The sequence below is a fragment of the Cupriavidus sp. CuC1 genome (assembly GCF_044627735.1).
Taxonomy (GTDB): Bacteria; Pseudomonadota; Gammaproteobacteria; order Burkholderiales; family Burkholderiaceae; genus Cupriavidus; species Cupriavidus ulmosensis.
In genome coordinates, this window is sequence record NZ_JBIUHC010000079.1 from 1 (window position 1) to 47,862 (window position 47,862).

A 47,862-nucleotide genomic window follows, 5' to 3' on the forward strand; every position below is an offset into this window, starting at 1 on the left:
TGAAGTTAACACCGTCAGATTGTGTTTACAAGTAGCACTGCCTTATCGAGGACGCCGATTTGTGGGCAAACCTCAGCCCTGAGGGGAGAGGGAGAGACAGCCGTCGTCATGGTGCGGGGCTTTGGCCCGTTCGGCGGCTTCGGCTAATGCTTCAGGTTTGTCAGCAGTCTGAAAGCCCCGCCGAAGCAGGGCTTTGTCTTAGGCCAGGCGCTCGAGTTGCCGATCGACGTCGTCCAGCCAGGCCTGCTGCTGTCCTGAAATCGCTGCAAATTCTGCGCTGGCCAGCGGGTGCTCAGCGAGCCGTCGCCAGTAAGTGCGGGCCGACGGCAGCATCTCCTGCCAGATATCGGCCGACGGCTGCGCGGGCGGCGTGAGCGCGTCCAGGTTGTCCCGCATTGCGCCGCTGCGGTCGGGTGCCAGGCCCATGGGCAGCATGTCGTAAGCCGGCGTCAATGAAAGCGGCAGCGCGCCGTCATGCAGGAAGGCGAGATTGCCAAAATGCATATCCGTGTTGCCAATCAGACGGCCGAAGGCATATAGCCGGCCGGCATCGTGGTGCGCCTGGTCCGTAATCACATCCTGCTTGAGCAGCGCGTCGGTGATGGCCGGCCAAGCACCTCGGCCGCGTCCGACGAATTCCGCATCCAGCACAGCCAGGGACACCACGCCCCGCCGGCCGCCCTGCGCGGTGCGATCGAAGCGGGCGACCTGCAGGAAACGCTGGCCGCTGGCATCCAGCAACTCGCTCTTGGCCGCGGGCAAATCGTGATCCACCAACTGCTGCAGGGCGAGATGTTCCGCCAATAGCAGGTCTCGCCAACGCTGACTGATCGCGCTGTCCTGCGCGGCACTGAACTTGACCAGAACGTCCTGCCCATCGACCTGGATGGCGAACTTCGGCTGCTCTCCGCCGGCACTGGAGCCGACCCGCTCGCCCGCCATCGACTGGGCCGCCAGGCCCGGAAAGCGCTGAGCGCGTTCGCCGGCGGCGATGTTGTCCGGCTGGTGTGCCAGCCAGGCGTCGCGGCTCAGGTCACCCAGCAGTAGATTGCCGGTCACGTCATGCTGTCCCGCTGCCAGCGCGGCCAGCACGTGGTCGTCGCTCCAGGTCAGCAGATCATCGGGCAAACCGAGCCCAGCGGCGCGCTGGCGCACCCAGTGCCGCCCAAGAAAGCCTTGCGGGCGCATGTCCAGCAACCACCATGGCAAGCCCTCGAACCAGCGGTCGTCTTGGCCAGGCTGGCGTACGACAAAGCCCGGATGGACCGGCAACAGCTCACCCCATTGCTCAATGCGTCCTGCAACCGTCACACGGTACAGCGCCAGTTGCGCCTGCCCCGCCACGCTTCGGCGTGCCAGATAGCGCACAGCTCGGGCGTTGCCAATGCGCAGAACGCGATCGCCGGCTTCTGCGATACGGCGCGACAGCGTGGGCTGACTGATCCCTAGCCGCCCACACAGGTACCCCGCGTTAGCGGGGCCTTGGCTAAGGGCGTCCAGCAGAGCAGGGGTATGCGCAACCATGAATAGATACTGAATTGATGATGAAATATAGAAATCATTATATATCAATCAATTATGGTCGCATTCCATGGTTTGGCAGGTGATTCGTGAATAGATACTGGATAGGTGTCTAAAAAGTATCTTGTGTTTTCGACGTGCGCCGGCGGGCCAGTTGCGCAGGTTGGCGCACACGGGTGCTTACTGCGCTGGCTGGTCGCCGTCGATGCCTTGGACTGACACCTGGCCCAGCTCGGGGGGCAAAACGGATGCAGAAGACGCGGTCGCGGACGAGCGCGGTTGGCATGCATCCTAGGGCGAAGAGGCAGCTAGCGAAAAACTGTACTCCCGGGCAGCGCTGCCGTTTGTACGTACCCGGGCACACCCGCGAGACCTAATCTGGTGGCACCGCGACGATCCGGACCGACCCCATGGGCCAGGCCGGACGCCGCTCCAGTCGCTACAGGACACCACGCCATGAGCTCCCCGACGCCTGAAAAAGGCCATATCTCCTCCTATACCCACCCAGCGGCCGGCTGGGGTGCGCTGAAGTACGTTGCCATCAACCTGATCAAGGAGAAGGTTGCCGGTGGCAAGTACAAGATGCTGTTCAAGCAGAATCAGGCGGATGGCTTCGACTGTCCCGGATGTGCGTGGCCGGACCGGCAGCACGCCTCCACCTTTGAGTTCTGCGAGAACGGCGTCAAGGCCGTGGCGGCTGAGGCCACCAGCATGCGCGTCACGCCGGAATTCTTCGCGCAGCACACGGTCACATCGCTGATGGCGCAAACGGATTTCGAGCTGGAACAGCACGGACGGCTGACGCACCCCATGGTCTACGACCCACAGACCGACAAGTACCGCGCGATCGCATGGGACGAAGCCTTTGCACTGATCGGGCGCCACCTGCGGTCGCTGCCCGATCCGAATCAGGCCGCCTTCTATACCTCGGGCCGTGCCAGCAACGAGGCCGCGTTCCTCTACCAGCTGTTCGTGCGTGCCTATGGCACCAACAACTTCCCCGACTGCTCGAACATGTGCCACGAAGCCACCAGCCGTGGCTTGCCGCTGACGGTCGGCGCGGGCAAGGCCACCGTGGTGCTGGATGACTTCGAGCATGCCGACACTATCCTGCTGTTTGGCCACAACGCGGCGACCAACCATCCGCGCATGCTGGGCGAGCTACGCGAGTGCGCGCGGCGCGGTGCCACCATCGTTTCGATCAATCCGCTGCGCGAACGTGGGATGGAGCGTTTTACCAGCCCGCAGCATCCGGTGGAGATGCTGACCGGCTCCAGCACCAAGATCGCCTCGATGTTCGTGCAGCCTAAGCTGGGCGGCGACTTTGCCCTGATCAATGGCATGGCCAAGCGCCTCTCCGAACTGGACGACGAGGCGGTGAGGCACGGCCGCACGCGCCTGATCGACGTGGACTTTGTGCGCGAGCACACCATTGGCTTCGGCGACTTTGTCGAAGACCTGCGCGCGCAAAGCTGGGCGGACATCATCGCGGAGTCGGGCGTATCGCAGGAGGATATCGACGCGCTGGCCCAGGTCTACGCCAGGGGCAAGCGCGTGATCGCGTGCTGGGGCATGGGGCTGACGCAGCACAAGCATTCCGTGCCGACGGTGCAGATCTTGTCCAACCTGATGATGATGCGCGGAAACATCGGGCGCCCCGGTGCCGGGCTGCTGCCGGTGCGCGGGCATTCGAACGTGCAGGGCGACCGCACGGTGGGCATCGAGGAAAAGCCCGAGGAAGCGTTCCTGGACCGCCTGCAGGCTACATTTGGCTTCGAGCCGCCGCGCGAGCATGGGTACGACGTGGTCAACACCATCTCGGCGATGCTTGACGGCAGAGTCAAGGTCTTCATCGGCCTGGGCGGCAATTTCTCCACGGCCACGCCCGACACGCCGCGCACCTTCGAGGCACTACGGCAGTGCGACCTGACCGTGAACATCGCCACCAAGCTCAACCGCAGCCACCTGGTGCACGGCAAGGAGTCGCTGATCCTGCCCACGCTCGGCCGCACCGAGATCGACCAGCAGGACGGCGTGCCGCAGGGCGTGACCGTCGAGGACTCGGTCTGCATGGTCCATATCTCCTTTGGCATGAACGCGCCGGCGTCGCCGCACCTGCTGTCGGAGATTGCCATTGTCGCGCGCATGGCGGCCGCCACGCTTGGCTCGGACAAGATCGACTGGCTCTGGTATGCGCAGGACTATGCCCGCATCCGCGATGCCATCGAGCAGGTCCTTGATGGCTTCGAGAACTACAACGAGCGCGTCGCGGTGCCGGGGGGCTTCCACCTGACGCCTGCGTCCCGCAACCGCGTGTGGCACACGCCGTCAGGCAAGGCGCAGTTCCTGGTCAATCGCATCGACAAGGACACCCCTATCCATCGTGCCCGCGAGCAATATGGCGACCGGCTGATGGTGCTGATGACGACGCGCTCGCACGATCAGTACAACACCACGATTTATGGTCTGGACGACCGGTACCGCGGCGTCTTCGGCTTGCGCCGGGTAGTCTTCATCAATCCCGCCGACCTGGCTCTGCTTGGCCTGAAGGCGGGGCAGCATGTCGACATCACCAGTGTCTGGGACGATGGCGTGCAGCGCCACGTCGAGGACTTTGTGCTTGTCGAATACGACATTCCGCAAGGCTGCCTGGGTGCGTACTATCCCGAGACCAATCCGCTGGTGCCCCTGGAGAGCACCGGCGATGGCTGTGGCACGCCCACGTCCAAATCGGTGCCGGTGTTGCTGAGCCCCTCCAGTCGCCAGCCCGCGGCGGCGGCGTAACCGCGGCAGCAGAGCAATGAGCTTGGACAGAAAACCCGGCTCCCGGCCGGGCCAAGGGCTGGTGCGCGCCCGCCTTGAATCCTTCCTGGGCATGGCGGAACTGGCGGGCCTGGTCGTGATCGGCCTGGCAACGACGTTCACCATGGCACAGGAAGGCTGGAAGGTTGCGGGCATCGGCGCGGTCTCGATTACCGACCTGCTGCTGATGTTCCTGTACCTGGAGGTGCTGGCGATGGTAGTGCGCTACCTGAAGCTCGGCCAGCTGCCGGTGCGCTTCCCCTTGTATATCGCGATGGTTTCGCTGGCGCGCGACCTGATCCTGCGCTTTAACGAGTCCACCGAGTTCCACATGCTGGCCTTGTGTGCCGGCGTTGTCATGCTGGCCTGCGGCGTGCTGATCCTGCGTTACGGGCAGTACCGCTTTCCCAGCACCGACGACGGGGAAAGCGGCGCCGGGGAGTAAAGGGCGGTGCGCGCAGGCATCTGTGGATGTCGCGGATTGGCGCAACTGTATCCCTCGTGCGCCGCGGCCCCTGCTTACCATCATTCCCAACAGTATCCGACAACGCCCCCTGGCGCTCGACGCGTGCCGGGGTGGCATCAATCTTCGCGAGGTTCCCATGGATTGCACCGAACCGGTTGAACTGGTTGAACACTCAGGCTATGAAGCGCGCAGCATCGTACGGCACAAGGACCGCGCGGCGCAGCCGGCCACCGACAACGTGGCGGAAGAACTACCGGTGGCCCTGGTGTACAACGGCATCTCGCACGCCGTGATGATGGCCACGCCGCTGGACCTGGAGGCGTTCGCGGTCGGCTTTTCGCTGACCGAGGGCATCGTCAGCCGCAACGCGCAGATCCACGACCTGGAAGCGCGCGTGCACCGGCACAGCGCCGAAGTGCGGCTGCAGATCAGCGAGCACGCCTTCGCCGCGATGAAGGCGCGCCGGCGCTCGCTGGCGGGCCGCACCGGCTGCGGTGTCTGCGGCATCGAGAGCATCGAGCTGCTCGACCTGCTGCCCGCGCGCATCCCGGAGCCGGCAAAGCGGCTGGCGCCGTCGCGCGAGGTGATCGAGCGCGCCGTCGAGGCGCTGCCGTCGCACCAGCGGCTGATGCGGGCCACCGGTGGCGTCCACGCCGCGGCCTGGTGCAACGAGCGCGGCGAGATCCTGCATGTATTCGAGGATGTCGGCCGGCACAACGGCCTGGACAAGTTGATCGGCCACCTGGCGATGCAGCGCGTGGCGATGGATGACGGCTTCGTGTTCCTGTCCAGCCGCGCCAGCTATGAACTGGTGCGCAAGGCGGCGCGCATGAATATCCAGATGCTGGCCACGATCTCGGCGCCGACCTCGCTGGCAATCCGGATCGCCGAGCAGGCCGGCCTGCGTCTGCTCAGTTTCTGCCGCAAGGACGGATACGTCGACTATACCGGCGCAACACCGGGCGGCGGCAACGATGCGCACACCACGTGCGCTCCGGCGGGAGGCGCGGCATGCTGAGCTTTGACGAGGCGCAGGCCGTCTTCGCAATGTGCGCGGAGCCGGTGCCGGAAACCGAAACCGTGTGGCTGGGGCTGCTGACCGGCCGCGTGCTGGCGCGCGACCTGGCCGCGGTCATCGACACGCCGGCGGCGGACCGCAGCGCCATGGATGGCTACGCGGTCCGCAGCGAAGACTGTCGCGGCGACGCCTGCTTGCCGCTGCAGCAGGTTGTCTACGCCGGCATGCGAGCGCAGCCGCTGCTGCCTGGCCATGCCATCCGCATCTACACCGGTGGCGTGATCCCGCCTGGCGCCGATGCCGTCGTCGCGCTCGAGGATGCCTTGGAGAGCTATCGTGGCGTCACCTGCGCCAGGGCGCCCGTGGCGGGCCAGCACATCCGGCGCAAGGGCGAGGATGCGCGCCGCGCAGACCTGCTGTTGCCGGCCGGCACGCTGCTGCAGGCCGGCCATATTGCCGCACTGGCCTCACAGGGCCTGGCGCAGGTGCCGGTCCGCCGCCTGGTCGAGGTCGCGATCCTGACTTCGGGCGACGAGGTGGCGGCGCACGACGAACCACGCGACGTGTACCAGGTGCATGATGTCAACGGCCCGATGCTCGAATCCCTCGTGCAGGAAATGGGCGCCGTGGTCTGTTGCCACCGCCATGTGCAGGACGACGAGCGCGCCCTCCATGACATGCTGCGCGAACTGGCGTCCGACGCCGACCTGGTGCTGGTCGCCGGCGGGGCCTCGGTCGGCCAGCGCGACCTGGCAGTCGCGGCGCTGGCCTCGGCGGGCGGCGAGCTGCTCTGCCGGGGCGTCAACATGAAGCCCGGCAAGCCGGTGACGGTGGGGCGCCTGCGCGGCAAGCCCGTGGTGTGCCTGCCCGGCAACCCGGCGGCGGCCTATGCGACCTTTGCACTGCTGGTGACACCGCTGCTGCGCCGGCTGCAGGGTCGGGCTGAGCTGTTCCCGCCGGTGAGCCTGGTCCGAGCGGCGCTGGCTGGCGCGCGCACGCAATCGTGCGACGCGTTCTGGCGCGTGGGCGAGGTCAGCAACCCGGGCGGCCGGGAAGGCATCGTCCAGGTCAATGCCCAGCAGGGTGCTGCTTCCGTGTCGGCGCTAGGCCAGGCCAGCGGCTTTGTGCGTGTGGGGCCGCAAAGTGCAGGGCAACTCCATAATGTGCCGCTGCCGTACTATGATCTCCATCGTTGGCTCAGTTGACGGCAAGCCGGCGAAGGGCAGCCGGCGCAACGGCAGCCCCGGGGCAGGGAACGATCCGGCCGGGCCGGAGTGGAATGGCTGGCGAGGGGAGCGCGGCGTGAAACTATATGAAAAGCTGGCTGCGGATATCGAGGCATTGGTGCTGCAGGGTGTCTTGCTGCCCGGCGAGCGGATTCCCTCGGTGCGGCAGGCAAGCCAGCACCACCGCATGAGCATCACCACGGTGATCCGCGCCTATGTCACGCTGGAAAGCCGCGGCATTATCGAAAGCCGGCCACAGTCCGGGTACTTTGTGCGCGCCCGGCCTGGCGAGCCGGCGATCGAGCTGCGGCCGTCGCGGCCCAGTGCCAAGCCTTCCGCGGTGGACGTCAGCGCGCTGGTGCTCTCCACACTGCGCTCGATCCGCTCGGACAAGGCCGTGCCGCTCGGCTCGCCTTATCCCGACGCCGCGCTGTTTCCCTGGCAGCGCATCAGCCAGTACGCCAACAACATCGCGCGGCGCTACGCCAAGTGGACCATGCTGGACGACCTGCCGCCGGGCAGCCCGGAGCTGATCCGGCAGATCTCGCGCCGCTATCTCGAGAACGGCTACGCCATCGACCCGAACGAGGTGATCGTAACCATCGGCGCCACCGAGGCCATCAACCTCTGCCTGCAGGCGGTGGCCAAGCCGGGCGATACGATCGCGGTGGAGTCGCCGACGTTCTATGCGATGCTCCATGCCATCGAACGGCTGGGGATGCGCGCCATCGAGGTGGCGACCGATCCGGTGGAGGGGATCGATATCGGCGCGCTTGAGCGGCTGATCGACGAAAAGGGAGTGGCCGCCTGCATGGTGATGCCCAACTTCCAGAATCCGCTCGGCTTCCAGATGCCCGATGAAAAGAAGCGTAGCCTGGTGGCGATGCTGACTGCCAAGGATATCCCCGTCATCGAGAACGACGTCTACGGCGAGCTCTACTATGGCAAGTCCCATCCCAGTTCGCTGAAGGCCTATGACACGGCCGGCATCGTCCTGCATTGCGCCTCCTTCTCCAAGACGCTGACCAACGCCTTTCGCATCGGCTGGGCGTTGCCGGGCCGCTACCGGGACGTGGTGGAGCGGCTCAAGTTCCTCAACACGCTGACCACGCCGGCCATCCCGCAGCTGGCGATCGCGGAGTTCCTGAAGAACGATGGCTACGACTCCCACCTGAGGCGGGTGCGCAAGGCCTATGCGCAGCAGGCCAGCATCATGGCCGCCGCCGTGCGCAGGTTTTTCCCCGAGGGCACCACCACGTCGCGGCCAGCGGGGGGCTATGTGCTGTGGGTACAGCTGCCGGAGGGCATCGACGCCATGGAGATGTACCACGCGGCGCTGGAGCGCCGCATCACCGTTGCACCGGGGCATATGTTCGCGCCCGGGGCCACTTACCGCAACTGCATCCGGCTGAACTACAGCGCGCAATGGTCGCCCGGCATCGAGTCCGCCGTGCAGACGCTGGGCAAGATCGCTCAACACCTGCTTGCGCGCAACCGCCAGTCGGGCGAGGACAACCACGACCATGCAAGACGCTGATATCGATCCCGCCATCCTGGCAGTCCTCGTGGTCCTGTGCCAAGCCAGGCGCGAGGGCGGCGCCAGCCCTTGGTCGCTCGCCAAGATCGCCAAGCGGGCAGCGCTGCCGATGAGCGTGCTGCGGCGCGGGCTGACGCAACTGCAGTCCGCCGGACTGGCCGACGTCGCGATCGACGAGGAAGGCCGCGGACACGCGAGCCTGACGCAAGCCGGCGCGGCGCTTGCCGCGCAGGTTTTCCCGGATCCGGCCTGAGACCAGCGCCCCGCGGCTCAGCCGCCCACCAGCGACATGCGCACCGTCGGGTACTGCCGCTTGCCGCTGGCCAGCCTGCCCGCGCGCAGCTCGGAATAGCGGTCTGCGCGCGCCTGCCACGCTTGCCGTACCGCATCCGCCACGGCTTGTACCGGGCGAGCGGCAGACAGGTGCCGGCGCAGATCGACCGAGCTCGTAGCGAACAGGCACAGGTGGAGCCGGCCGTCGACCGAAACGCGCGCGCGGGTGCAATCGCCGCAGAAGGGGTGCGACACGCTGGAGATGAAGCCCAGCTTCAGGCTGCCGTCCGCCAGCGCATGATTGCTGGACGTCTCGCCGTCCCGCCTTGCCACTGGTACCAGCGCATGCGCGCGCTCGACGATGCCGCGGATCTCGTCGGAGGCGACGACGCGGGACCGGGACCACGCGCTGGGGCCTTCCACGTCCATGTATTCGATGAAGCGCAGCGTGACGCCGCTGCCGCGGAAGTACTCGACGAGCGGCAGCACCTGTGCGTCATTGGTGCCGCGCTCGACCACGCAATTGACCTTGACCGGCGCCAGGCCCGCGGCGCATGCCGCCTCGATCCCCTCCAGCACGCGGCCGACCGGGAAATCGACGTCGTTCATGGCGCGGAAGATCTGGTCGTCCAGGCTGTCCAGGCTGACCGTGACCCGGCCGAGGCCCGCGTCCCGCAGCGAGCGGGCCTTGCGGGCAAGCAGGCTGCCATTGGTGGTCATTGCCACTTCCACCTGCCCGCCGTCGACGGTCCGCATGGCGGCTATGCCCTCGACCAGCGACTCGATGCCCTTGCGCAGCAGCGGCTCGCCGCCGGTCAGGCGCACCTTCTCCACGCCAAGGCTGACAAAGGCCCGCACGATCCGGAGCAGTTCCACATCAGACAGGCGTTGCTCGGGGGACAGGAACGGATAGTCGCGCCCGAAGCGCGCCTTGGGCATGCAGTAGGTGCAGCGGAAGTTGCATTGATCGATCACGGACAACCGCAGGTCCCGCAGTGGGCGGCCCAACTGGTCCCGGCAGGCGCCCGATGCCTGGGCCGGTACAAGTGCCTCAAGGCTGACGGCGGCGGAACCTGGTTGCACAAGCGCTGGTTGCATGGCGAATCTCCCTGGAGCAATGGCGTGGGGCATGGCGCGGCAGCGGGGCGGCCGGTGTGGCGCCTGGCTGCCTTGCCATGCCGCCAATACTAGGGATGGATGGCTGCCCGGCAGGCGTACAAATCGCCGGGACAGGTAGCAGAACAGTTGGGTGGGGCGCCGCAGCGGGTGCCCCCTGAAGCGCCAGTTGACGCAGGGAATGCGGCATGGCTTCAGTGGGAGAGCCCGGCCGCGCGCATCACCAGCCGCATCAGGCAGGCAAAGGCGAAGACCGTGCCGACGCCCGCCAGCCAGAGCGCCAGCAGCCACCCAAGCCGGGCCCTGAGCCGTGGTTGGGTGATCCTGGCCATCAGTGGTACCCCTCTCCACGCCGGACCTTGCCGCGGAACACGTAGTAGGACCAGGACGTGTAGGCCAGGATGATCGGCACGATGAACAGGGTGCCGACCAGCGCGAAGCCCTGGCTTTGCGGCGCGGACGACGCATCCCAGATCGAAACCGACGGCGGGATGATGTTGGGCCACACGCTGATGGCAAGCCCGGTATAGCCCATGAAGATCATCAGCAGCGCGTACAGGAACGGCGACACGTTCGGGCGTCCGCGCAGGGCCCGGTAGATGCCGGCGGCCGAAGCCAGCACCAGCAGCGGCACGGGCAGGAAGAAGAAGAGATCGGGCAGCGAGAACCAGCGTTGCGCGATGCCCGGATGGGTCAGCGGCGTCCACACGCTCACCGCCGCGATCATCGCCAGCATCACGCCCGTCAGCACGTTGGCCACGCGCAGCATGGTCCATTGCAGCCGCCCCTCGGTCTTCATGATGAGCCAGGTGACGCCAAGGAAGGCGTAGGTGATCACCACGCCCACGCCCGTGAAGATCGGGAACGGCGCCAGCCAGTCGAGAGCGCCGCCGGCGTAGGTGGTGCCTTTCATGGCAATGCCGTCGATATAGGCGCCCAGCATCACGCCCTGGAAGAAGGCGGCGACCACCGAGCCCCACGAGAAGGCCTTGTCCCAGTAGGGGCGGCTGCGGTCGCTCGCCTTGAAGCGGAACTCGAAGGCCACGCCGCGGAAGATCAGGCCGAGCAGCATCAGCATCAGCGGCAGGTAGAACGCGCTGAGCAGGACCGAGTAGGCCAGCGGGAAGGCGCAGAGCAGCGCTGCCCCGCCGAGCACCAGCCAGGTCTCGTTGCCGTCCCAGACCGGCGCAACGGTATTCATCATGACGTCGCGGTCATAGCGGTCGCCGACGAAGGGGAAAAGGATGCCGATGCCGAGGTCGAAGCCGTCCATGATGACGTACATCATCACGCCGAAGAAGATCAGGCCGGCCCAGATAACGGGAAGATTGATGCCCATGGTGATCACCTGTTCAGGATTTGCGCTGGCCGTGCGGGGCCATGGCGTTGGATGCGGGGGCCGTGGTGATGGCGGCAGGAACGGCGCCGACACTGCCCGGCCCGTAGGGCGGGGGCTCTTCGTGCGCGTCGGCGGTGGGGCCGGCGCTCGCCAGCTTGAGCATGTAGCGGATGCCCACGCCGAAGACGATGAAATAGACCACCACGAACAGGGCCAGCGACAGCGCGACCGGTGCCGCCTCGTGTGCGGAAACGGCATCACGGGTGCGCAGCAGGCCGTAGACGACCCAGGGCTGGCGGCCGAGCTCGGTGGTCATCCAGCCGGCAAGCAGCGCGATCAGGCCGGTGGGGCCCATCAGGACGGCAAGCCGCAGGAAGGCCCGGGACCGGTACACGGCGCCATTGCGGCGCAGCACCCATCCCAGCACGCCGAACAGGATCATCAGCACGCCCAGGCCAACCATCGTACGGAAGGTGAAGAACAGCACGGTGGCATTGGGGCGGTCCTCTTTGCGGAAGTCCTTCAGGCCGCGGATCTGGCCGTCGAGGCTGTGCGTGAGGATCAGGCTGCCCAGGCGCGGGATCTCGATGGCGTAGCGTGTTTCCTCGCGTTCCATATCCGGGATGCCGAAAACGATCAACGGGAACCCGCCCTTGTCGTCCTTGGCGGCGGTGTTCCAGTGCCCCTCGAGCGCCGCGATCTTGGCGGGCTGGTGCTCGATCGTGTTCAGGCCGTGGGCGTCACCCACCACCGCTTGCAGCGGCGCTGTGACCAGCACCATCCACAGGGCCATCGACAGCATCTTCCTGGCAGCGGGTACTGCCCGGCCGTGCAGCAGCTGCCAGGCCGAGGACGCCGCCACGAACAGTGCCGTGGACAGCAGCGCGGCGATGACCATGTGCGTGAGGCGGTAGGGGAACGAGGGGTTGAAGATCACGGCAAGCCAGTCGGTCGGCACCACCTTGCCGGCGACGATGGCGTAGCCCGCTGGCGTATGCATCCAGCTATTGGAAGCGATGATCCAGGTGGAAGAAATGATGGTGCCGAGCGCCACCATCACCGTGGCGAAGAAGTGCAGCCCAGGCCCGACGCGGTTCCAGCCGTACAGCATGACGCCGAGGAAACCCGCTTCCAGGAAGAAGGCGGTCAGCACCTCGTAGGTCAGCAGCGGGCCCGTAATGCCCCCGGCAAACTGCGAGAAGAATGACCAGTTGGTGCCGAACTCATAGGCCATGACCAGGCCGGAAACGACCCCCATGCCGAAGTTCAGGGCGAAGATCTTGACCCAGAACTGGTACAGGGTCCTGTACACAGGGTCCTGGGTCCGCAGCCAGTGCGCTTCCAGGAAGGCCAGGAAACATGCCAGCCCGATCGTGATGGCAGGAAAGAGGATGTGAAACGAAACCGTGAATCCGAACTGGATTCGAGCGAGTTCCAGCGCTGTGAGTCCGTGCATCGATGTGCTCTCCGTGGGGTTGCCGCCGGCAGACGGCGTGTCGCGCGACACTAGGGACAAGCGTAGGGACTACAGCCCGCCCGCAAAGGTTACAGTTCTGGCCGAACCGCTAAAGCTCAGTTTGCGCAAGCCGGAAGAAGCGCTTGCCAGGCGCCTTGCAGCCATACAGATGGCGCTATTGCGCAGGATCACAGTCATGGCCAGACGCGCAAGGCCATCGCCAGGACCTGGATCAGCAGGAGCAGTCACAGCTGCAGAGATCGAACTGTTCTGTTGATGGGAGGGCTTCTCTGTACTCCGGTTGGCGCGTCGTTGTTTTCTACCATTCTCATAACGGCTGGCAGCCGGGCGCCACATCTTCGTGCTTCGGGTGACGTCAGCGCGCGAGTAGTCCAGCCGCCGGGGCGCTGCTTTCGCATTGTTCGCGCGATATCTGCGTCGGAGATGCGGCAGCGCTTAGAGGCAAGAAACCCAGTGATCAAGTTCGCTATGAATAATCTGTGGCTCAAGAATCCGTCCCTCGCGTATGCAGACTGGCAAGGACGCGAATCCGCGGGCACAGATCAACGCCGCTTTGCTCAACAGTCGATCGTCCAGCATCGCGCGATGCTTGACCGTTTTCAGCGCCATCTGGTCGCCCATGGTGTGACGCTGGAAGACTTCGATCGCGACCATATCGAAGCCTTCTGGCGCGATCCGGAGGCGGCCACCTACACGTCTGCCACAAGGATGCGCTACCTGCAATTGCTCGACCGTTTGTGTCGTCACCTTGTAGAGATCGGTGTGCGGGAGACCAACCCTGCCGCCGATCCGGCGCGCGATGGCAGCTGGTCCTCCGACGGGGCCGCTCCACTCTTCTTGCCAGAGGAAGTGGACGCGCGGCTGCAGGACTTTGTGCAGCCGCTTGAAGGCGACGATGTCTCACGGCTTCGCATGCGAGCCATCCTGGCCTTGTTTCTAGGTGCTGGCGTCACGGCGGCAGAAGGCCGAGGCGCGACCATTCCTGACCTTCACACCTCGTGCCCCTCATCATTTCTCTCTGTCCCAGAGGGTCGCGCGAAGGTCGCCCGGTCCGTTCAGCTGGAGCCCTTCGCCGTCCCGGCCTTGGATGCGTGGAAGGTACGGCGGGCTACACTCCCCATTGCTGGTGACCTGCTTTTTGCCCTACGGCCCTCCGGCACACCAATCACTGACATGAGTCTCGGAAATATCGTGCGCGATGCATTCGAGGCGATCGACTATAGGGCGGCTGATATGAGCCCGCGGATTCTGCGAAATACCTATTGTCGGCGCGCGCTCCTTGCCGGGGTACCACGCGACCGCGTGTCAGAGCGGCTTGGGCTGACCAGCAATCACACGTGCGACCGAATGCTCGCCACCATACCCGGGCCCGCTGATCGTCGGCTCAGTGCTTAGTCAAGCTTCCGTGCAAATCAACGCCGGGGCGTACTGAATCACGCCCCCAGTTCCTGAAACGCGTGGCCATTGGCCTCTAGCCCCTTCAAGATCTCGGGTGGCACCTCGGTCTGCCAGACATTGCCGTCGAGCACCCACTGATCTGGGTCGGCGAGGTCGGGGAGTCCTGCTCCCTTACGCACATAGAGCCCCAGTGTTGGCCTCTTCGGATTGATGTAGAAGTCGAATTCCTGCATTTGCGACATCTCCCGCGAAAGTGGAGTTTCCAGCTGTCTGTAGTACGGCTCACGGTCAATTTTCGCCAAACCTGTTCATGCCTTTTCCGCCCAAGTGGCTGAAGGAAAGTTTGCCAGCTTTGCGGAGAAGACAGCGTGCATTCTTTAAGAAATTGTTGTACGTCGATCATGTTACGGAAATGCTGGTAAACGCTATGGATAATGAAATTTATATACCGATTGGGTTGTCGTTAATTTATATACTGCCCGGAATTATTGTATTTATATACTGAGCTACGTCCTATTTTTTTCTTCATTTGTAACCTCTACTTTCCCGGAGTGGAAACCGAGTGTATCGTTACGTATAGTCAATCATGTGGCTGAGATTAATCGACCTTTTACTCCGGTATATCCGGAATAATTTGTGGAGAGAACATGGCTAATCGACGCGAAGTGCCAGGTATCCGGAAGTACGATGGTCCCGCAGGAGGCTGGGGGGCGCTTAAAGCTACAGCCACGGCTATTCGCCTGCAGATGGATACCACCAAGGCCCCGATCACACTGCTTCGGACCAATCAGCCGGATGGGTTTGACTGTCCGGGGTGCGCGTGGCCTGACAAGGAACACCTGTCCACATTCCAGTTCTGCGAGAACGGCGCAAAGGCGGTGACCTGGGAGGCAACTACCAAGCGGGTTCGCCCCGATTTCTTTGCGAGCCACACAGTGTCGTCGCTGTTGAATCGAACCGACTACGAACTCGAAGACCTGGGCCGCCTCACGCATCCTCTCGTCTACGATCGCGCTACCGACACGTTCCGCGCGGTGGAATGGGAAGCAGCCTTCGCCCGTATCGGCGAAGTGCTCCGCGGGCTGTCGCCCGACGAGGCCGAGTTCTATACCTCGGGGAGGGCCTCGAACGAGGCCGCATACCTCTATCAGTTGTTCGCAAGAGAGTATGGAACGAACAACTTCCCCGATTGTTCAAACATGTGCCACGAACCGACGAGCGTTGGCCTGCCTCGATCGATCGGCATCGGCAAGGGCACCGTCTCATTGGAGGATTTCGATCAATGTGAACTCATCATCTCGATCGGACACAATCCCGGTACGAATCACCCACGGATGATGGGAACCTTGCACGAGGCATCAAGGCGCAAGGTTCCCATTATCGTATTCAACCCGCTTCGCGAGCGAGCGCTTGAGCGTTTTGCGGACCCCCAGAACATGCTTGAAATGGCGACTTACGGTTCCACGAGAATCGCATCGTCCTATTTCCAGGTTAAGGCCGGAGGGGATGCGGCTGCCATCAAAGGCGTAATGAAAGCGTTGATGGACCTGGAGGCCAGGCAGGGCGGTGTCCTCGACTACGAGTTCATCGCTACGCATACCGAAGGATTTGACGCGCTTGCTGATGATCTCGAGGCCACGGAATGGCCGGATATCGAGAAGGCCAGCGGACTTGGCCGCGCGGATCTTGAACTGGTCGCGGCTGCCTATGCAAAGTCGAATGCCACGATCATCAGCTACGGGATGGGTGTCACGCAGCACAATGAAGGCACCGCGAATGTCCGTCTGCTGTGCGATCTGCTGATGTTGCGCGGCAACCTTGGAAAACCTGGCGCCGGCATTTGTCCATTGCGAGGTCACTCAAATGTGCAGGGCAATCGGACGGTTGGCATTACTGAGAAGCCGTCGAGTCGCTTTCTCGCAAAAATCGAGGAAGTATTCGGGTTCAAGCCGCCCGACCAGCATGGGCATGACGCTGTCAGGGCGATGCAAGCGATGATTGCAGGCACGGCCAAGGCATTGATATGCCTGGGCGGGAACTTTGCGGTCGCGCTGCCTGATCCTGATCAATGCTTCACCGCCATGGACAGGCTCGACCTGAGTGTCCACATCGGGACCAAACTCAATCGCACGCATCTGCTAGTGGCAAAGGAGACCTATTTGCTGCCCTGCCTGGGTCGCACCGAACTTGACGTGCAGGAGACCGGGCCTCAATCGGTGACGGTAGAGGATTCGATGTCGATGGTTCACGCCTCAGCCGGGAAGCTCACGCCCGCGTCCGAGTTCCTGAGATCCGAGCCAGCTATCGTGGCGGGCATTGCCACCGCCACCTTGCCGAACAGCAGGGTGTCATGGCTTGAATTGACCGCAGACTATGACGGGATCCGCGATCTGATCGAGAAGACTGTGCCGGGATTCGAGAATTTCAATGAGCGCGTTCGAGTTCCGGGAGGATTTCGCATGCCGCTTCCGCCCACTGAGCGAAAATGGGAAACGCCATCAGGAAAAGCCATGTTCTTCGTGTTCAAAGGGCTGCACGAAGACAAGGAAGTCCAGGCCGACGATGTGTTGCGCCTCGTGACAATCCGCAGCCACGATCAATACAACACGACCATCTATGCAATGGATGACCGGTATCGGGGCGTGTTCGGTCGGCGTGATGTGTTGTTCATGAACGAAGCGGATCTGGCCGCGCGTGGCCTGGAGCATGGGGATCTGGTCGATATCGAGACGATTACATCGGGCAGGTTGCTTCGGGTTGAAAAAATTACCGCAATCGAGCATGACATCTCTGCCGGCTCGGTCGCGGCTTACTATCCCGAAGCGAACAAACTGGTGCCGCTCGACTACATCGATGAAGATAGTGGCACACCGTCCTACAAGTCAGTTCCGGTGCGTGTGGTGCGCTCGGAAGTGACGTGATTTGCGGCGAGCACCAAGCTACTTGGCAGGAGGTCACACGATTAAACCTGCTTATCCACGGGCAGGGTGTTGCACGTCTCCTCACTTCTTGAGTACGTGTGTCATTTCGATGTCGCCGAGTGGAGTCGGCAGCAGAGAAGCGAATCGGCCTGGGGGAGCCAGATCCTCATGCCCCCATGGGGAGGTGCCGCGGCTAGATCGCGGCGCCTCCCGCGTCAATTGCGCGCGTGGTGGCATCCTGCCACACCTCACTATGGAGATGAATCCATCATGTCGACACTTTGTGAAATCTGCAATGCACGCCCAGCCGTTGCGCGGGTCGCGGTTGTGCAGAACGGTCAGCGCAAAACGATGTCAATCTGCGACTATGACTATCGCCAGCTGCTGCGTCACCAGAGCATGATCAATCCGTTCGACTCGCTATTGGGTGGTGGCTTGTCTCGTTTCTTCGATGGTTTGGGGGGCGTGATGGATCATGAGGCCGAGGATTCGGGGCTGGCTGCAGAGGTGCCGCGTGAATCCGTGGATGTCACCGATGCGTTCAGCGAGCAGACTCTTGAACTCCTGCAGCGCGCGGCAGAGAAAGCCCACGAACTGCGTCGCAATGAGCTTGATACAGAGCATCTGCTGTACGTGCTTGCCGATACTGACGTCGGGACCGCGTTGCTCAAGGAGTTGAAGCTCTCGCCGCAGGACATCATGGGGTACATCGACAAGCATGCGCAAACGGGCCCTGCCGAGCCGGATGCACCGATTGATAGAATGACGATTTCTCCGCGCCTGAAGAAAGCCTTTCTCTACGCGTTTCAGGCGTCGCGTGATCTGGGACATTCGTACGTTGGCCCGGAGCATCTGCTCATCGGCCTTGCCGCCGTCCCGGACAGCATCGCGGGGACTCTGCTGAAGAAGTACGGCGTGACGCCCGAGGCGCTGCGCCAGAAGGTGGTGAAACTCGTCGGCAAGGGCGCGGAGGACGGCCGAGTCGATACGCCGACGGGCACCCCGACGCTCGACAAGTTCGGCCGCGACCTTACGGCAATGGCGCGGCAGGGCAAGCTCGACCCGGTGCTCGGTCGCGCGCAGGAAATCGAGAGCACGATCGAAGTCCTTGCCCGGCGCAAGAAGAATAATCCGGTGCTGATCGGCGAGCCGGGGGTTGGGAAAACTGCGATTGTCGAAGGCCTCGCGCAGCGCATCGTCAATGGCGACGTGCCAGAGGTGCTGCGCGACAAGCGCCTCGTCGAGGTAAACATCAACGCCATGGTTGCGGGCGCGAAGTATCGGGGCGAATTCGAGGAGCGTGCGAAGCAGTTGATAGACGAGGTGAGCGCGAAGAACGCCGAGCTGATCCTGTTTATCGACGAATTGCACACAATCGTGGGTGCGGGGCAGGGCGGCGGCGAAGGCGGCCTTGACATCGCGAACGTGCTGAAGCCCGCGCTTGCGCGCGGCGAACTGAGCCTGATCGGCGCAACGACGCTCAACGAATACCAGAAATACATCGAGAAGGACGCCGCGCTTGAGCGACGTTTCCAGCCGGTGCTCGTGCCGGAGCCAACTGTTGAGCAGACCATCATCATCCTGCGCGGCCTGCGCGACAAGCTTGAGGCACACCACCAGGTCACGTTTGCCGACGATGCCTTTGTCGCCGCCGCCGAGCTTTCAGACCGCTACATTACGTCGCGCTTTCTGCCAGACAAGGCCATCGATCTGATCGACCAGGCGGCTGCGCGTGTGCGCATCGGCTCGACATCGCGGCCAGCCGATATCCAGGAACTCGAAGCGGAAATCGCACAGCTCAAGCGCGAGCAAGACTATGCGTCGTCGCGCAAGCGCTACGATGAGGCGAAAGACTTTGAAGAACGCATCAAGGAGAAGCAAACGCGGCTCGACGACCTGACCGAGGCTTGGCAGCGCAAGACAGGCTCGCAGACGCTTGAGGTAACGGTCGCGGCAATCGCAGAGGTGGTATCTCGCCTTACGGGCATTCCGGTTGCTGACCTCACTCAGGAAGAGCGTCAGAAACTCCTGAAGATGGAAGCCAAGTTGCGCGAACGCGTAGTGGGCCAGGAGGAAGCCGTAGTCGCAGTCAGCGACGCCGTGCGTTTGTCACGCGCGGGGCTTGGTCAAGCACACCGGCCGATTGCAACGTTCCTCTTCCTGGGGCCCACCGGCGTCGGCAAGACCGAACTGGCAAAGGCGCTGGCGGAAACGGTGTTCGGCGATGAACAGGCGATCATCCGTATTGACATGTCCGAGTACATGGAGCGGCATGCGGTTGCACGGCTCATTGGCGCGCCCCCAGGATATGTGGGTTACGACGAAGGGGGGCAACTGACCGAGCGTGTCCGGCGACGTCCCTACAGCGTGATTCTGCTCGACGAGATCGAGAAGGCACACCCCGACGTGAACAACGTGCTGCTGCAGGTGTTTGACGACGGTCGCCTGACCGACGGAAAGGGGCGTGTCGTGGATTTCAGCAACACGATTCTCATTGCCACCAGCAACCTTGGCGCAGCGATCATCATGGAGAACCTCGAGCGCCCTGAGGATTCGCGCATCACCGACAGGGCGTTGCGCGACGAACTCATGAAGGTTCTCAAGGGCCACTTCCGTCCTGAGTTCCTGAACCGCATCGACGATATCATCGTGTTCCATGCGCTTTCGCGAGAGAACATCCGCTCGATCGTGCAGATTCAGCTCGAAAGGGTGGTGCGGACCGCCGCAGCACAGGACATCACGGTGACGCTCAGCGCTTCACTCATCGATCATCTGGTCGAGGCAGGCTATCAGCCGGAGTTCGGTGCACGCGAACTGAAGCGCCAGATTCGTCAGAAGGTCGAAACGAGGCTCGTGAAGGAGATTCTCGGCGACGGCCTGAAATCGGGTGATAGTGTCGAGCTGGGCTTTGACAAGGATAAGGGTGAGGTGATACTGAATAAGGCCGCGGTGGCTCGGAAAGCCAAGGTGAATAAGCCAGGCACGACGAGCGCTCAATCCACGGCAGGAAATAGCCCGGAGCCTTCAGGTAACCCCGATTCTTGTGTTTCCGCGCCGCCTCCGCCTCCTTGACTAATGGTGAGTGTGGGTACGATCGAGGCGGGCGCCCCAGGCTGAATACGCCGGGCGCGTGCCCCCCAGCGATGCCAGCGGCAAGTGTGACGTGGACTGATTTCATCAGGAATTTGGCTGTCCACGTGGGTATTATTTAAAAATCAAGAAAATATTATGATCGTGCGGCCAAAGAAGAATTGGTTCAGCATGCTGTTCGTGTGGAACGGCTCCGTATTGCTGTCAATCATTCCGCAGCTACTTTTCCTGGCTGTTGTGAGCGGCTTTGCGGTCCTCACCCAAGGACGTATCCTGGGCGAAAAGATTCCGCTGAATACCGCCCCTTTCACACTCTTCGGAGTGGCGCTAACGATCTTTCTTGCGTTCAGGAACAATGCCAGCTATGAGCGCTACAAGGAAGCGCGGCATCTTTGGGGCAGCGTACTCATCGCCTCGCGCTCGCTCACGTCGCAGGTATTGTGCTACATCCATGATGACCGTGCGGATCGTGTGCAGCTTGTCAATGGTCTTATTGCGTTTGTCTATGCACTGAAGCACCAGCTTCGTAAAACGGATCCGATGCAGGATTTGAATCGACTTCTGGGCCGGGAAGCAGCGGAAAGATTGCGTTCAAAACATTATCAGCCGATCGCGATTCTCAATGATATTCGCTGCAAGCTTGGTCGACTTCAATTGAGTGAGCGGACTTTTGACACGAAGCTATGGATGTTCGACGCCCGGATAAACGATCTGGAAAAAACAGTTGGAGGGTGCGAGAGAATCGCATCCACTCCAATTCCATTCTCCTATGGCGTCCTGCTTCATCGCACGGTATATGCATATTGCATAATGCTCCCGTTTGGCCTTGTCGACTCGACGGAACTGTTTACTCCAATAATCAGCGTTTTCGTCGCCTACACGTTAATTGCGTTGGAGGCGATAGCCGAAGAAGTGTCGGAGCCATTTAGTATGGCTCCAAACGCGCTCGCGCTCGACGCAATCACGAGAAATATCGAGCGATCGCTACTTGAGCTTTGTAATCGTGAAATTCCGGAAGAAAAGGTACCCGATTCGTTGTATCAGCTAACCTAGGGTCGAGTTGCGCCGTCTGCGTATCCGAGTGGGTTCCCAGCGAAGTCACGATCGCGCACGCCCTCATGGTTCGGTCGAGTCGGCTGTCCATTGGGCATGCGAGCGGGGCGGAGACATGAGCTGGCTCGGCGACGCCTTCGCCGGCGCATACCGGGCGTAACGGCGCCTCGCAGGTTGCCTCATGCAACCAACGTGCGGGGCCTGTCGAATGCCGTTGGCCGGGTGAAGCCAATGACGAATTCGCCGCCTTCGAAATGTCCCTTGAAAAGTCCCGGGAATTTGCTAGATGTGATTCTGTCAAGAGTGGATCGATAGGGAAAGGAGGGCGTCATGGTCAGTCGCGTCGAGGCGGTTCTGGACAAGTATGGCCTCCAGTCTGGCGCCATGGAGCAGGCGATCTACCTCAAGGTTTGCGTAACTGACGTGCGCGGCCTGGGCGTGTCGGGTCTTGGGATCAAGAGCTTTAGGGCGATCGACCTCGGAGCGTTCCGGAACGTCGAGCACACCGAGGTCACCGGTACGGGCCAATTCGAAATCGTCGAGGTCGATCACGTGACGCCACCGTCGGGAACCGACCCCTTCGCGGTAGAGGCCTGCAAAGGCTATTACATCCTTCGTGTCGCGAAACCGGCGAGCGGTTGGCGTCCGCACATGACGCTCGGGCTCACGGTCCAAATACTCCGGGACCTACGACTGACCCCTGGCTTCGGAGGGCCGACGAATGGTCCGCACGGTGAGGCCGCCTACGACTACTGCCATACATTGGTGCAAATTGATCTGCTGTAGTGCTCGGGCGGCGATGATATGGGCAGGTCACGGACGCCGATGGCGTGGCGTTCGACAACGCGGGGTTGTTGCCTGTTATTTGTCGCGGCCGAGCCTGCTTGGAGGGTCTTCGCGATACCGCAGCACACCTTGAACCGGTCCAGTTCATGCATCGGCATGGTCACCTTCCCGGGCTTCGGCATGGCTGGACTCCGATCCAGGCGGATAGAGCGCCAGCATGCTCGCGTTGGCCCTGACTCACCCTCTTACTCATGCTGCGCCGCGGCGGGAGCCTCAATCAGGCAACAAAGGAGTAACAAGGGAGTCACCGTGGCCGCTTCCACTCGTACACTGAGCCAGATTCCGTCAGGCATATGGATGTTGGGCTTCGTCAGCCTCTTGATGGACATCTCGTCGGAGATCATTCACAGTTTGCTGCCGGTCTTCATGGTGACGACACTTGGCGCCAGCGCCTTCTACGTTGGACTCATCGAGGGTGTCGCGGAGGCAACCGCGCTAATGGTCAAGGTGTTTTCCGGCACCTTGAGCGACTACCTGGGCAAGCGTAAGGGACTCGCCGTCGCCGGATACGCGCTCGGGGCACTGTCCAAGCCCCTGTTTGCGCTGGCCCCCGGGGTGGGGACCGTGCTGGCGGCGCGTCTCACGGACCGGATCGGGAAGGGCATGCGTGGGGCGCCCCGCGACGCGCTGGTGGCCGACATCGCGCCGCCCCATCTCCGGGGTGCCGCGTTTGGGCTGCGGCAATCGCTGGACACCGTGGGAGCACTTCTGGGGCCCGTGATCGCCATCGGCCTGATGTATCTCTGGGCAAACGACTTCCGTGCCGTCTTCTGGGTCGCGGTTATCCCTGGCATCCTCTCGGTATTGCTGCTCATGATTGGCGTGCGGGAGCCGGAGCCCCAGGGCGGCGTCAAGCGCACCAACCCCATCAAATGGGCGAACCTGACTCGGCTGGGACGGCCATATTGGCAAGTGGTCGCAATCGGTGCCGTCTTTACGCTAGCGCGCTTCAGCGAGGCCTTCCTGGTGCTTCGTGCCCAGCAGGTCGGCTTGCCGCTCTATCTGGCACCGGTGGTCCTGGTGGCGATGAACCTCGTCTATGCGCTGTCAGCGTATCCGTTCGGGAAGCTGTCCGATGGTCTGCGTCATACGACGCTGCTGACCTGGGGATTGGTCGTGCTGGTGCTCGCCGATCTTGTGCTCGCGCTCGGCACCCATTGGGCGGTCACCCTGGCGGGTGTGGCGCTATGGGGCCTGCACATGGGCATGACACAAGGCCTGCTTGCCACGATGGTGGCGGACACCGCGCCCAACGACCTGCGTGGAACGGCGTACGGCCTTTTCAATCTGGCAAGCGGGCTGGCCCTGCTCGTCGCCAGCGTGCTGGCAGGCCTGCTGTGGGACCGGCTGGGCGCAGCCTTCACGTTCTATGCGGGCGCGGCTTTCTGTGTCGCCACCATCGCGCTAATCCTTCTCGTCGCGCAACCGACGGCTGCAAATGACTTGACCGACTCTCCAGAACTTCGCCATTGGCGCCGAAAATCGCCAGCGCTTGCATGGCTTGGGCCAAAGCCGCTTCCGATTCGCTAGCCGCCTCCCCTGCGACCTTCGACAGTGGACCGGCGTACCGCAAGAAGCCTTCCGCTCGGAAGTCCTCAAGCGCGGCTGCTAGGCCCGCTGCCCCCTTTCCCGCAGGCCCGCGCCGATGCGCCGGATCTCGGCCTCTCCCCGCGCAAGAGCCGCCGGGCTCGTGTGCACGGAGTAGTAGCCTGTCACCAGTTCGTAGGGATGCTTGACGGCCGAGCCCAGGACAAACGCGGTCTCGCCGCGGGCGACGAGGCCGATCGCGCCTTCGGATTCTTCGAACACCGCGAGTTCGACGGTACCGATGGGGCCACCGCTGTCGCCCGCGTCGAGCCGACCGGCGTCCACCGCGACCCAACCCACCGTATGGCCAACCGGCGGCTGGTAAATCCAGCGCTCGCCGTCTTGCAGGCGCACCGCCAGATAGTTGATTGGCGCCGGTGCCGGGATGGCACTTTGGGCCGCACCGTAGCGGCCGAGCAGGACGCGCGCCGGTCCCTCTTGCGGCACCTGTGACGGCGCAAGGTAGAGACTATGGGCCGGGGCATTTTCCTCCGCGGCCGGTAAGGCCACCCAGAGCTGGAAGCCATGCACGTGCGTCACCCCGGGCGCAAGCGCCCCGGTGTGCCAGACACCGCCGCCAGCCCGCATCCATTCGACGCCGCCGGCGGGCAACACACCGTATTGGCCAGTCGAGTCTTCATACAGCGTGTCGCCTTCGGTCAAGTAGGTCAGCGTGGCGATCCCCGAGTGGGGATGCATGCCGAAGGCCTGGCCGGCCCTCGCCTGCAAACTGAAGCGATCGAGGAACACGAACGGCTTGAGACGCTGGCCCAGGTCGCCCGGACTCATAAGCCGCGTGATCGGTCCGTGCGTGTTGCCGTGCGTGCGATGGACAATGGCGCGCGGCCTGCCGGCGAGAGCGTTCATGCGGCCTCTCTTGCAGTCTTGAGCGCCTTGGCCCACCAGGCGATGTCGTCGAGCAGTCCGTCGGCTGCCTGCGCCAGGTGGGGGAAGTCTTCGAAACGCTTGCCCTGCTGCCAGATGCCGAGGAACTCGACCATGCCGATATGCACGGCGTTGCGCACCGGTGCCATCTGCATTTCAATCGCCACCAGGCGCATCTGCTCCACGGCCCGCGCCGCCCCTACGCCGCCGTAGCCCACGAAGCCGATCGGCTTGCGGCCGAATTCCTGGTAGGCGTAGTCGAATGCGTTCTTGAGCACCGCGCTGGGGCCATGGTTGTATTCGGGCGTGACTACGATCAGGCCATCCAGCGTTGCCAGTTTGTCGGCCCAGCGCAGCGCCGCCTCGTTCTTCACCGGCGCCCATGCTGGCGACATTGGCTCGTCGAAGAAGGGCAGGGGATGATCGCGCAGGTCGATCAGCTCCACGTCGAGATTGGAGCGCTGGCGGGCGATCTCGTGGATCCAGCGTGCGGGCTTATCGCCGAAACGGCCTTCGCGGGTGGAGCCGACGATGATGCCGATGCGGAGTTGATGTGATGTCATGGCTACTCCTGGAAGAGGGGCGGGGTGACGATGGGAAGGTGTAAGCGGTCGACCTACCGACCGTTGGTCAGATTATGGAAGTGCCTGCATTGCTTGAGTAGATGGCACAATAGGAGTGCACTCATCCATTTTTAGAAGGAATTGCCTGCCATGGTTGACCTGAACGACATCGCGCTGTTTGTGCAGGTGGTGCGCTACGGCAGCTTTGCCGAGGCCGCGCGGCGGCTGGGATTGCCTGCCAACACCGTGAGCCGGCGCGTCCAGCAACTCGAAGCCCAACTCGACACACGGCTGATGCAACGGTCCACGCGCAAGCTCACGTTGACCAATGCGGGCCAGGTCTTCCACGAGCGCTGCGCAGGCGCGGTCGACGGGCTGGTCGAAGCCAGCCAGGCGCTGGCGTCAGGCGGCCAGGAACCCAGTGGGCCGGTGCGCGTAGCGGCGCCAGCCGATTTCTTCGAGTTCTTCCCGATGGCATGGATCGCCGAGTTTTTGGCCGTGTATCCGCAGGTCCGGCTCGATTTCGTGCTAAGCGACGCCAAGGCCGACCTGATTGCCGAGCAGATAGACATCGCATTTCGCGGTGGCCAGTTGCCGGACTCGGGCTATATCGGCCGCCAGCTCCTGGGCGAGCGCAGCGACGGGCTGGTGGCCAGCCCGGCCTACCTTGCCGCGCGCGGCGCGCCTGGCTCGCTGCAAGACCTGGCAAACCACGACTGCGTGACCGCCGGGCACGTCAGCGGCCACGCCAGCTGGCGCCTCGTCGGCCCCGATGGGACCGAAGAGGAAGTGCAGGTCAGCGGCCGCTTTAGCGGCAACACCGCACAGGCACTGCGCAAAGCCGCGCTGGCCGGACTCGGCATCGCACTCTTGCCGCCGTCGATGGCCACGCTCGATGTGCAGGCCGGTCTGCTGGTGCCAGTGCTACCGGCGTACCAGCAGACCAGCCATGGCCTCAGCGTCCTGTACCCGAGCCGGCGGCACCTGCCGACCGCGGTATCGGCGTTTATCGAGTGGATGAAGGAAAAGCTGGAGGCGTTGGAAACCCTCGAGCCTACGCCATCAAACTCGGACATTTGAGCCTGGCTGGAACCGGGCATTCTGATTTGGCCTTTACATTTGGCCTCTACACATGGCTTGTCCAGGCTGTTTTTAGGTGTCGATGGGCAGGCTAAATAGCAATGTCAGTGCGGATCGACCAGGCCAATTCGCAGGGGGTCTCGCCGCGCGCCTCCTTTGATGATTGTGCCTCTTTGTGCAGTTGCAGGTCTGGGTAAAGCGCTGATACATTGGTAGGTGCTGGATAGCGTCATGAATCAAAGCCGAAGCGCCCGGATTTTGCGTGGGATTTTGTGGCTGCTGGCAACGCCCTGTTGCCTGGTGGTGATTGGCGTGCTGGTCGTTCTGCTGGCTGCCGTGCTGGAATACTCAAGACTCCCCGCGCTTGACGATTTGACGGACTACCGTCCTGCGCTGCCGCTTCGGGTATTCACTGCGCAAGGCACGCTCATTGGTGAGTTTGGCAAGGAGCGGCGCGTGGTCGTCGCGTTTTCCGACGTCCCGCAATCGCTTCGAGCCGCAATTGTCGCCGCGGAGGATGATCGCTTTTATCAGCACCACGGGATCGACTACCCGAGCATTGTCCGTGCCGCGCTCGCCGACCTGTCGAGCTGGGAAAAACGGCAGGGCGCGAGCACGTTGACGATGCAACTGGCGCGCAGCGTCTACCTGTCACCCGAGAAGAGCTTCGAACGGAAGTTTGCCGAGGCGCTCCTGGCGGTCAAGATCGAACGGACCTTGAGCAAGGAGCAGATTCTCGAGAGATACGTCAATCAGATCTATCTCGGGGAAGGCGCATACGGATTCGCCGCTGCGGCCGATGTCTACTTCGGTATGCCCCTGAATCAGTTGAGTGTTGCGCAGGCGGCGCTGCTGGCCGGCCTGACCAAAGCGCCTTCACGTGACAATCCCGTGGTCAACTTTGCAGCAGCGATCGCCCGTCAGCGCTATGTACTTGGCCGGATGCTCGCGTTGGGCGTTCTTGCGCCGGACCAGTTCCAGCAGGCCATTGCGGAGCCGATCCATCTCCGGGAGGCGCGCGCGCGATATCGCGTGAACGCCGCGTACGTTGCAGAGGACGTGCGCCGGATCATGGTGCAGCAGTATGGCGACGCAGCCTACCAGATCGGGCTCAACGTCTATACGACGCTACATGACGCGGATCAGGCGCGCGCGTACCAGGCGGTCGCGCGTGGGTTGGTGGCCTACGATATGCGGCATGGCTATCGCGGTCCGGAGCGCAACCTTGACCTGCCGCGTGATCCCGTACAGGTCAAGGCAGTGGTGATGCAGGCATTGAGCGGGCTACCATCCTTGGGCGGACTGGTGCCGGCAGTAGTGCTGAGCGTGCACAGTGGTGCGGCAAGCGTGATGTTCGCCGACGGTAGCACAGGGCGATTTTCCATCGGGCCCATGGGACGAGCCACGCTCGGCAAGGGTCGCGCAATGCCGCTGGCTGCGCGGTTGCAGATCGGATCGCTGGTTCGACTTGAGCGCCTGGACAATGGGACATGGCGGCTTGCCGAGATTCCACAGGCGCAAGCTGCGCTGGTGTCTATCGACCCGGCCACTGGAGCTATCACGGCATTGCAGGGCGGCTTCGATTTCAGGCTCGAATCCTACGATCACGTGACGCAGGCGCGGCGACAACCCGGGTCCAGTTTCAAACCTTTTATCTATTCTGCCGCGCTGGAAAAAGGGTTGATGCCAGCGACCATGGTCGACGACAGTCCATTTGTCGTGCCTCCATCCGGGCCGGGACAGAAGGCCTGGGCGCCGGTTGATTATGAGCGGAATTACCTCGGTCCGATCTCGATTCGATACGCGCTCGCCGAGTCGCGCAATGTCGTGGCAGCGAGGGTGATCGAACAGATTGGTGTGCCATACGCGAGGCAATACGTGACCCGCTTCGGCTTTCCGCTCAGTGAGATCCCTCCGTATCCGTCGATGGTGCTTGGCGTGGGATCCTTCACGCCGCTGCAAATGGCCGTCGCGTATGCGACGTTTGCTAACGGAGGCTACCTGATCCGCCCGTACTTGATCGACCGCATGACCGATTCAAGCGGCAATGTCCTGTTTCAGGCTCACCCGCTGACTGCCGCCGACGGCGCGCCGCGGGTGATCGATGCCAGGAACGCGTTCATGATGACCAGCATGCTTCATGACGTCGTCGAGTATGGCACGGGGGCGGCGGCCAAACAGCTGGGGCGTGGCGATCTGGCGGGTAAGACCGGCACCACCGATGACTTTATTGACGCGTGGTTCGACGGGTATTCGTCCGACCGACTGACGATCACATGGATCGGCTTCGACCAGCCTCGGTCGCTGGGAAAGGGCGAGGTGGGCGCCCGCGCAGCGCTGCCGATCTGGATGGATTTCATGAAAGCGGCACTGGAGAACAGCCCTGAACGTCAGCTAACCGCCCCTGACGGGGTCGTGACGGTGCGGATCAATCCGGCAACCGGGTTACAGGTGCCGGAAACGGACCTGTCGGGGCGGCTTGATTACTTCTTCGAAGAAAATGTCCCGCCGATGGAGCCGACCGCCATCGAAAATGGCGAGGCTCAACCGGAAGGTGCGCCGGCGGAGCAGTAAGTGCCAGAAAACGTAGTCAGCCAGGCATGCGCTCATGGCACCATGGGAGCCGGGGCCTTGGCCCCCGGAACGCGCAGGTTCATTCTTCGACCTCAGGGCATTTCCGTTTCGATGACTCGCCGCGGCCGGCCCTTGTTGATTTGCACGGGGCGGCCCGCACGTGCATCTGGCGGCGACCCCTTGCCTGCCTCATGCCGCCCAGGCATCCTCGCTGCGGGCGGCGTCGGCGGTCCCGCACGCTGCATGTAGCGCAGACGCGAGGATCATGGCATAGGCGTTGCGCGCCGGCGGCCGGCAGGGGCGCGGGCGATAGACGGCCTGGCCCTTGGCGATGGGGAGGCCGCTGAGGGCGCACACCCCATCCTCGCGCGCCGATACCGCAGTCCAGATCTGGTCGCCGTAGCGGCAATGGGTGGGATCGCGCCAGCTGATCACCGCCAACGTGGAACTGGGCCGCTCCACCACGCTGACGATGGCGGTGTGCCGGCGGTCTTGCGGTTCTTCCTCATCGGGCCAGGCGCCATCGGCGCACAGCTGGAAGGCTTGGCGCGCGTGGAGCAGCCCGATGGTGCTGCCCCACGGGTCGGGGCGGTCCGCCCGTGCGTGTGGTGTGGATGATGTGGCGGGATTCGGGTGCGCTGGCATGGTCAGCTCCGGATGATGGAAACGTGCGGGGTCGTGGGCAGAGTCACGGTCGGGGGCTCAGCTCAGCCGGCCTTTGCAGCCTTGCCGGTCTTGACTCGCCGCGCCGGGGCGCGCAGCGCCATTGGCGTTCCTGCAACAGGCTTTCGTTCTTGCTCATGGCGGCTCCGCTGGAAGGGGAGGCGCGCGGGGGGGGGCAGCCGGACCCTGTCGCGCGGATGAGGGCTGGCGTGCGGACGCCGGCCGTGAAGACATCTTATGACGCGCCCCACGCCGCACGCAGTTGTCCATCCGTGCAGTCGCGGTACTGCATTGAGATGGCAGAGCTATACGAACGTAGGAGGCGCCCGCTGCAGATGGGAAGAAGGCCGTTGCCTGCGAGGGCCGTCTCCGTTTCTTTGGGGAGAATCAATCGTCAAAATATTTGAATAATGCATCCATGAATTGATTGGCTCACACGTGGGTTGCTCTCGTATAGTTCAGTCCATGGACGACACGGACACAAAAAACCCTGCCCCATGAAGTTCAACCAATTTCAATGAGAGAGCGCAGATCATGTCCAATCCGAAACTCGAAGTGCTGACCCCGCAAAACAGCCAGCTGATCTTCATCGACCACCAGCCGCAGATGGCCTTCGGCGTGCAGTCGATGGACCGCCAGGCGATGAAGAACAACGTGGTGGGCCTGGCCAAGGCCGCCCGGATCTTCGGCATCCCGACCACCATCACCACGGTCGAGTCGGACTCCTTCTCGGGCTATACCTACCCCGAGTTGCTTGACATGTTCCCCGACCAGTCGACGCTGGAACGCACCTCGATGAACTCGTGGGACGACCAGAAGGTGCGCGACGCGCTGGCCGCCAACGGCCGCAAGAAGATCATCGTGGCCGGTCTGTGGACCGAGGTCTGCAACACCACCTTCGCGCTGTCCGCGATGCACGACAGCGACTACGAGATCTACATGGTGGCCGATGCCTCCGGCGGCACCAGCAAGGAAGCGCACGACTACGCCATGCAGCGCATGGTGCAGGCGGGCGTGGTGCCGGTGACCTGGCAGCAAGTGCTGCTCGAATGGCAGCGCGACTGGGCCCACCGCGACACCTACGACGCGGTGATGAAACTGGTCAAGGAACACTCGGGCGCCTACGGCATGGGCGTGGACTACGCCTACACCATGGTGCACAAGGCCGCGCAGCGCACCGCCACGCCCCACGCGTCGCTCGCGCCGGTGCCGGCGCGCTGAGCCGCGTTGCCGACCCGGCTAGGCAGGCTGCACCACGCCCATGATGCGCCTGCCCAGCGCGATGCCCCACTGGGCCAGGCGCTTGTCCGCGGCCCACTGGCTTCGATCCCATAGCGCGAGCGCGTCGTCAATGCGGTTCCCGGTGGCCTGCAGCGCGCGCGCCAGGGCCACGGCATTGGCTGCCGCCTTGCCCGCGCCTGCGCCGGTATGCGGACGCGCCACGAAGGCGGCGTCGCCGAGCAGCACGGCGCGGCCGAAGCGCATGCGCGGCGCCGCGTAGTCCTGGATCAGTTGCAGGAAGGGATCAGGGGTCGATGCGACCAGTGCCGCGAACACGGGCGCGAGGCTGTCCGCCGCGTCATGCCGCAGCGCCCGGGCATCGGCGTCCTTGACCGCCCCCGGGGGCAGCGAATGCGTGTGCTGGCGGCCATGGCGGTCCAGCAGCACCGCCGCCAGCGGTCCTCCGGCGGGCAGCGCGCGGTACCAGACCCAGTTCAGGCGCCGTTCGTTGCGCAGGACCGACCCGTCCTCGCCGGGAATCAGGTAAGTCAGCATCTGGTGTCCCGGGCCGTCCTGGAAGGCAAAGGCATCGACCAGCAGCGACTTGGCCTGCGTGCCCAGCGCAGCCTCGGGCAGCACGCCGCGCCAGGCGACATAGCCGGCATAGGCGGGCGCATCGCCGGGCAGCAACGCCTGCCGCACCGTGGACAACGGTCCGTCGGCGCCGATCAGCAGATCCGCGCGCTCGGTGCGGCCGGAGGCAAAGCGGGCCGTCATATGATCGGCCTCGTGGGCCAGTGCGACCAGTTCCTCGCCGGCATGGATCATGCCCCGATCGAGCGCGCCTTTCATCAGGGCATAGAGTCCGTTCCAGGCGATCTGTGTCTGCGGCATGTAGATGCGGCGAACCACACCCTCGCGGTCCAGGAAGATGCGGTCCTTCGACGGCACGCCGAACTCTGGCGGGTGCGCGACCCCGGCGAAGTCCAGCGCGTCGAGCACGCCAGGCTGCAGCACGAGCCCGCCGCCGCGGCTGTCGAGTTGCTGCGGCGAGCGCTCGAAGACATCGACATTCCAGCCGATGGCGCGCAGGCAGATGGCGGTAAAGAGCCCGCCGAGCGAGCCGCCGATCACGATGGCGCGGTAAGGTCTGGACGTGGGCATGGTGGGCATGATGGTCATGGCGTTGAGGTTCAGGGGCCGGGCACCGGTTAGCGCCCGGGACATGGCACGCTGCGCGCTACGGCGCGATTTCCCTGCGCAGCCGCTCGCCGCCCAGCGGCATGTCGCGCAGGCGCTTGGCCGTAGCATCGAACAGGGCATTGCCGATGGCGCCCGCGGTGGGCCCCATCGCCGCTTCGGCAACGCCCAGGAACGGCGTGCCCGGGCGGTCGATCAGGTGCACGTTGATGGTGGTGGGCACGGCGGAGAAGCGCATGATCGGATAGGCGCTCCAATCGAAGCTGCCGATGCCGCCGGTGTCAAAGCGCAGCTGCTCGTACAGCGTCCAGCTCGCGGCCTGCAGGATGCCGCCCTCGATCTGGTTGCGAACGCCATCCGGATTGACGATCTGCCCGCAATCGACGGCCACCTCCGCATGCTCGAGACGCACCAGGCCCGTGTCGCGCACCACCGAGATCTCCAGCGCGATCGCCATATAGCCCATCAGGTTCTTGTACCTGGCGAACGCGAAGCCGACGCCGCGGCCGGGCTTGCGGCCGCGCCGGGGCCAGCCGAACCTGGCGGCGGCAAGCTGGATCACGTCGCGCGCACGCGGGTCTTCCAGATGCCGCAGCCGGAAGGCGACGGGGTCGGTGTTGGCCACGGCGGCCAGTTCGTCCATGAAGCTCTCGATCGAGAATACGTTCATGTGCGCGCCCAGCGAGCGCATCGCCGAGGTGCGCAGCGGCATGGTCGGCGAGAAGTGGTTGACGATGCGCGAGGCCGGGAGCTTGTAGAGTGGAATCGCGTTGCGGTCGCCGCCGCCCTCGGGCTGCAGCATCGGGACCGAGGGCGCGGGAACGAAGGGCCTGGCCAGCTGCGTGGCGGGCAGCAGCCGGCCCGCGTTGACCACGCGCTCGTTATGCGAGCTGCTCCACAGCGCGTAGTCCCAGTCGACGATATGGCCACTGGCATCGAGCGAGGCCTTGACCTCGGTGACCATGGCCGGCGTGAAGTGGTCCCACAGGTTCTCCTGGTCGCGCATCCATTGCACGCGCACCGGCTGCCCGGGCAGGGCGCGGGCCAGATAGGCGGCGTGCGCAGCGGCGTCGTCGGCGCCGTTGTGCCCGTAGCAGCCCGAGCCTTCCACGTGGATGCAGCGCAGCTTGTCCTTGGGCATCGACAGCATCTCGGCCAGGCCGTCGCGCAGCGGGTAGACGCCTTGGGAGTGGGTCCATACGGTCAGCACACCGTCCTGCATCTGCGCGACGGCGCACGAGGGGTCGATCGATCCGTGCATCAGGTAATCCTTGGAGTAGGTGGCGGTCAGCGTCCTGGCGCCTGCCGGCACAGCGCCCCCGGTATTGGCGATCTCGATGCGCTGCGTGGAGATCTGCTTGAGCTGCGCGATCACGTCGGCGGGGCGGGGCAGCGCGCGCCCCTTGCCCCAGCGGCAGGCGGCGCCGAGCGCGCGCTGTGCCCGCACCGCCTGCCATTCCCCCCTTGCCACCACGGCGAGCAGGTTGCCGTCGCGCACGACGGCGATCACGCCGGGCATGGACTTGACCGCGGTCTCGTCGACCGACAGCAGGGCGGCGTCATAGGCAGGCGGCAGCACCACGCGCGCATGCACCATGCCCGGCATGGCCAGGTCCTGGACATAGCTCGGCTTGCCGGTGACCTTGCCGGGAATGTCCGGCCGAGGCATCGGCGTGCCGATCACGGAGAACGACTTCGGGTCGCGCAGCGGCGAGGCGGGCGTCGCCGCGCGGTGCAGGTTCACCGCGGGCAGCAGTTCGCCGAACGAGAGCGAGCGCCCGTCGGGGGCGGTGATGCGTGCGTTGCCGACCGACAGCGACGCCGCATCGACACGCAACTGCCGCGCGGCCGCTTCTGTCAGCAGCCCGCGCACCTGGGCCGCTGCGTTGAGCAGGGCGCTGCCGCTGTCGGCCATGGTGTGGCTGCCGGCGGTCAGCCCTTCGTCCGGCGAACGGCCGGTATCGGCGCTCAGGAAGGTGATCAGCGCGGGCGCCATCTGCAGTTCTTCGGCCGCCACCTGCAGCAGCGCGGTGCGCACACCGGTGCCCAGCTCGACCTTGCCGGTGTACACCGTGACCTGGTTGTCGGGTGCGATCCTGATCCAGGCGTCGAGATAGGGGTTGGTCTTCAGGCTGCCCGCCAGCGCCTGGTACTGCCGCGCGACCTGCACGGCCGCGCCCTCGTCGGCCAGCACCATCTGCGCGATGGCCTTGCGGCCCGGCAGCAGCGTGAAGCCCACCACCAGCGAGCCCGAGACCAGGAAGGCGCGGCGGCCCGGGTCGATGTGGTCGTCATGGCCGCTCATCGCGCCCCCTCCTTGTTGCCCTCGGCCTTGACCCCGCCCGGGCGCACGGCGCCGGGCGTGCCGGCCACGGCGCGGATGGCCGCCAGGATGCGCATATGGGTGCCGCACCGGCACAGGTTGGGTTCCATGTGCGCGCGCAGCTCGGCCTCGGTGGGATGCGCGTTGACCTCCAGCAGGGCCTGCGCGCGCATGATCATGCCGGCGATGCAGTAGCCGCACTGCGCCGCCTGGTGGTCGATGAACGCCTTCTGCAAGGGACCCGGGCTGTCGGCGGTGCCCAGGCTCTCGATGGTGCGCACCGGCCGGGTGCCGATCGATGCCACCGGCATCAGGCACGAAAACACCAGGCGGTCGCCGACGATGACGGTGCAGGCGCCGCACTGGCCCAGGCCGCAGCCGAACTTGGCGCCGTGCAGGTGCAGTTCGTCGCGCAGGGCGTAGAGCAGCGGCATGGACGGATCGATGTCCAGCTGGTGGCTCGCGCCGTTGACGGTGAGCTTGATCATCTCGCTTCGTCCCCTTTCCTGAGGTTAGCCATGGTGTCCTGCACGCCGGTCCATGGCGGCTGCCGGGAGTAGGTGGCGCGCAGGTAGGCCGCCAGGTCGGCAAGCTGCTGGTCGTCGAAGGCCTGCGCGAACGCAGGCATGTAGTGAATGGCGTCCTCGCCGTTCCACGCCACGCCCTGCAGCATCATCTGGATGGCGTTGCGCGGCGTGCTCGCGTTGACCGCGGAACTGGTGGCGAGGCTGGGGCGGGCACCCACGCTCTGCATCGGCGAACCGGTGCCGTGGCAGGTGGCGCACGCCCCGGTGAAGAGCGTCGCGCCGCGCGCGATGGCGGACTGGTCGGCCACGGCCGCCGAGACCGGTACCACGGCGGGCGCGGGTGCCGGCTTCTGCAGCGACATCAGGTAGGTCGCAATGGCATCGACGTCCGCCTCCGGCACCGTGGCCAGTTCGAGCGTGACTGGCAGCATCGGCCCGGCTGCCGCGCCATGCGCCGCGGACATGCCGGTGCGCAGGTAAGTAGCTAGCTGCGCCTTGGTCCAGGGCACAGGCCCTCCCGCCAGGCGATTCAGCGGCGGCGCTTCCCAGTTGTCCACCACGCCGCCGTCGAAGGCGTGGCCCGGCTTCTCGCCGCCGATCGGGTTGAGCGGCGATGAACGGGCGGCCGAAGGCGATGATGTCGGCGCGGCCGCTGGCGAGCGCGTGCTCGGCGGTGTCGCGGCCATAGCCGCCCGCCAGCATCAGCACGCCGTGGTAGGCCGCGCGCAGTTGCTGGATGATCGCGTCCCAGCGGGGATCGGCGTGCTCCTCCTTGACGGTGCCGACCATGGCCGGCTCGACCAGGTGCAGGTACGCCAGGCCCCGGGTATCGAGCTGGCGCACGATGTAGCCGAAGGTCTCTTCGGGCGATGCATCTCCCATGCCCATGAAGCGCCCCATGGGCGTCAGCCGCACGGCAACGCGCGCGGGCCCGACCTCCGCCGCGATCGCGTCCACCACCTCCAGCAGCAGCCGTGCCCTGTTCTCGATGCTGCCGCCGTAGGCGTCGTCGCGCTGGTTGCTGTTGGAGTTGATGAACTGGTCGAGCAGGTAGCCGTTGCCGGCGTGGATCTCCACGCCGTCCATGCCGGCGGCCATGGCGTTGCGGGCGGCGTGCCGGTAGTCGGACACGATGTCGTGGATGCCGTCGAGGGTCAGCGCCTGCGGCACCGGCACGTCGCCCCAGGCGCCGTTGCCATGCGCGTCGATAATGAAGGTCTTGCCGGGGACCGGCAGGGCGCTGGGCGCCACTGGCAGCGCGCCGCCGGGCTGGAACACGGGGTGCGAAACGCGGCCGACGTGCCACAGCTGCATGAAGATGATGCCGCCCTGGGCGTGCACGGCGTCGCTGACGGCCTGCCATCCCTGGATTTGCGCCGCGCTATGGATGCCCGGTGTCCAGGCGTAGCCCTGGCCCTGCTGCGAGATCTGCGTGGCTTCGGTGACGATCAGCGCCGCGCCGGCACGCTGCCGGTAGTACTCGACATTCATGTCGGTGGGCACGTTGCCGGGCTGGCCGGCGCGCGAGCGCGTCAGCGGCGCCATGGCAACGCGATGCGGCAGGGTATGGTTGCCGAGGCGAATGGAGGTGAAGAGATGGTGGGTCACGGTGGTTCTCCGTCAGGTGCGATGGGTCGGTCGGCGGCAGCAGGCTTGACCTCGCGCCGCGCTGGCTGTCTCGGAAGAGATGACCTGAAGGTTAGTCGCCAACCCATCGCCGGAGAATCGGGCCGCCGCGCAACGTTGCGTTGCGCTGGCGGCAAGGGGGAAGGGGGAAGGGGGAGTCAGCTGCCCGCTTCGTTCCGGCCGGTCGGGCCGGGAATCCGCGAGAGAAAGTCGAGGAAGGCGGCGATGCGCCGCGAGCCGCGCTGGTTGGGCAGGTAGAGCGCGGTGATTGCCGAGCTGGCGCGGTTGGGGTTGACGGTCCAGTCTTCCAGGAGGGCGGTCAGCCGCCCGCCCTGGATATCGTCGTCGACCAGCCAGTCGGGCAGCAGTGCGATGCCGCCGTCGGCCAGCGCCAGTTCGCGCAGCACTTCGGCGTTGTTGCTCTTGAAGGTGCCCGGAACGGGCACCTGGATCTCCTCGGTGCCGCGCAGCAAGGTCCACACCTGCTGGCCCGCGCCGTAAGTGAAGCGCAGGCACGCGTGCCCGGCCAGCTCCGCAGGTGCGGTGGGGATGCCGTACTGCTGCAGATAGCCCGGGCTCGCCACCAACCTGCGCCGGAACGTGCCGATCTGACGCGCCACCACCTCGTCGAGCGTCGCGGCGCTGCCCAGGCGGATGGATAGATCGATGCGTTCGCCGAGCAGGTCGACAATCTCGTCGGTCAGCGTTACCTCCAGTTCCAGCTTCGGATACTGCGCGATCAGGCTGCCGAGGAACGGCGCGATGCAGCGGCGCCCGAACGCCACTGGCAGCGACACGCGAAGCTGGCCCACAGGTGTATCGCCGCGGTCGGCGATAAGCGCATCGGCTTCCGCCACCGCGTCGAGGATCTTGCGCGCCCGCTGGTAATAGGCAGCGCCGGCTTCGGACACCGTCACCTGCCGCGTCGACCGGTTCAGCAGCACGGTGCCCAGCGCCTCCTCCAGGCTGTCCATCATGCGGGTCACCGATGACGTGGCCAGGTTGACCCGGCGCGCGGCGGAGGAGAACCCCTTGGCGTCGACCGTCTCGACGAACAGCTTCAATGCCAGCAGCTTGTCCATAGGTAAGACTCCAGCGGTAAGGGGTGTCCCTGCAGGGGCTCAGTTGCCAGGCTTGTCGGGCGCGCGCAGGGAACGCATGACAGCAGGCGCGCCGTGGAGAAACATGTCCACCTTGCGGCGGATCACGGCGCCGATGTCCGCGGGCACCTTGAGGCCATAGACCCATTTGCGCACGCCGAGATAGAAGATGGCCGCGTGCAGGCCCCAGATCATCTCGACCTCGGCGTCCAGCTCGGCCGCATTGCGCGGCTCTGGGATGCCGTACGCGGCGCGCACCTCGGCCAGCACGGGCAGGAAGACCTTGCTGCGCAGCTTGTTGAGGTACTTGTTGTTGATGCCTTCCCGCGTGAGGCCGGCAAAGATGAAGACCCGGATCCATTCCTCGCGCAGGATCACGGAGGCATAGTCGAGGTAGAACGCATACAGACGTTCGGTCAGCGGCGTGGCGCGATCGGCGATCTGGCGTTCCCAGTCGGGCCGCCATTGGAACACTTCGCTGTAGACCCGATCGATCAGCGCCTCCTTGCTGGAGAAGTAGCGGTACAGCAAGGGCTGGGTGACGCCAATCTGCTTGGCGAGATCGCGCGTGCTGCCGGAGAATCCGTTGCGCGTGAAGTGTTCGATGGCCTTCTGCACGATCTGCTGCTCCCGTTCTTCGGGGAGCAGCCGTTTTGCGGTCTTGGCCGGGGCAGCGGGCTCCGGCGGCGTTGCGTCTCGTTTCATTCGATCACCTGTGACAGGCACGTCCCTTGCGGGGCGCTTGCGGCATTGTACCAATCGGGTGATAAATTGCGAGACGCGGCCGGGCTGCCGGCAGTGCGGCCGGCAGCACAGGGCACGGGACCTACCGTGGCTTGACCAGCCCGAGCTCGCAATCGACCAGCTGATTGTTGAAGGCGCCGCGTTCACGCGCACCGCGCGCAGACCGATCGGTGACCGAGAACACGTAGATGCCGGCAAAGGCCACCAGCATGGAGAACAGCGCCGGATATTCGTAGGGGTAGATGGCGCTCGCATGGCCGAGCACCTGCACCCACACTGTCGGGCTCAGCACCGTCAGCACCACCGCGGTCAGCAGCCCGAGAGAGCCGCCCACCACGGCGCCCCGCGTGGTCAGTCCGCGCCAGTAGATCGACAGCAGCAGCACCGGGAAGTTCGAGCTGGCGGCGATCGAAAAGGTCAGGCTGACGATAAAGGCAATGGTCTGCTTCTCGAACAGGATGCCTAGCAGGATGGACAGCACGCCGAGCACCAGTGTGGTCATCCGGGAGACACGCATCTCCTCCTTGTCGGTGGCGCTGACCTGGCGCAGGACCTTGGCATAGAGGTCGTGCGAGATGGCGGAGGAGCCGGCCAGCGTCAGCCCCGCCACCACGGCCAGGATGGTCGAGAACGCCACAGCGCAGATGAAGCCGAGGAAGAGGTTTCCGCCGACGGCATGGGCCAGGTGCACGGCCACCATGTTGACGCCGCCGATCACTGCGCCGGAAGGCGTGTGGTAGGCCGGCTCGCTGGCCACCAGCGCGATGGTGCCGAAGCCGATGATGATGATCAGCGCGTAGCCGAGGCCGACGATGCCGGTGGCATACAGGATGCTCTTGCGTGCCGCCTTGACGTCGCCGACGGTGAAGAAGCGCATCAGGATATGCGGCAAGCCGGCGGTGCCGAAGATCAGCGCCAGGCCGAGCGATACCGCCGAGACTGGGTCGGAGACGAGCCCGCCCGGGCTCATGATGGCCGCGTGCTTGCCGTGGGCCTCGATGGCCTGCGCGAACAACGCATTCAGGCTGAAGCCGAAGCGGCTCATGACCATGAACGCCATGAAAGCGGCGCCCGCGAGCAGCAGCACCGCCTTGATGATCTGGATCCAGGTGGTGGCCAGCATGCCGCCGAAGAACACATAGACCACCATCAGCACGCCGACCAGCACGACCGCCGCCGTGTAGCTGAAGCCGAACAGCAGCTCCACCAGCTTGCCGGCCCCCACCATCTGCGATACCAGGTACAGCAGCACGATGACGATGGAGCTGGACGCGGAGAACGCGCGGATCGGGCGCTGCTGGAGGCGGTAGGAGACCACGTCCGCCAGCGTGAAGCGGCCCAGGTTGCGCAGCGGCTCGGCGATCAGGAACAGGATGATCGGCCAGCTGGCGAGAAAGCCGATGGAGTAGATCAGGCCGTCGTAGCCGCTGGTGAAGACCAGCGCGGAGATGCCCAGCAGGGAGGCCGCCGACATGTAGTCGCCGGCAATGGCCCAGCCGTTCTGCAGTGCGGTGATCTTGCCACCTGCTGCATAGTGGTCGGCCACGCTGTGGTTGCTCCTGGCGGCCCAGCGCGTGACCACCAGCGTGGCGGCGACGAACACCAGGAACATGGCGATGGCGATGACGTTCATGCCCTGGCCCACCGAGCTCTGTGCCGCGGACGCTGGCAAGGCCGCAAGCAGCAGGGCTGCGGCAGTGGCGGAGATGGAGAAAATGGCGGTTCGTTTCATTTTGCTGCCCCTTGCTTGAGCTCGCCGATGCGCTGGTCGTACACGGTGTTGGTGCGATGCACGTACACCGCCACCAGCAGGAAGGTCAGCGCGAACATGCCGAAGCCCACGGGAATGCCCACGCTCATGGGCTGGCCCAGGGTCAGCTGGCGGCCCAGCAGCGCGGGCCGGAAGGCGAGCGTGAGGATGTAGCCGAAGTACACCGCCAGCATGATGGCGGTCAGGGCCCACGCGAACCTGCGCCGCGCGCGCACCAGGGACTGGAATGCCGGATCGGCGAGCAGGGGATTCGGTGGGGGCGCGGCGAGCGCGGCGCTTTCGCGGGCGGCTGCGGCAAAGGTGGGGGCGGTGTGTTCCAAGGTTGTCTCCGTTGGGGGCGGTTGGTCTGGCGGGGGGCGGCGGCGCGCTCAGAAGCGCGTCGACACCGCCGTCTCGCGCATCACGGCTTCCGGCGTGCGATAGCGCTCGGCCATCTGACGATCGGTCTCGTTCTTGAGCTGCGCCTGCATATAGGCGCCGAGGTGGCGCGCGTGCTGGACGATGGCCGCGCCCACCTGCACGCGCTCGGCACTGTAGCTTTCCAGTGCGGCACTGACGCTGTCATGCGCTTGCAAGGCCTTGACCAGCGAGATGGCGTCGCCCGCGGCCTTGGTCACGCCCATGCCGCAGTGCGGGCGTGCCACGAAGGCGGCGTCGCCGAGCAGCGCCACGCGGCCGAAGGCCATGCTCGGCACCTCGAGGTCGAAGATGGGCTGGAACAGCGGCTGCGCGGCCTTGGTCACCACCTCGCCGAACTGGGGCGCCAGGTTGGCCAGCGCGGCTTCCTCCATGCTCGCCAGCACGTCCGGGCGGATCAACCCCGGCGGGATGCCGCCGGACCAGCGCTTGCCGCTGGCGTCGGTCAGCAGGTCGGGCAGGTCCACGTCTTCGCTGGTGGCGCGGTACCACACGAAATTGTAGCGGCGCTCGCCAACCCGGGTGCTGTTGCCCTGGCCCGCCACCGGGTAGCCGAGGATCTGCTCGCGCGGCGGCAGGCAGAAGGCGAACTTCTCGAACAGCATGTCGCGCGTGGCTTCGCTCAGGCTCGTTTCGTCCACCAGGCCGCGCCAGGCGATGTACCCTGCGTACTGGAGCCGGGCCTCGGGCAACAGGCACTCGCGCAACGCGGAGCGGAAGCCGTCCGCGGCGACCACAAGATCGGCGTGATGGACCGAGCCGTCGTCCAGCATCACCACGGCGTGACCGGGCTCGCTGCGCACTGACACCACATTGGCGCCCGTGCGGTACGTGCCCCCGGTGAAGGCGGACCGCAGCACGTGGTACATCTTGCCCCATGCCGTCAGCGTTTGCGGCAGCTCACGCTGGGACAGGATGCTGCCGTCCTGGCCCAGCGTCAGCCGGGACTTCACCTGCACGCCGATGGAGTCGTCCACCTCGACCCCGGCGGCGGCCAGGGCCTCGAACAATTCCGGATGTGTGACGATGCCCGCGCCGCGCCCGGCAAGGGCTTCGGGAACACGCTCGCATACCTCCACCTCCCACCCGCCGCGGGCGAGCAGGTTGGCCGCGAACAGCCCGCCCAGCGAGCCGCCCACGATGATGGCCTTCGGCCGTGTAGATAGGGTTGTCATAGTCAGTCTCCTGCCACTGCGGGGAGGGGCGCGCGCGCGCCGTTGCCCGGGATTTCAAGGCCCGCCACCTCGGCGGCGGGGTAGTTCAGTTCGATGGTGACGCCGGAAGGGTCCTCGATGAATACTTGGTGCAGGCCCAGGCTGGGGACGGTGCGGTCGCGCCACGGGATGCCCTCGGCTGCCAGCCTTGCCCACATCTGCGCCACGCCGGTGGCCAGGAACGCGATGTGGTCGATGGTGCCGGTGCCCGCCGCCGAGGGGGCGCGGTCGCCGAGGTAGGCGGATAGCCCGTCAGGGTTGTCGGGGTCGACACCGATGATGTGGACCGTACCGAAGTCACTTTCGTCCCCGCCCATGTACAGCCATGCGCCGGGGAAATCGAAAGGCGGGCGATAGCCTTGCTTGAAGCCGAGAATGCGTTCATAGAAGGCGCAGGATTGCTCGAGGTCCGTGGTGCGGATCGAGAAGTGCGCGAGCTTGCGGATTGCCATGGTTGCCTCTGTTATTGATCGATCGATTAGTGATCGTTTGATAAATTGTAGAACGATTGGATGGAACGGCCAAGAGCGGGCAAGGGGAGTACTTACCCTGATCGGTGTAGTGCGTGCCGGCTGCGCCACTTCTGCGCAGCGCAGCTCTGCTCCTTAGTGCAGTGCGATCCCCATGATGCGGTTACCCATGCGGATGCCCCACTGGGTCATCTGTTCGCCTTGCGCGTGTTCGCCCTGCTGCCAGATCTGTAGCGCCTGGTCCGGGTCGGCCGTGCCGTCGAGCGCCTTGGCCAGCGCCACGGCATTGGCCGCGGCCTTGGCGGTGCTGCCGGCGGTATGGGGACGGGGAATGAAGGCGGCATCGCCGGTCAGCAGTACGCGGCCGAACACCATGCGCGGCACCTGCAGGTCCTGGATGGCCTGGACGAAGATCTGACCGGTGTTGTCGATCAGCGCGCGGAACGCGGGGTTGGCGCGCGCGGCGGCGGTCTGGCGAAACCAGCTCTCCTGCTCAGTCGACAGCATGCCCGGCGGGATCGAATGGCTGCGGCGTTTTCCGTTGCGATCGGTGAGCACGGCATCGAGCGCCACGCCGGGCTCGGCCTTCAGGTACCACAGCCAGTTGAAGCGGCGCCGTCCGGACGCCGTAGCGCCGTCGGCACCGGGCACCATGTACTGCAGCATCATCGAGTCGTGGTCTTGCTGGAACACGAAGTTCTCGTGCAGCAGTGGCCTGGCCGCTTCGGGCAGACGGCCTTCGTCGACCAGGCCACGCCAGACGACATAGCCGGCATAGCTGGGGGCGACGCCGGGCAGCACGATCCTGCGCACCGTGGATCCGGCGCCGTCGGCACCGACCAGCAACTCACCGCACGCCTGGCGTCCATCGGCGAAGGTGGCGCAAACGCCGTGCTCGTGCTGCGCGATAGCGGTGAGCGCCGCGCCGCGGTGATAGTGCGCCGCCGGGAAATGATCCAGCAAGGCGGCATACAGCGCGTTCCACGAGGTCTGTGTCTGCGGCATGCGCTGGCGGTGGAGCACGTGGCCGCCGTGGTCCAGGAACAGCCGGTCGTGCGAGCGCACACCCAGCGCTCCGTGCGCCGCGATGCCGGCGAACGAGAACGCCCGCAGCACCTCCGGCTGCAACACAATGCCGCCGCCACGGCTGTCGAGGTCCGATGCCGAACGCTCGAACACGTCGACCTGCCAGCCCACGGTGCGCAGCGCGGTGGCGGTGAACAGGCCGCCCAGCGAGCCGCCTATGACCAGGGCCTTGCGCGGGCCGACGGAGGATGCGTCATTGGTGTTCATGTGTGGCTCCAGAGTGCGAGTGGATGGACTGCATCGTAGAAGCGTCCAGGCCCAGAGAGAATGCATGGCGGGGGCAAAGCAGTTTTGCGTGGGCGGCAACGGGGAGGGCGCCTTCGCCCCGCAAACCTGGCGTTGCGCGGCCGGCAACGCAGGTTTGCGCTGGCATGCCATTGCGCCGGTGCGGCCCGCCATCTACGCTGGCTCCATCACTTACGCAAGGAACCGTCATGAAACCCGTCGACACCCAGATCACCTATGACTTCATTTGCCCGTGGTGCTGGATCGGCCATCGCAACCTGAAGGCCGCCATTGAGCGCATGCCGACCGAGGCCGCTCCCACGATTTCTTATGTGCCCTATGAACTCAACCCGGGCATGCCGCTGGAAGGCGCCGATCGCAAGGCCTATCGCACCGCGAAGTTCGGCAACTGGGCCCGCTCGCAGGCCATGGACGCAGAGGTGGCGATGATGGGCCGGCGCACCGGGCTGGATTTCAACTATGACCTGATCACGGTCACGCCCAATACCCGGCTTGCGCACCGGCTGATGGCATTCGCCCAACAGACCGGCGACGCAGCCATGGCGGAGGCGTTGTTCGATGCCATCTTCGCTGCGTACTTTTCCCGCGGGGAGCACATCGGCCGGGTCGGTGTGCTCGTGCCGCTGGCCGTATCGGCCGGCTTCGATGCACAAGCCGTGCGCAGCCACCTGTCGGGCACCGACGGCGAAGCGGAGGTCGTGGCGGCACAAGCGAAGGCGCAGCGCGACGGCGTCCGCTCCGTGCCCACGATCCGGATCGGCAGTACCGCCATCGCTGGGGCGCAGCCGCCTTCGATCATGGAGAAGGCGTTGCAGGCGGCAGTCGGCGAAGCCCTTTGATAGCGAGCGCGCAGCACGCGCACCGGGCGGCTGCCGCAAAGAACCTGGAGAACACAAAATGAACAAGCAAGCGACCTTACATTACGTCTACGACCCGATTTGCGGATGGTGCTACGGTCTTGCGCCGCTCGTGTCGGCGGCCGACGAAGCCGGCCTGAGGGTGGTGCCGCACAGCGGCGGCATGCTGGCGGGAGATCGGGCGCAGAACATGTCCGCCGAATGGCGGGATTTCGTTCGCCCTCACGAGGAGCGCATCACCGCGCTCAGCGGGCAGCCATTCAGCGAGACGTACCAGCAGGGCACGCAGTTCGACTACGACGTCAGGCTGGATTCCGGCCCGCCCACCGCGGCGATGCTGGCCGCCGAATGCATCGCCGGCGCCGGGCTGAAGATGCTCGAACGCCTTCAGGCTGCGTACTACCGCGAAGGACGCCCGATCGCCGAGCGCAAGGAACTGATCCAGATTGCCGACGAACTGGGGCTCGATGCAGCGTCGTTCGCAAACGCCTACGACAAGGCGAGTTTGACGCTGCCTGACCACTTCGAGCGGACGCAGGCGCTACTCGAGGAGATAGGCGGCCGTGGTTACCCGGCGCTGGCCATCGAGCAGGGCGGCAAGATCTCGAGGCTGCGTCTGGGGCAGTATTTCGGGAAGCCGGAGCAGTTCAAGAAGGCAATGGGAGAGGTTTTGGCACAATGAGCGCGTGCTTCGGTGCAAAAATATGTCGGAAATGAGGCCCTGGAAACGGCTGGCAGACGCCATCGTCGATGTTTCAACATGGATGGCGCAGGTGTGCACTTATGCTCACTGTTCTAATTTGGAGCCTGCCTGGCGAGCAAAAGCTATGGTCACCATCTCGGGCTTCGGCATGTCCGGCTCGCCAATCCAAGCGGATAGAGCGCCAGCATGCTCGCGTTAGCTCACGGGTACGACATTTCTATTTGGCTCAAGTACGACATTACTATTTGGCCCTGACATGGCTTGTCTAGGCAAAGGCTGATTTAATCAGTGCGGCAGTCATCGTTGAGTGGCTCGTAAGCGTTGTCATGTGTGTGCCCGAGCGATGAATCAGAGATGAAGCGACAGATCAGTTTTGCGGAAGCGGAAAGCGACGGCAAGAAGCGCGTGACCCGTCGCCAACGACTGTCGGACGAAGCACTGGAAGATGCGCTGTACGACGGCATCGCGATGCGCACGTTTGCAGGAGCGGGCTTCAAACCACCCGGTGCCGGTTGACTTCCAGCCGATGCAATACGTGCGATGGCTTCTTCAAGACCCAGTCCCCGACCATTCGGCTTGTGGGAAGCCAGCAATGGCAGTGGCATTGGGCAATTCCCCCCGGTGCCACGGTCATAGCCGGAGCCCTTGTAGGCTTCGAGTCGGCAAATTCAGCTCGGGGCAGCCAAGCATCGGCGAATAACTTGTTTGCGCATGATCCATCCTGCACATGATAGCTCGCGCTGAATTCACCCACTCAGCTGCTAGCGCGCCTTTCCTGACGGGGAAGAATAGGCCGGGAGGGGGATGTATTCACAGAAGCTATCTCTGTTCCGGCTAAGATCATCCGGGCGGGCTAGATTCACAGAGTTAGTGAAAATATGGCGAAGTGCTGTAGGATAATTGAACTGTTATCTATAGACGGAGACCGAGATGGCTACCTACAAGCAATTGCTGGCAGAAAAGGAAAAGCTGGAAACCCAGCTCGCCGAAGTTCGTCAAAGCGAGGTCGCTGGAGTCATTGAGAAAATCCAGGCTTTGATGGCAGAGTATGAACTCACCGTCGATGACTTGGTGCCGAAACGACGCCGTGGACGCCCGGCGGCTAGTGACAAGCCTAAGGCTGCGGCGAAAGAGAAGGCCTCGCTGCCGCCAAAGTATATGGACGCCAAGACTGGTGCCACCTGGACCGGCCGTGGTCGGGCACCGGCGTGGCTAGGGAAGAATCGCGACAAGTTTCTGATTGCAGAGGCATGAGCCTGTTCACCATGGTCGGGTGATAGCGGTGAGCCGGAAACGAGCGGGACGCCGCCGCGGTGGCATCCCATTTGATGACTTGCATGGTGGGCGAGGGTGACAGTGCTCGGTGCGGGTCGATGGTTGAGCTGCGCTACAGCCGTTCGCTCACTTCATGGGCAGCCAGCAACTGTGAGATCCCGGACAACCCCATTGCCTCGGCCATCTCGCGTGGGGTTTCGCAGTCGTCGATGCGCGTCCGGCTAGCTGCGTCCGCACCAGCCGCCAGCAGCATCTCTACCGCAGGCAAATTGCGCACGCTCACGGCCATGTGCAGTGCGCTGTAGTCGTTGATGCCGCGCTGCGCAGGATCGGCGCCGAAGGCCAGCAGCAGCCTGAGCACCTCGATCACATCCGTTCGTGCGGGTGCGCCTGGCCGGGCGAGACTACATGAAAGCGCCGCAATCAGCGGTGGAAAGCCCGCGTGATCCACCGGCCGGGGATCCGCCCCGATCTCGAGCAGGGTGCGGATAAGGGACAGCGGGCTATGGTAGATCGCGTACTCCAGGCAAGCCCCAATCCCCGGCGGCATGGGTCCGTTGGGAATGCATGCCGGATCATCAACCGCCGCCCGCAGCGCGTCGAGGTCGCCGGTGCAGAAGGCCGCATGGATCTTCACGAACCGCCGGTATCCCACGCATCGCTCGATGTCTGGCTTCTTCATTCTTCATTTCATGTCGCCTGATCTGGCACCATTGTAGCTTTCGGGAGGGAGCCTCGGGGCGAGGATCAACGCGGCGATTTCGCTTGGCTGCTCACGTGGGCACGGTGGGTGATGGTCCATGGCGAGCATCCTTTGATCACAAAAATGCAATTAATCGCCAGGATTCCTACCCCAACCTTAAACCGGGGTTTGGCAGCACAAGCTACCTGCCTGGGGAGGGGGCCGGACGGGCTCTCAGCATCAGGGGGACGCCCATCCTTCACTGACGCACCTGTGTGGCTTCGTGCCGTGCAGCGTCCTCGCTGTGCAAATCGGCGCAGGTGGTGCCGAATCCCATACCACGCGGTGGCGAACGTCGTCCTGTCCGCCCACCGTGCAGCAGAACTAAACCGCGATTTTTCCGGGCGTGGGGGAAGCGGGTTATTTCACGAACGTGAATGGTGTGCCAAGAACGCGAGCATCAGCAAATCGATGTTCGCGATGCTTTACTGAAGATGAGGGACGGCCCCTCGAAGTCGGCTTGCAGGAGCCGGCTTCAAACCGCCACAAGCTGCGTGGGTAAAGAGCCCTCGTGGTGAGCGTTGTTGGAAAAGTCGGGGGGAAACCCCGGCAGGTGGGAGTCAAAGAGACGAACGTGAGTGAACCGCTGATGACGTGTCGTAATCGTGATAATCGATGTCAAAACCGGGGGGCTTTCATGCTCCGGGACAAGTTTGGGCGATGCCTGCTGACGGCCCACTCGGCATCCGGCATAAAGGCGGCGTGACTTTGACTCAGGCTTCAGTAAGGAACTTGGGAACCTGTCGTCCCGATGCGAAGGGAGAAATCCAAGCGGAAGGCCTCCGCAAGGATGAGAGTACCGATGCGGGGCACAGGGGCGGAGACGTCCGTAGTGTGCGCTGAGCAGCGCGTTGTTCAGGAGGGTTGAAGTCCCTCTGGCGCCCGGATGAGGGGTGCCATATCCG

Annotated in this window: 38 protein-coding genes and 3 pseudogenes; 19 read left to right on the top strand and 22 right to left on the bottom strand. The window is 64.4% G+C overall.

Features of this window, described 5'->3' with window-relative positions; all coding sequences use genetic code 11:
- Positions 1-198: 198 nt before the first annotated feature.
- Positions 199-1,524, bottom strand: a complete 1,326-nt coding sequence (yjjJ, locus tag ACGLHR_RS29230) for a type II toxin-antitoxin system HipA family toxin YjjJ (RefSeq protein ID WP_400097916.1) — start codon at positions 1,522-1,524, stop codon at positions 199-201.
- Positions 1,525-1,977: 453 nt separating this feature from the next.
- Between yjjJ and ACGLHR_RS29235 the strand changes: the two genes are divergently transcribed.
- The 6 genes from ACGLHR_RS29235 to ACGLHR_RS29260 all read left to right on the top strand — a co-directional run bounded on the left by ACGLHR_RS29235 (position 1,978) and on the right by ACGLHR_RS29260 (position 8,823).
- Positions 1,978-4,305 carry an FdhF/YdeP family oxidoreductase gene (locus ACGLHR_RS29235; protein WP_400097918.1) on the top strand — a complete coding sequence of 776 codons (2,328 nt, stop codon included), beginning with the start codon at positions 1,978-1,980 and terminating at the stop codon, positions 4,303-4,305.
- Between the two features lie 16 nt (positions 4,306-4,321).
- Positions 4,322-4,768, top strand: coding sequence for a phosphate-starvation-inducible protein PsiE (locus tag ACGLHR_RS29240; RefSeq protein WP_400097920.1), 447 nt, complete (start codon positions 4,322-4,324; stop codon positions 4,766-4,768).
- Between the two features lie 157 nt (positions 4,769-4,925).
- A complete protein-coding gene (fdhD, locus tag ACGLHR_RS29245; RefSeq protein WP_400097922.1) occupies positions 4,926-5,807 on the top strand; it encodes a formate dehydrogenase accessory sulfurtransferase FdhD in 882 nt (293 codons plus the stop codon).
- Positions 5,801-7,012 (top strand): molybdopterin molybdotransferase MoeA, encoded by a 1,212-nt coding sequence (locus tag ACGLHR_RS29250; RefSeq protein ID WP_400097924.1) that lies wholly within the window; start codon positions 5,801-5,803, stop codon positions 7,010-7,012. Before fdhD ends, ACGLHR_RS29250 begins: the two co-directional genes overlap by 7 nt.
- Before the next feature lie 97 nt (positions 7,013-7,109).
- The gene (locus ACGLHR_RS29255) at positions 7,110-8,570 is read left to right on the top strand and encodes a PLP-dependent aminotransferase family protein (protein WP_400097926.1); all 1,461 of its coding nucleotides are present in this window, start codon (positions 7,110-7,112) and stop codon (positions 8,568-8,570) included.
- Positions 8,557-8,823 carry a transcriptional regulator gene (locus ACGLHR_RS29260; RefSeq protein ID WP_400097928.1) on the top strand — a complete coding sequence of 89 codons (267 nt, stop codon included), beginning with the start codon at positions 8,557-8,559 and terminating at the stop codon, positions 8,821-8,823. The genes ACGLHR_RS29255 and ACGLHR_RS29260 overlap by 14 nt, the downstream gene beginning before the upstream one ends.
- Before the next feature lie 17 nt (positions 8,824-8,840).
- Here the strand turns inward: ACGLHR_RS29260 and moaA are convergent, their stop codons facing one another.
- The 4 genes from moaA to ACGLHR_RS29280 form a co-directional block, all read right to left on the bottom strand.
- On the bottom strand, positions 8,841-9,941 hold the full coding sequence (gene moaA / locus ACGLHR_RS29265) for a GTP 3',8-cyclase MoaA (RefSeq protein WP_400097930.1): 1,101 nt from the start codon (positions 9,939-9,941) through the stop codon (positions 8,841-8,843).
- A 212-nt stretch (positions 9,942-10,153) separates the two neighbouring features.
- Positions 10,154-10,291, bottom strand: coding sequence for a DUF2474 family protein (locus tag ACGLHR_RS29270; protein ID WP_400097932.1), 138 nt, complete (start codon positions 10,289-10,291; stop codon positions 10,154-10,156).
- Positions 10,291-11,298 (bottom strand): cytochrome d ubiquinol oxidase subunit II, encoded by a 1,008-nt coding sequence (gene cydB, locus ACGLHR_RS29275; protein WP_400097934.1) that lies wholly within the window; start codon positions 11,296-11,298, stop codon positions 10,291-10,293. Before cydB ends, ACGLHR_RS29270 begins: the two co-directional genes overlap by 1 nt.
- Positions 11,299-11,311: 13 nt before the next feature.
- Positions 11,312-12,754, bottom strand: coding sequence for a cytochrome ubiquinol oxidase subunit I (locus ACGLHR_RS29280; RefSeq protein WP_400097936.1), 1,443 nt, complete (start codon positions 12,752-12,754; stop codon positions 11,312-11,314).
- 474 nt (positions 12,755-13,228) lie between these two features.
- On the opposite strand from ACGLHR_RS29280, the gene ACGLHR_RS29285 reads away from it, so the two are divergent.
- On the top strand, positions 13,229-14,170 hold the full coding sequence (locus tag ACGLHR_RS29285; protein ID WP_400097938.1) for a tyrosine-type recombinase/integrase: 942 nt from the start codon (positions 13,229-13,231) through the stop codon (positions 14,168-14,170).
- A 38-nt stretch (positions 14,171-14,208) separates the two neighbouring features.
- On the opposite strand, the gene ACGLHR_RS29290 is transcribed toward ACGLHR_RS29285, so the two are convergent.
- On the bottom strand, positions 14,209-14,406 hold the full coding sequence (locus ACGLHR_RS29290) for a hypothetical protein (RefSeq protein ID WP_400097940.1): 198 nt from the start codon (positions 14,404-14,406) through the stop codon (positions 14,209-14,211).
- A gap of 414 nt (positions 14,407-14,820) precedes the next feature.
- On the opposite strand from ACGLHR_RS29290, the gene ACGLHR_RS29295 reads away from it, so the two are divergent.
- The 5 genes from ACGLHR_RS29295 (at position 14,821) to ACGLHR_RS29315 (ending at position 23,613) form a co-directional block, all read left to right on the top strand.
- On the top strand, positions 14,821-17,094 hold the full coding sequence (locus tag ACGLHR_RS29295) for an FdhF/YdeP family oxidoreductase (protein WP_400097942.1): 2,274 nt from the start codon (positions 14,821-14,823) through the stop codon (positions 17,092-17,094).
- 270 nt (positions 17,095-17,364) lie between these two features.
- Entirely contained in the window at positions 17,365-20,166 is a 2,802-nt protein-coding gene (locus ACGLHR_RS29300) for an ATP-dependent Clp protease ATP-binding subunit (protein WP_400097944.1), read from the top strand.
- Positions 20,167-20,322: 156 nt separating this feature from the next.
- Positions 20,323-21,237 carry a bestrophin family protein gene (locus tag ACGLHR_RS29305; protein WP_400097945.1) on the top strand — a complete coding sequence of 305 codons (915 nt, stop codon included), beginning with the start codon at positions 20,323-20,325 and terminating at the stop codon, positions 21,235-21,237.
- 330 nt (positions 21,238-21,567) lie between these two features.
- Complete coding sequence (locus ACGLHR_RS29310) at positions 21,568-22,023, top strand: hypothetical protein (RefSeq protein WP_400097947.1); 456 nt, start codon at positions 21,568-21,570, stop codon at positions 22,021-22,023.
- 357 nt (positions 22,024-22,380) lie between these two features.
- The gene (locus tag ACGLHR_RS29315; RefSeq protein ID WP_400097949.1) at positions 22,381-23,613 is read left to right on the top strand and encodes an MFS transporter; all 1,233 of its coding nucleotides are present in this window, start codon (positions 22,381-22,383) and stop codon (positions 23,611-23,613) included.
- A gap of 78 nt (positions 23,614-23,691) precedes the next feature.
- Here the strand turns inward: ACGLHR_RS29315 and ACGLHR_RS29320 are convergent, their stop codons facing one another.
- Both ACGLHR_RS29320 and ACGLHR_RS29325 read right to left on the bottom strand, forming a co-directional pair.
- Positions 23,692-24,537 (bottom strand): pirin family protein, encoded by an 846-nt coding sequence (locus ACGLHR_RS29320; protein ID WP_400097950.1) that lies wholly within the window; start codon positions 24,535-24,537, stop codon positions 23,692-23,694.
- Complete coding sequence (locus ACGLHR_RS29325) at positions 24,534-25,118, bottom strand: NADPH-dependent FMN reductase (RefSeq protein ID WP_267602460.1); 585 nt, start codon at positions 25,116-25,118, stop codon at positions 24,534-24,536. The genes ACGLHR_RS29320 and ACGLHR_RS29325 overlap by 4 nt, the downstream gene beginning before the upstream one ends.
- Positions 25,119-25,268: 150 nt before the next feature.
- On the opposite strand from ACGLHR_RS29325, the gene ACGLHR_RS29330 reads away from it, so the two are divergent.
- Entirely contained in the window at positions 25,269-26,198 is a 930-nt protein-coding gene (locus tag ACGLHR_RS29330) for a LysR family transcriptional regulator (RefSeq protein ID WP_400097953.1), read from the top strand.
- Positions 26,199-26,429: 231 nt separating this feature from the next.
- Positions 26,430-28,772 (top strand): penicillin-binding protein 1A, encoded by a 2,343-nt coding sequence (locus ACGLHR_RS29335; protein ID WP_400097955.1) that lies wholly within the window; start codon positions 26,430-26,432, stop codon positions 28,770-28,772.
- A gap of 189 nt (positions 28,773-28,961) precedes the next feature.
- Here the strand turns inward: ACGLHR_RS29335 and ACGLHR_RS29340 are convergent, their stop codons facing one another.
- Positions 28,962-29,417: a DUF3331 domain-containing protein gene (locus tag ACGLHR_RS29340; RefSeq protein ID WP_400097957.1), complete on the bottom strand. Its 456-nt coding sequence runs from the start codon at positions 29,415-29,417 to the stop codon at positions 28,962-28,964.
- 552 nt (positions 29,418-29,969) lie between these two features.
- Between ACGLHR_RS29340 and ACGLHR_RS29345 the strand changes: the two genes are divergently transcribed.
- Positions 29,970-30,656 (top strand): hydrolase, encoded by a 687-nt coding sequence (locus tag ACGLHR_RS29345; RefSeq protein ID WP_400097959.1) that lies wholly within the window; start codon positions 29,970-29,972, stop codon positions 30,654-30,656.
- An 18-nt stretch (positions 30,657-30,674) separates the two neighbouring features.
- On the opposite strand, the gene ACGLHR_RS29350 is transcribed toward ACGLHR_RS29345, so the two are convergent.
- From ACGLHR_RS29350 to ACGLHR_RS29405, 12 genes and pseudogenes are all read right to left on the bottom strand, one after another.
- Positions 30,675-31,838, bottom strand: a complete 1,164-nt coding sequence (locus ACGLHR_RS29350) for an FAD binding domain-containing protein (protein WP_400097984.1) — start codon at positions 31,836-31,838, stop codon at positions 30,675-30,677.
- A 58-nt stretch (positions 31,839-31,896) separates the two neighbouring features.
- A complete protein-coding gene (locus tag ACGLHR_RS29355) occupies positions 31,897-34,161 on the bottom strand; it encodes a molybdopterin cofactor-binding domain-containing protein (RefSeq protein WP_400097961.1) in 2,265 nt (754 codons plus the stop codon).
- Complete coding sequence (locus ACGLHR_RS29360; protein WP_400097963.1) at positions 34,158-34,667, bottom strand: (2Fe-2S)-binding protein; 510 nt, start codon at positions 34,665-34,667, stop codon at positions 34,158-34,160. Before ACGLHR_RS29360 ends, ACGLHR_RS29355 begins: the two co-directional genes overlap by 4 nt.
- Positions 34,664-35,332: pseudogene (locus ACGLHR_RS29365) on the bottom strand (c-type cytochrome); the annotation flags it as partial. The gene ACGLHR_RS29360 and the pseudogene ACGLHR_RS29365, both read right to left, overlap by 4 nt.
- A pseudogene (locus ACGLHR_RS29370) lies at positions 35,304-36,314 on the bottom strand (alkene reductase); the annotation flags it as partial. The pseudogenes ACGLHR_RS29365 and ACGLHR_RS29370, both read right to left, overlap by 29 nt.
- Before the next feature lie 176 nt (positions 36,315-36,490).
- A complete protein-coding gene (locus tag ACGLHR_RS29375) occupies positions 36,491-37,414 on the bottom strand; it encodes a LysR family transcriptional regulator (RefSeq protein ID WP_400097965.1) in 924 nt (307 codons plus the stop codon).
- Positions 37,415-37,453: 39 nt separating this feature from the next.
- Complete coding sequence (locus ACGLHR_RS29380; protein WP_400097967.1) at positions 37,454-38,137, bottom strand: TetR/AcrR family transcriptional regulator; 684 nt, start codon at positions 38,135-38,137, stop codon at positions 37,454-37,456.
- Between the two features lie 121 nt (positions 38,138-38,258).
- Positions 38,259-39,908: a cation/acetate symporter ActP gene (gene actP, locus ACGLHR_RS29385; RefSeq protein ID WP_400097968.1), complete on the bottom strand. Its 1,650-nt coding sequence runs from the start codon at positions 39,906-39,908 to the stop codon at positions 38,259-38,261.
- Positions 39,905-40,267, bottom strand: a complete 363-nt coding sequence (locus tag ACGLHR_RS29390; RefSeq protein WP_267602488.1) for a DUF485 domain-containing protein — start codon at positions 40,265-40,267, stop codon at positions 39,905-39,907. The genes actP and ACGLHR_RS29390 overlap by 4 nt, the downstream gene beginning before the upstream one ends.
- A 48-nt stretch (positions 40,268-40,315) precedes the next feature.
- Entirely contained in the window at positions 40,316-41,539 is a 1,224-nt protein-coding gene (locus ACGLHR_RS29395; RefSeq protein ID WP_400097970.1) for an FAD binding domain-containing protein, read from the bottom strand.
- A gap of 2 nt (positions 41,540-41,541) precedes the next feature.
- Positions 41,542-42,030 carry a VOC family protein gene (locus tag ACGLHR_RS29400; protein WP_400097972.1) on the bottom strand — a complete coding sequence of 163 codons (489 nt, stop codon included), beginning with the start codon at positions 42,028-42,030 and terminating at the stop codon, positions 41,542-41,544.
- A gap of 153 nt (positions 42,031-42,183) precedes the next feature.
- Entirely contained in the window at positions 42,184-43,341 is a 1,158-nt protein-coding gene (locus ACGLHR_RS29405) for an FAD binding domain-containing protein (RefSeq protein WP_400097974.1), read from the bottom strand.
- Between the two features lie 227 nt (positions 43,342-43,568).
- Between ACGLHR_RS29405 and ACGLHR_RS29410 the strand changes: the two genes are divergently transcribed.
- From ACGLHR_RS29410 to ACGLHR_RS29425, 4 genes and pseudogenes are all read left to right on the top strand, one after another.
- The gene (locus ACGLHR_RS29410) at positions 43,569-44,219 is read left to right on the top strand and encodes a DsbA family oxidoreductase (RefSeq protein ID WP_400097976.1); all 651 of its coding nucleotides are present in this window, start codon (positions 43,569-43,571) and stop codon (positions 44,217-44,219) included.
- 58 nt (positions 44,220-44,277) lie between these two features.
- Entirely contained in the window at positions 44,278-44,919 is a 642-nt protein-coding gene (locus ACGLHR_RS29415) for a DsbA family protein (RefSeq protein ID WP_400097978.1), read from the top strand.
- Positions 44,920-45,294: 375 nt separating this feature from the next.
- A pseudogene (locus ACGLHR_RS29420) lies at positions 45,295-45,426 on the top strand (IS5/IS1182 family transposase); the annotation flags it as partial.
- Between the two features lie 444 nt (positions 45,427-45,870).
- Entirely contained in the window at positions 45,871-46,194 is a 324-nt protein-coding gene (locus tag ACGLHR_RS29425) for an H-NS histone family protein (protein ID WP_400097980.1), read from the top strand.
- A 133-nt stretch (positions 46,195-46,327) separates the two neighbouring features.
- Here the strand turns inward: ACGLHR_RS29425 and ACGLHR_RS29430 are convergent, their stop codons facing one another.
- Positions 46,328-46,897, bottom strand: coding sequence for an ankyrin repeat domain-containing protein (locus ACGLHR_RS29430; protein WP_400097982.1), 570 nt, complete (start codon positions 46,895-46,897; stop codon positions 46,328-46,330).
- Positions 46,898-47,862: the final 965 nt, after the last annotated feature.

What these genes read in the sequence shown, in the direction of transcription:
- ACGLHR_RS29270 (WP_400097932.1), bottom strand. Translation starts at nt 10,291, where the DNA reads ATGGCCAGGATCACCCAACCACGGCTCAGGGCCCGGCTTGGGTGGCTG.
- ACGLHR_RS29345 (WP_400097959.1), top strand. Translation starts at nt 29,970, where the DNA reads ATGTCCAATCCGAAACTCGAAGTGCTGACCCCGCAAAACAGCCAGCTG.
- ACGLHR_RS29305 (WP_400097945.1), top strand. Translation starts at nt 20,323, where the DNA reads ATGATCGTGCGGCCAAAGAAGAATTGGTTCAGCATGCTGTTCGTGTGG.
- cydB (WP_400097934.1), bottom strand. Translation starts at nt 11,298, where the DNA reads ATGGGCATCAATCTTCCCGTTATCTGGGCCGGCCTGATCTTCTTCGGC.
- ACGLHR_RS29340 (WP_400097957.1), bottom strand. Translation starts at nt 29,417, where the DNA reads ATGCCAGCGCACCCGAATCCCGCCACATCATCCACACCACACGCACGG.
- ACGLHR_RS29410 (WP_400097976.1), top strand. Translation starts at nt 43,569, where the DNA reads ATGAAACCCGTCGACACCCAGATCACCTATGACTTCATTTGCCCGTGG.
- ACGLHR_RS29330 (WP_400097953.1), top strand. Translation starts at nt 25,269, where the DNA reads ATGGTTGACCTGAACGACATCGCGCTGTTTGTGCAGGTGGTGCGCTAC.
- ACGLHR_RS29250 (WP_400097924.1), top strand. Translation starts at nt 5,801, where the DNA reads ATGCTGAGCTTTGACGAGGCGCAGGCCGTCTTCGCAATGTGCGCGGAG.
- ACGLHR_RS29375 (WP_400097965.1), bottom strand. Translation starts at nt 37,414, where the DNA reads ATGGACAAGCTGCTGGCATTGAAGCTGTTCGTCGAGACGGTCGACGCC.
- ACGLHR_RS29295 (WP_400097942.1), top strand. Translation starts at nt 14,821, where the DNA reads ATGGCTAATCGACGCGAAGTGCCAGGTATCCGGAAGTACGATGGTCCC.
- ACGLHR_RS29395 (WP_400097970.1), bottom strand. Translation starts at nt 41,539, where the DNA reads ATGACAACCCTATCTACACGGCCGAAGGCCATCATCGTGGGCGGCTCG.
- ACGLHR_RS29320 (WP_400097950.1), bottom strand. Translation starts at nt 24,537, where the DNA reads ATGAACGCTCTCGCCGGCAGGCCGCGCGCCATTGTCCATCGCACGCAC.
- ACGLHR_RS29315 (WP_400097949.1), top strand. Translation starts at nt 22,381, where the DNA reads ATGTTGGGCTTCGTCAGCCTCTTGATGGACATCTCGTCGGAGATCATT.
- fdhD (WP_400097922.1), top strand. Translation starts at nt 4,926, where the DNA reads ATGGATTGCACCGAACCGGTTGAACTGGTTGAACACTCAGGCTATGAA.
- ACGLHR_RS29360 (WP_400097963.1), bottom strand. Translation starts at nt 34,667, where the DNA reads ATGATCAAGCTCACCGTCAACGGCGCGAGCCACCAGCTGGACATCGAT.
- ACGLHR_RS29260 (WP_400097928.1), top strand. Translation starts at nt 8,557, where the DNA reads ATGCAAGACGCTGATATCGATCCCGCCATCCTGGCAGTCCTCGTGGTC.
- ACGLHR_RS29380 (WP_400097967.1), bottom strand. Translation starts at nt 38,137, where the DNA reads ATGAAACGAGACGCAACGCCGCCGGAGCCCGCTGCCCCGGCCAAGACC.
- ACGLHR_RS29405 (WP_400097974.1), bottom strand. Translation starts at nt 43,341, where the DNA reads ATGAACACCAATGACGCATCCTCCGTCGGCCCGCGCAAGGCCCTGGTC.
- ACGLHR_RS29355 (WP_400097961.1), bottom strand. Translation starts at nt 34,161, where the DNA reads ATGAGCGGCCATGACGACCACATCGACCCGGGCCGCCGCGCCTTCCTG.
- ACGLHR_RS29235 (WP_400097918.1), top strand. Translation starts at nt 1,978, where the DNA reads ATGAGCTCCCCGACGCCTGAAAAAGGCCATATCTCCTCCTATACCCAC.
- ACGLHR_RS29240 (WP_400097920.1), top strand. Translation starts at nt 4,322, where the DNA reads ATGAGCTTGGACAGAAAACCCGGCTCCCGGCCGGGCCAAGGGCTGGTG.
- ACGLHR_RS29310 (WP_400097947.1), top strand. Translation starts at nt 21,568, where the DNA reads ATGGTCAGTCGCGTCGAGGCGGTTCTGGACAAGTATGGCCTCCAGTCT.
- moaA (WP_400097930.1), bottom strand. Translation starts at nt 9,941, where the DNA reads ATGCAACCAGCGCTTGTGCAACCAGGTTCCGCCGCCGTCAGCCTTGAG.
- ACGLHR_RS29425 (WP_400097980.1), top strand. Translation starts at nt 45,871, where the DNA reads ATGGCTACCTACAAGCAATTGCTGGCAGAAAAGGAAAAGCTGGAAACC.
- ACGLHR_RS29300 (WP_400097944.1), top strand. Translation starts at nt 17,365, where the DNA reads ATGTCGACACTTTGTGAAATCTGCAATGCACGCCCAGCCGTTGCGCGG.
- ACGLHR_RS29325 (WP_267602460.1), bottom strand. Translation starts at nt 25,118, where the DNA reads ATGACATCACATCAACTCCGCATCGGCATCATCGTCGGCTCCACCCGC.
- ACGLHR_RS29350 (WP_400097984.1), bottom strand. Translation starts at nt 31,838, where the DNA reads ATGACCATCATGCCCACCATGCCCACGTCCAGACCTTACCGCGCCATC.
- ACGLHR_RS29280 (WP_400097936.1), bottom strand. Translation starts at nt 12,754, where the DNA reads ATGCACGGACTCACAGCGCTGGAACTCGCTCGAATCCAGTTCGGATTC.
- ACGLHR_RS29400 (WP_400097972.1), bottom strand. Translation starts at nt 42,030, where the DNA reads ATGGCAATCCGCAAGCTCGCGCACTTCTCGATCCGCACCACGGACCTC.
- ACGLHR_RS29290 (WP_400097940.1), bottom strand. Translation starts at nt 14,406, where the DNA reads ATGCAGGAATTCGACTTCTACATCAATCCGAAGAGGCCAACACTGGGG.
- ACGLHR_RS29430 (WP_400097982.1), bottom strand. Translation starts at nt 46,897, where the DNA reads ATGAAGAAGCCAGACATCGAGCGATGCGTGGGATACCGGCGGTTCGTG.
- ACGLHR_RS29335 (WP_400097955.1), top strand. Translation starts at nt 26,430, where the DNA reads ATGAATCAAAGCCGAAGCGCCCGGATTTTGCGTGGGATTTTGTGGCTG.
- ACGLHR_RS29415 (WP_400097978.1), top strand. Translation starts at nt 44,278, where the DNA reads ATGAACAAGCAAGCGACCTTACATTACGTCTACGACCCGATTTGCGGA.
- yjjJ (WP_400097916.1), bottom strand. Translation starts at nt 1,524, where the DNA reads ATGGTTGCGCATACCCCTGCTCTGCTGGACGCCCTTAGCCAAGGCCCC.
- actP (WP_400097968.1), bottom strand. Translation starts at nt 39,908, where the DNA reads ATGAAACGAACCGCCATTTTCTCCATCTCCGCCACTGCCGCAGCCCTG.